Here is a 56,005-nt window from a genome sequence, read left to right on the forward strand (position 1 = left end):
ACGGCCAAAACGACAGAGCCCCGGCCTGGGCCGGGGCTCTGCGTGATGCTGTCGGAAGCGGCAGGGCCTAGAACTCGTCCCATCCCCCGGCAGCCGCCTTGCGGGCGGGCGCGGCGGCGGGCTTGGCGGCCGGCGCCCGGGCCGGTTTGGCGGCGGGCCTGGACGCGAAGGCCTCGGCCGCCATCTGGCGCAGGCGCGCCGGCTCGCTGGCGACGGGCCGCGACGGCGCCCGGTAGGCCGCGTCGCGGGTGCGGAACGTCGCCACGACCTCGTTCAGCCGCTCGATCTGGGACGACAGGGACGCCGCCGAGGCGGCGCTCTCCTCGGCCAGCGCGGCGTTCTGCTGGGTCATCTGGTCCATCTGGGCCACGGCTTGGCTCATCTCGTCGATGCCGTTGGCCTGCTCGGCCGTGGCGCTCGAGATGTCGCCCACCGTGCTGGCCACCTTCTGCGAGGCGCCCACGATCTTCTCCAGCGCGTCGCCGGCCGAGCGCACGAGCTTCACGCCCTGCGCCACCTCCTGCCCCGAGGCCTGGATCAGCCCGGTGATGTCCTTGGCGGCCTCGCCCGAGCGCTGCGCCAGCGTGCGCACCTCGGAGGCCACCACCGCGAAGCCCTTGCCGGCTTCGCCCGCCCGGGCCGCCTCGACCGCGGCGTTCAGCGCCAGCAGGTTGGTCTGGAAGGCGATCTCGTCGATCACCGAGGTGATGTCCGAGATCTTCTGCGAGGCCTGCTCGATGCGCGCCATCGCCTCGACGGCCTGGCTGACGATCTGGCCGCCGGTCTCGGCGACCCGCATCGCCTCCTCGGCGAGTTCCACCGCCTGGCGCGACGACATGGCCGAGGCCTTCACCGAAGCGGCGAGCTCCTCCGTGGTGGCGGCCGTCTCCTCCAGCGAGGAGGCCTGCTCCTCCGTGCGCCGCGACAGGTCGTCGGCGCCGGAGTTGATCTCGCGCGCCGCGCTGCCGACGTCCACCGCCGTGGTCTGGATGGTGGCCACCGTCTCCGACAGGCGCTCGATGGTGGTGTTGATCGCGGCCTTGAGGTCGGCGAAGCGGCCCCGGTAGGCGGTGGCGATCGTCTGGGTCAGGTCGCCCTGGGCGACGCGCTCCAGCACGGCGGCGAACTCGGTGGTGGCGCTGTCCACCGCCGCGTTGATCTCGTTGATGCCGCGCGCCAGCTTCTGCATCTCGCCGTCGGCGCTCTCGATCGCGAGCCGCGCCGAGAAGTCCCCCGCCGCAGCCGCCGCGACCACCTGCCCGACGTCGTTCACCACGGCGATCATCGACTCCGCCCGCGCCGCCCGCTCCGCCGCCGCCGCGCGCTCCTGCTCCTCGAGCTCGCGCATTTTGGCNAGCCGCAGCCGCGCGCTCCTGGCTCTCCAGCGCCCTGACGCGCTGCGCATTCTGCTTGAAGACATCCACGGCCCTCGCCATGGCGCCGATTTCGTCCTCTCGATCGGTGAACTCGACTTGCGTGGCCAGGTCACCCTCGGCGATCGCGCCCATCGAGGTCGTCAGGCGCTGGAGAACGCCGGCCAGCCGGCGCATGCCCAGGATCATCACCGGAAGGAGCAGGGCGACCAGCGCGAAGCTCTCGCCGAGGAACGTCTGGGTGAACCGCGCCAAAGCCGCCATCGCGGGCCCCTGGTCGACGAGGCTGACCAGTTCGACGTTCTCGCCGCTCTGGTTGGGCAAGGGCGCCCGCGCGGCACGATAGCTGCGGCCTGCCAGCTCGACGGCCTCGTCACCGGATTGGCCGGAGGGCGGCAGCGCGGCGACCCCAGGAATGGTCGAGGCGTTGACCTTCCCGCTCCGGAGGAAGATCACCTCTGCGCCGGAAATCGTCTTGAGCTCCACAGCGGTTTCGGCCCGCAGGTAGGAACCGACCTTCACGGTGCCGATGAGGGCGCCGTCGAGGACGAGCGGCGTGACCGCGTCCATCGCAAGCTCGCCCGAGGTCGGCGAGACAGTGATGCCCTGGACCCGCTGGCCGCGGATAGCGTCCCTGACCAGCGGGGCCGTGGCCTTGTTGTCGCCGAAGACCGATGGATTGTGGCCGCGCATCAGGATCACGCCCCGGGCGTCCGTCACCTCCAGGCTGGAGACCGAGTGATCGGTCCGGCGCATCTCCTCATAAAGCTTCATGAGAACGGCCCGCAGTTCCGCGGCGTCCTTGCGGGCGACGGCTGCGAGGACCCCGGGATGGATCGCGACCAGGTCGGCGTTGCCGAGCATGCGACGCTGGAGGCTGTCCAGGTCCCGCAAGGCGCGGTCCTTCGCCTGGACGGTGTCGGAGCGGAGCGACGCGATCGAGTCGTTCCGCATCGAGACATACGCAAGCCCGATCATGGCCGCACTGACGATTAGGCAGGCCGCCACGATGGCCGCAGTGAGTTTGAGGCTGAGGGATCGGCGAATGTGCGGAATCATGGAAATGGTCCCGGGGGATGGCGAACAATCAGGTTGTGCCTGAAAAACGTGCAACCAAATGTCTATGAATTGATTAATTACGGTTGTCGAAAAACTTTAATTCAACAATGAGTAGGGCTACGAGCGCCGAAATGTCCTCATTTGGCTGGGCGGCGCTGAAAGGGATCAGGCCACGCCCATCCCAACCTGTGGGTCCACGGCGCCGGAGCGTGGAGCCCGAAACGAGCGCCAACAGCGTCGCACTCGTCGATTTGGCTCCTTGCCATGACGGCCAAAACGACAGAGCCCCGGCCTGGGNCGCCGCCGCCGCGCGCTCCTGCTCCTCGAGCTCGCGCATTTTGGCGGCGTTGTCGCGGAACACGGCGAGCGCCCGCGCCATCACGCCGATCTCGTCCTGCCGCTCCACGTTGGGAATGACGGCCCGATAATCGCCCTTGGCGAGCTTCTCCATCGCCGCGGTGGTCTGCCTCAGGGGGCTGGTCAGGCTGCGCGACACGAAGCGCCAGGCGCCGAACCCGCTGAGGGCGAGCACGACGAACAGAGCCGGGGGCAGCGCGCTGCTGATCAGAGACGCGGCCTGATGGGCCTGCTCCTGGTAGGCATGGCTCGCCTGCTCGTTGCTGGCCGAGAAGCCGCTCAGGAGGTCGTTGAGGGCCTGCCGGTTCTTCCGGTTCTGGTCGTTGTTGCCCTGGGCGTCGGCCGCTGCGGTCGAAACCTCTCGGGCCAGCCGGATGGTTTCCTGGCGGAACTTGATGAAATCCGACACCGCGGACGAGAGCTTCTCGAAACGCTCGCGTTCAGCCGCAGGGATCTTCTCGCCCATTTCGGCCGTCATGCGGGCGAGCTCCTTGAAGCGCGCCTCGTTCGGCTTGGCGAACTTCTCAGCTTCCTCGCGCGACTTGGCCATGTAGATGCCGCGCGAGTCCATCACCACGGCCGTCACCACGTGGTTGATGCGCTCGGTCCGCAGGGAAAGGTCGGACTGCAGCTCCTGCTGCCTGTTGATCGCGTTGACGTGCCACAGCGCCCAAAGGCACAGGGCGCAGGCAAGGACGCCCGCGCCGGAGACGGCCAGCATCAGCCCCGAGATCTTCGCCTGGATCGACTTCACGTGTTCTAACCCTCCCAGAGATTCGCTGAAGCTTTGGCCAAACGTGTAAACGTCCGCTGAACGCATGCGAAATTCGTGCGAAGTGACGCGGGCATATCAGGCAACGGCGGGAGAATCTTGGGAACGTCAAGTAACCGGGGCGACTCAGCGGCGCCGCGGCGCGAGCGCCACGCCCTTCACCTGGGCGAAGACCTCCTTGCCCGGGGCCAGCGCAAGCTGGTCCCATGACCGCCGCGTCACCCGCGCGAGGACGCGCGCGCCCTCCCCCGCCGCGCCCAGGGAAACCACCACTACAAGCTCCTGCTCGTTCAGCGGCGAAGCCTCCCGAATGCAGGCGGGCAGCACGTTGCTGATCGTGCTGCCCTCGGGCCGGCGCAGGGCGAGGCTGACGTCTGCCGCCTGCACGGTGAGGCGCCGGCGCTCGCCGGCGGGGGTGGGCGCGGACGGGACGGTGAAGCGGCCGCCCGGGACGTCGAGCGCCAGCAGCCCGTAATGCGGGTCGTAGTCGCCCGTCACGGCCTCCAGGCTCACCGCGGCGTCGCGCCGGGCAGCGAGCGGAAGGGACGGATCGCCCTGCAGCGCCGCGAGCGGACCCGACGCGGTTACGAGCCCCGCCTCCATCAGCACGAGGTGGTCGGCGAGGCGCTCCACCTCGGCCATGTCGTGGGTGACGTAGAGGATCGGCAGCGCCAGTCCGGCGTGCAGCCGCTCCAGGAAGGGCAGGATCTCGTCCTTGGTCCGGCGGTCGAGGGCTGACAGCGGCTCGTCCATGAGCAGAAGAGACGGCTGCGACAGCAGCGCCCGCCCGATGGCGACCCGCTGGCGCTCGCCGCCCGACAGCGCCGCGGGCGTACGGTCCAGCAGCGGCCCGAGCCCGAGCAGGCCCGCGACCTCGTCCAGCCCCAGCGCCATCGCGGCCCCGCCCTTGCGCGCGCGGACCTCGCCGAAAAGCAGGTTCCCCTTCACCGAGAGGTGCGGGAACAGGCTGGTCTCCTGGAACACGTAGCCGACCGGGCGCCGGTGCGGGGGGACGAACGCCCGATCGTCCTGCCACACGGCGCCGGCCACGCTGATCCGGCCGCGGTCGATGCGCTGGAGTCCGGCGATGCAGCGCAGCACGGTGGTCTTGCCGCAACCCGACGGCCCGAAGATCGCCGTCACGCCGGAGGCCGGCGCCTCGAAGGCGGCGTCCAGGGCGAAGCGGCCCAGGCGGCCCGCAAGCGCGCAGCGGATGGGCTCGCGCGCCGCGTTCATGCCCGCGCGGCCCGGGAGCGGCGCTCCAGCAGCGTCATGAGCAGGATCACGGCGAACGAAAAGGCCGCCATGCCGGCCGCGACCGCATGCGCCCGGCCCCACTGCATGGTCTCGACATAGTCGAAGATGGCGACAGACAGCACCTTGGTGCTGCCCGGCAGGTTGCCGCCGATCATCAGCACCACGCCGAACTCGCCCACCGTATGGGCGAAGCCCAGCACAGCCCCGGTGAGCAACCCGGGCCGGGCCAGCGGAAGGGCGACGGAGAAGAACGCGTCCAGCGGAGAGGCCCGCAGGGTGGCCGCCGCTTCCAGCGGGCGTTCCCCGAAGGCCTCGAAGGCGTTGCGGATGGGCTGCACCACGAAGGGCATCGAATACAGCACGGAGCCGATCACCAGCCCGCCGAAGGTGAAGGCCAGCGTCCGGGCGCCCCACAGGCCGGCGATCCAGCCGCCTGGGCCGTCAGGGCCCAGCAGCACGAGGAGATAGAAGCCGAGCACCGTGGGCGGCAGCACCAGCGGAAGGGCCACCACGGCGGCCACGGCCTCCTTCCACGGCGCCCGCGACCGGGCCAGCCACCACGCCAGCGGCGTTCCCATGAGGAGCAGCAGCAGCGTGGTGACGGCGGCCAACTCCAGGGTGAGCAGGATCGGCGGCCCGATCTCGGCGGCGAAGCCCGTCACGGCGCCGGGACCTCGTAGCCATAGCGCTCGATGATGGCCCGCGCCTCCGGGCCTTGGAGGAAAGCGAGGAAGGTCCGCGCGGCCTCGTTGTCCTTGGCGCGCTCCAGCAGCACGGCGTCCTGCCGGATGGGCCGGTACAGCGCCTGCGGCACGAGCCAGCGCGAGCCGTCGGAGCGTCCGACGACCTGGGACAGCGCCACGAAACCGAGCTCGGCGTTGCCGGTGTCCACGAACTGGAACGCCTGGGCGATGCTGGCGCCCTGCACGATCCGCCCTTGCAGGCGGTCCTTGACCCCGAGCGCCTGCAGCGTCTCCAGGGCGGCCGCCCCGTAGGGCGCAGCGGCCGGGTTGGCGATGGCGAGCTTGCCGAAGGCGCCCGCCTTCAGCGTCTCTTCGCCCTTCACAGCCCCCGCGTCCCGGCTCCACAGCACGAGCTTGCCGACCGCGTACGTGAAGCGGCTGTCAGGCGTGGCGAGCTTGCCGGCGACCGCCTTGGCGGGGCGCTCCTCGTCGGCCGACAGGAACACGTCGAATGGCGCGCCCTGGGAGATCTGGGCCAGCAACTGGGCGGACGATCCGAAGCTGAGCGTGGCGTCATGGCCTGTCCGCGCCTTAAGGGCGGCTGCGATCTCCTTCGCGGGCTCCGTGAAGTTCGCCGCCACGGCGACCGTAGCCTGCGCCGCAGCTCCCGGCGTCGCGGCCGCCAGGCAGCTCAAGGCGAGAAGGACTGCGCGCAAAAGCGCGGACGGGATCATGGGTGGTCTCCGAGGGTCAGTCGACGCCGCTAAAGCTTTATAGCCGCGATCTTGCCGCGCATTACAGAGGCTCCGCCAGAACCAGCATTACCGCTGCGGTCTTGGCCCCGAATTGACCCAGCACAACGCTTCGCGCGCGCTTCCATGCGAAGCCTTCGCAGCGCCAATCCCCCGGCGCCCAGAGGTCCTCATGGCGCCTAAATACCGGACAGGTCCATTCTTCGCCGTCCTGGCGATCATGCTCGCGGCCGCCGGCTATTATGCCTGGACGCGGCTGAACGCGCGGGCCCTGCCTGAGGGGCTGGCCTCCGGAAACGGCCGCATCGAGGCCGTCGAGATCGACATCGCGGCCAAGATGCCGGGGCGCATCAGAGAGATCCTGGCCGATGAGGGCGCCGTGGTGTCCGCCGGCCAGGTCCTGGCTCGCATGGACACCACCCAGCTCGAGGCGCAGCAGCGGCAGGCAGAGGCCCAGCTCACACGGGCCAGGATCGCCGTCGAGACCGCGGGGAGCCTCGTCGCCCAGCGCGAGGCCGAGCGGAACGCTGCGGAGGCGGTGATCGCCCAGCGCGAAGCGCAGTTCGACGCCGCGCAGAAGAAGCTGGCGCGCTCCGAGCAGCTCAAGCTGAGCAACAACGTTTCCGACCAGGTGCTGGACGACGACCGCGCGGCCGCCCGCGGAGCCAAGGCCGCCCTGAGCGCCGCCCAGGCCCAGCTCGCCGCGTCCGAGGCCGCCATCGGGGCCGCCCGCGCCACCGTCGTGGACGCCCAAGCCGCCGTGGAGGCAGCCAAGGCCGCAGTGCAGACGATCGCGGCCGATCTAGAGGACAGCGTGCTGCGCGCGCCCCGCGACGGCCGCGTCCAGTACCGGGTGGCCCAGCCGGGCGAGGTGCTCTCCAGCGGCGGCCGCGTCCTCAACATGGTGGACCTCACAGACGTCTACATGACGTTCTTCCTGCCCACCTCCCAGGCCGGCCGGGTGGCGATCGGCACGGACGTCCGGCTCGTGCTGGACGCCGCGCCCGCCTACGTCATCCCGGCTACGGTCACCTTCGTGTCCGACGTGGCCCAGTTCACGCCCAAGAGCGTGGAGACGGAGGAGGAGCGCCTCAAGCTGATGTTCCGGGTGAAGGCGCGGATCCCGCCGGACCTCCTGCGCAAGCACATTAGCCAGGTGAAGACCGGCTTGCCCGGCGTCGCCTATGTGCGCCTCGACCCGAAGGCGCCCTGGCCCACAAGCCTGCCCGGGAAACTGGTTCAATGACGCCCGCCCCCGCAGCCCAGGCGTCGTCGCCCGTGGCGCGGGTCGCGGGCCTGAGCCAGACCTACGGCGCCGTGCGCGCCCTCGACGCCATCACGCTGGAGATTCCCTCCGGCTGCATGGTGGGCCTGATCGGCCCGGACGGCGTCGGCAAGTCCAGCCTGCTTTCGCTTCTGGCTGGCGCCCGCGCTATCCAGAACGGAAAAGTGGAGGTGCTCGGCGGCGACATGGCCAGCGCACGGCATCGTGACATGGCCTGTCCACGGATCGCCTACATGCCCCAGGGGCTCGGCCGGAACCTGTACCCGACGCTCTCGGTCTTCGAGAACGTCGACTTCTTCGGCCGGCTGTTCGGCTACGCCGGGGCGGAGCGCCGCGAACGCGTGATGCGCCTGCTGCGCGGCACCGGCCTCTCGCCTTTCGCGGAGCGCCCCGCCGGCAAGCTCTCCGGCGGCATGAAGCAGAAGCTCGGCCTCTGCTGCGCTTTGATCCACGACCCCGACCTCCTGATCCTCGACGAGCCCACCACCGGCGTTGACCCGCTGTCCCGGCGGCAGTTCTGGCGCCTGATCGACGGCATTCGCGAGAGCCGCCCGGGAATGAGCGTGATCGTCTCCACCGCCTACCTCGAGGAGGCGGCGCGTTTCGACTGGCTGGTCGCCATGGACGCCGGGCGCGTGCTCGCCGAGGGAACGCCGGGCCAGTTGCTGGACCGGACCGGGACAGCGAGCCTCGACGCCGCCTTCATCGCGCTCCTGCCCGAGGGCCGCCGCGCCGGTCACCACGCCGTGACGATCCCGCCGCGGCCGGAGGATGGGCGCGAGCCGGCCATAGAGGCCGACCATCTCACTGTCCGTTTCGGCGACTTCACCGCCGTGGACGACGTGAGCTTCCGCATCCGCAAGGGAGAGATCTTCGGCTTCTTGGGCTCCAACGGGTGCGGCAAGACCACGACCATGAAGGTCCTCACCGGCCTGCTGCCGGCGACGGAGGGCGAGGCGCGGCTGTTCGGCCAGCCCGTCGAAGCCACCGATCTCCGCGTCCGCAGCCGGGTCGGCTACATGTCCCAGGCCTTCTCGCTCTATGGCGAGCTCACGGTGCGGCAAAACCTTGAGCTTCACGCCCGGCTGTTCGCGCTGCCCGAGGGATCCCTGCCGGAACGCGTTCGCGAGATGGCGGAGCGGTTCGGCCTCGTCGATGTGATCGACGCCCTGCCGGACGCCCTGCCGCTCGGCATGCGCCAGCGCCTCTCGCTGGCGGTCGCGATGATCCACGCTCCCGAGGTGCTGATCCTCGACGAGCCGACCTCCGGCGTGGATCCAGTCGCTCGCGACGCCTTCTGGCAGATCCTGGCCGAGCTGTCCCGCCGGGACGGCGTCACCATCTTCGTCTCGACCCATTTCATGAACGAGGCCGAGCTGTGCGACCGCATCTCGCTGATGCACGCCGGCAAGGTCCTCGTCAGCGACGCGCCGCAGGCGATCCGCCGGTCCATGGGCGCCGCGACCTTGGAGGAGGCCTTCGTGGCCTGCCTGGAGAAGGCGGCGGCCGCTGAGGGCGAAACCGCCACCGAGGCGCCCTCCCCGCCCGCGCCCGTCGGGAGCGAGGAGCCGCTGCGGCGCGGCTTCGACCTGCGCCGCATGCTGGCCTACACGCGGCGCGAAGGCCTGGAGTTGCGGCGAGACCCGATCCGCGCTGCTCTCGCCGTGCTCGGCAGCGTCATCCTGATGATCGTGGTCGGCTACGGCATCAACATGGACGTCGACAATCTCACCTTCGCGGTGCTGGACCGGGACGACAGCGCCCTCAGCCGCGAATACGCGCTCCAGATCGCCGGCTCGCGCTACTTCACCGAGAAGCGGCCCATCACCGACTATGGCGACCTCGACCGGCGCATGCGCACCGGCGACATCAGCCTGGCCATCGAGATCCCGCCCGGCTTCGGCCGTGACGTGGCGCGCGGCCGCAACGTGGAGATCGGGGCGTGGATCGATGGCGCCATGCCGGCCCGCGGCGAGACCGTGCGCGGCTACGTGGAGGGCGTGCACGCGACCTGGCTCGCCCAGAAGGCGCGCGAGATCTACGGCAAGGCCGCGGACGCGCCCCTCTTCCGGCTGGAGCTGCGCTACCGCTACAACCCCAACGTCGAGAGCCTGGTCGCGATGGCGCCGGCGACCATCCCGCTGCTGCTGATGCTCATCCCCGCCATGCTCACGGCGCTCAGCGTGGTCAGGGAGAAGGAGCTCGGCTCCATCATCAACTTCTACGTCACCCCGGTGACGCGCCTCGAATTCCTGGTGGGCAAGCAACTGCCCTACGTGGCGGTCGCCATGCTCAACTTCCTGATGCTGACCGCGGTGGCGCTTGTCCTGTTCCGGACGCCCTTCACGGGCAGCTTCCCGGCCTTCGCCTCGGCGGCGCTTCTTTACGTCATCGCATCCACCGCCATGGGGCTGGTGATCTCCAGCTTCATGCGCAGCCAGGCGGCGGCGATCTTCGGCACGGCCCTGCTGACGCTCATCCCGGCTTCCCAGTTCTCGGGGATGATCGACCCGGTCTCATCCCTGCAGGGCGTGGGCGCCTTCATCGGGCGCATCTACCCCACGACCTATTTCATGACCATCTCGCGCGGGACATTCTCCAAGGCCCTGGGCTTCGCCGACCTCGGCGGCGCCTTCCTGCCGCTCCTGCTCGCCATCCCGGTGCTGCTGGGCCTCGGCGCCGTCCTCTTGCCCAAGCAGGCGCGCTGACCATGCGGGCCGCCAATATCCTGCGCCTCGGCGTCAAGGAACTGCGCGGGCTCGGCCGCGACCGCATGCTGCTGGCCCTGATCGTCTACGCTTTCACCCTCGCGATCTACGCGGAGTCCCGCGCCATGCCGGAGGTGCTGAACAAGGCGCCCATCGCGATCGTGGACGAGGACCAGTCCCCCGCCTCTAGCCGCATCGTCGCCGCTTTCGGGCCGCCCTACTTCCTGCCGCCGCGCCTGATCACCCACGAGGAGATGGACCGGCGCATGGACCAGGGCCTGGACACCTTCGCGCTCGACATCCCGCCCAATTTCCAGCGCGACGTCCTGGCCAGGCGCTCGCCCACCGTCCAGCTCAACATCGACGCGACGCGGATGACCCAGGCTTTCAACGGCGGCGCCTACGTCCAGTCCATCGTGGCCGGGGAAGTGGCCGAGTTCCGCCAGCGGCGCCGCCAGGCGCAGATCAATCCCGTGGAGCTCACGATCCGCGCCCGCTTCAATCAGGAGCTCAGCCCATCCTGGTTCGGCGCGATCACGCACGTGATCTCGTCCATCACGATGCTGTCGATCATCCTGACCGGCGCCGCCCTGATCCGGGAGCGCGAGCACGGCACCATCGAGCACCTGCTGGTGATGCCGGTGACGCCCTTCGAGATCATGGTGAGCAAGATCTGGTCGATGGGCCTCGTGGTCCTGGTCGCCTCCGCGTTGTCGCTGGTTTTCGTCGTGCAGGGCGTGCTCGCGGTGCCGCTCCAGGGCTCCATTCCGCTGTTCCTGGTCGGAGCCGCCCTGCAACTGTTCGCCACCACCAGCATGGGCGTCTTCCTCGCCACGGTGGCGGGCTCCATGCCCCAGTTCGGGCTGCTGCTCATCATGGTGCTGCTGCCGTTGCAGGTGCTCTCCGGCGCCATGACGCCGCTGGAGAGCCTGCCGGGGCCCATCTACGCCGTGATGTCCATCGCGCCCAACACCCACTTCGTGTCGCTCGCCCAGGCCGTCCTGTTCCGCGGCGCGGGACTGGACGTGGTCTGGCCGCAACTTGTCGCGCTCGCGGCGATCGGCTGCGTGCTGTTCGCCTTCTCGCTGGCCAAGTTCAAGCGGTTCCTCACCTGAGCCGCGGTCGCTCCGCGCCTGCGCGCCGAGATCTGGGAGGCTCAGGCCAAGTGGACGCCGTCGTCCTCGGCGTCCAGCTCAGGCAGCGCCTCGCGCGCCCATTGGAGTCGCTGGGACACGCTCATCGTCGCCCACAGGTCTTGCGCGACGGCGACGCCCCAGTTCTGCGCGAGCGCGTCCCGAAGAACATCCAGCACTACTCTCGCGTGCGCTTCGGCGAGCGCCAGGTCATGATTCAACAGGCACATACCCCACCCCGACGGGCATGAAACATCCCGAACGGCCCCAACGGCCTGCAAGTAGAAGCTGCAAAAAAAGAACGTAACGTCATAAGTGCACGCGATCCGGCTGCTTGCCCCAACAGGGGATCGCGAGCGTTCGCGTGCGAGCCATTATCTAGAACGACGTGAGGCGAAGGTCAAAAACAATTTAATAATGAATAATTAAGGCCTACCACTGGGTTTGCAGATTCGTTTGTAGAATTGGCGCACTGGGACGGCTCTCCCGTGCGCCGCGCTGATCGGTGCAGCCCGCGGGTGGCGTGGCGACATCCGCCGAACGGCGGCGCCGTAACCGGCGCAAAGCGGACGCAAACTCGTGCCAGAGTTCCGCGTCGTGGCTCCTGGCGCAGTCGAGGCGCCCCATGTTCAGAAACCGGATCGACGCCGGGCGACGGCTCGCGGCCGCCCTGGCCGACTACAAAGCCAAGCAGCCGCTGGTCTTCGGCCTCGCGCGTGGCGGCGTGCCTGTGGCGGCCGAGGTCGCCAAGGCCCTCGACGCCCCATTGCGCGCCGTTCTGGTGCGCAAGATCGGCGCCCCGGGCCAGCCCGAACTGGCCGTTGGCGCCGTCGCGGACGGCGACCCTCCCGCCACGGTCTGGAACGATGACCTCGTCGCCGCCTTTGACCTGGACGCGGGCGCCCGGGCGTCGCTCGTCCGCGACCAGATGCGCGTCATCGAGGAGCGCAGGGCGCGCTTCGGCATGGGCGCCTCGCCCGCGCCGGTCCAGGGCCGCGCCGTGATCGTCGTGGACGACGGCCTGGCCACCGGGGCCACCGCGAAGGCCGCCCTGCGCGCCATGCGGGCGCGAGGCCCAAGCGAACTCATCCTCGCCGTGCCGGTCGCCCCGCCCGAAACGCTGGACGGGATGCAAGGCGAAGCCGACAAGGTGATCTGCCTGGAGACGCCGGCCTTTTTCATGGGTGTCGGCAATTTCTACGAAAATTTTCGGCAAACCTCCGACGACGAAGTCGCCGCCCTGCTTGGGAACAGCGCCCAGCCGAGCGCCGGCGAACACGGCTAGCGCGGCCCGCCGCCTGTTCGATTTTCCGGGCGGAGCACCACCCCCTCGTCGCCCGCGAGCGTGAACACCCCGTCGATCCAGCCCTTGTCCCGCGCCGGATCCGTCGAGAGCGCGACGCGCCAGGCGCCCTCCCCCGCGAAGCCGCCCTCCTTGGGCGTCTCGTCCATGTTCAGCGCCACCCGGATGCGCCGTTCCGCGTTGCAACGTTCATAGATCAGCACGTTGTCCGCCGCCGATATGCCTCGCCAGTCGCCATCGACCAGGGCCGCCTCTCGTCGGCGCAGCGCGAGCAGCGCGCGCGTCAGCGACAGCATGGAGCCGGGATCCTCCTGCTGGGCGCGCACCGATGCTCCCGCCCGGGGCTCAACCGGCAACCAGGGCTCTCCCGCCGTGAAGCCTGCTCCGGGACCGTCGTCCCACAGCATCGGCGATCGCTGCTGGTCACGGCAGCGCCCCGGCCCCGTAAAGCGATCCCGGACCCGGTGGGGCGGGATTTCCGCGTTGCGGAGCCCCAGTTCGTCGCCCTGGTAGAGCGTCGGCGCGCCCCGAAGGGTGAGCAGCAGCATGGCGGCGACCCGGGCCTGGCCGGGGCCGAGCCGGGAGGCGACGCGCGGCTGGTCGTGGTTGCCGAGAACCCAGGTGGGCCAGGCGCCCCCCGGCAGGCCTGCCTCGTAGCGGTTCACCAGGTCGAGCACGCCCTGCGCGCACCAGCGCAGCCACAGCAGGTTCATGTTGAAGGGCAACTGCACGCCCCCGAGCGCCGGCCCGTAATACGAGACGAGGGTCTCCACGGGATCGTACAACTCGCCGATCAGCACCCGCTCGCCCGGATACCGCGCCAGCACGGCCCGCATGGCGGCGACGATCTCCAAGATCTCCGGCTGGTTGGCGCTACGGATCGGCAGAAGCCGCATGAAGTCGGGATCCCCCGGCTGGTAGCGCGGATTTGGCGGATCGTCCCGGAAGTCGGCGTCCTTCAGGAGCGCGCCGAGCACGTCGACCCGGAAGCCGTGGACGCCCCGGTCGAGCCAGAAGCGGAGGACCTGCAGCATGGCCTCCCTCACGGCCGGATTGCGCCAGTTCAGGTCCGGCTGCTCCGGCAGAAAGGAATGGAGGTAGTACTGGCCCGTCCGCTCGTCGAAGGTCCAGGCCGAGCCGCCCGCCTGGCTCAGCCAGTTGTTGGGCGGCCCGCCGTCGGGCGCCGGTTCCCGCCACAAGTACCAGTCGCGCCGCTCCGCGCTTCGCGACGCGCGCGCCTCCCGGAACCAGGGATGCTCGACCGAGGTGTGATTGGGCACATAGTCCAAGACCAGGCGCATGCCACGCCGATCGAGCGCCTCCAGCAGGCGGTCGACGTCCGCGAGCGCGCCGTAGGTCGGATCGACCCCGCAGTGGTCGGCCACGTCATAGCCGAAATCCGCCATGGGGGATGGGTAGAACGGCGTCACCCAGACGGCGTCGACCCCTAGCTCCGCGAGGTAGTCCACCCGGCGCAGCACGCCGGGGAGGTCGCCGATCCCATCCCCATCGCTGTCCTGGAACGAGCGCAGGTAGAGTTCGTAGAACACGGCGCGGCGCCACCATGGCTGCCCGCCCCCGCTCATGCGGACGGGAGCCATGGCGAGCGGAAGCCGAGCCTCGCGAGGCCGTCGCGAATTTCAGGGCAGCTCATGCCCAGCCTCCACAGAAGCCCGCTGCGGTGGTTCTCGATCATGACCACAATCGGCCCCTGGTCGATGGCGAGCGTCGCGGGCGCGTACCAGTCGCGGCTTTCGCAGAACGCGTCACGGAGCCCCAGCGGAGTCCAAAGCCGCTCCCGCAGGCGGCCCATGAAGGTGCGCAGCGCCTGCATGGAATAGGCAGGCGTGTAGGGGAAGGAGGACAGCGCCGCCGTGGGCGCGATCACCCCGACGTCGTTGTCCGGCGCGTGCTGGTGATAGCCGCGGTCATCGTCGCTGGCCGTCAGCCCCCAGCAGTCGGCGCCATAGCCGGCGTAGCCGCCCGGATTGCGGATGGCGTGTTCTCGATGGATCAGCGTATGAGCCAGGTTCTGCCGCCAGTAGTCGGCGTAGCGGTCATGGAGCCCGCGCGGATCGACCGCCAGGAACGAGTAATGCGCGAAGCACAGGGAGCCGCCCCAGTCCGGCCCGAGCGGAAGCTCCACGCCGTAGAACCTGCGCCCATTGCGGAAGGCGGGTCCCTCGGCCCAACCCTGGTGATAGGTGTCTGCGCTGATGGAATGCGTCGGCGAACCCGCCGCGAGCACATAGGTGATCAGGCACTCGTTCCAGCCGCGTATGGGAAAGTTCATCGCCCAGTCGTTGTTGGGACTCCAGTGCCAGTAGAGCGCCGGGCGACCGCCCCGCGTGTGCCAATCCCACTCGACCGCGCGCCAGAGCGCGTCGATGCGTGGGATGAAGGCGTCGGCGGGCTCCGCCAAGCGCAGCCATTCCCGCACGCACAGGAGCCCGGCCATCAGGAACGAGGTCTCGACCAGGTCGCCGCCATCGTCCGTCGGCGCGAAGGGGATCACCCGGCCTGTGCGGCCATGGAGGAAATGCGGGAACACGCCGTGGAAGCGGTCGGCGCCCTCCAGGAAATCCAGCACCGTACGCAGCCGTTGGCGGAAGTCGCCCGGCTCGACCCAGCCCCGCGCCACGCCGGCCAACAGGGCCATCAGGCCGAACCCGGAACCGCCCACAGCCACCGCGTCCGGGCCGTACGGCCCCGGCACGCTCCGGTCGAGCGCGAGGCCGCAATGCGGGTGGGCTCCTTCCCAGAAGTAGCGGAGCGTCTGCCGCTGGACGGCGTCCAGGAGGTCGGTGTCCTTCATCGCCGCGATCCGCCCCGCATCTTGACGGGCGCCGCCGCGTGGACGCTCGGCATCGGCCAGTGTGAGGCGGATTGGGAGCGCTGCCGTCCTTCGCCGTTGGTGCGGCGCAGGCGCGCCATGGTCTTCCAGAACCCGTCGCGCTCGTCGAAGCGGCTGGTGCCGATGACCGCGGCGTTGGGCAACTCGCGCCCGAGCATCGCCAGCATGCTGCGCCGCCGGCCCTCGTCGCAGCCGCTCAGCGTCTCGTCCATCACGATCCACCGGGGCCGCGCCAGGAGCGCGCGAGCGAGCGCCAAGGCCTGCTGCTCCTCCGGCGCGAGCTCGATGTCCCACCGCGCCGCCCGGTCGAGGTCCTCCGCCAGGTGCGACAGGTCGACCCGCGCCAGGGCGGAGCGGATCTCGCTATCCGTCACCGGCGCGCCGCCGTCGGGGTACAGCAAGGCCTGCCGCAACGCGCCGGTCGGAAAGAATGGATGCTGCGGCAGGAACACGACCGGCGAGCCGGGGGGCAGGAGGATGCGCCCCTCCCCGGCAGTCCACAGCCCGGCGAGCGCCAGGAACACTGTGCTCTTGCCCGACCCCGCCTCGCCGGCGATGAGCAGGTGGTCGCCCGGCCGGACCACCAATGGCGTGCCCTCGAGGGTCGCGGTTCCCGTGGGCAGCCGTACGCGCAACTCCTCGATGCGCAGCTCGTCGGCCGCGCCCTCGACCACCTCGATCCGCCCCGCCGTGGCCTCCTGCTCCAGGCGCACAAGCGCCTCCTGGATGGCGTAGACCCGGTCGAGCGTCGCGCGCGCGTCCGCGATCCGGGCGAAGTTGTCGACGTACCAGCGCAAGGCCTGTTGCACCTGGTTGAAGGCCCCGATCACCATCATGAGGCCGCCCAGCGTCAGCGGGCCGAAAAAATAGGCCGGCGCCGCCGCCAGCACCGGGACGATCATCGCGCCCCATCCATAGGCCGAGGTGACCCAGGTGAGCTGGGCCAGGGCGTCAGCCAGGCTCCGACCGACGCGCATGACGCCGTCCAGGGCGTCACCGGCCACGTGGCGGGCGTCGGTCTCGCCGCGGTAGAGCGCGATGCTCTGCGCGGTCTCGCCGATCTGCATCAGGGCGAAGCGCAGTTCGGCCTCGCGCTCGTAGCGTTCGGTGTTCAGGCGGATCAGAGGGCGGCCCACCACCCAGGTGAGCGAAGAGCCGAGCGCCGAGTAGGCGAGCGCGCACCAGACCATGTAGCCGGGGATCGCCCACGTGCGGCCCGCAAGCGTGATCTCCATGCTCGACGACAGCGCCCACAGCACCCCGATGAAGCTCGCCAGCAGCAGCGTCGATTGCACCAGGCCGACGCTCAGATCGGCTCCCAGTTCCGCCAGATGCCGAGCGTCCTCATGGACGCGCTGGTCCGGGTGTTCGCCGATTTCGCCCGCGAAGCGCAGCAGGTAGGCCCGCCGCGGCTGCAGCCAGCGGCCGAGGAGGCCACGGGTGAGAAGCTCGCGCAGCCGCAGCTTGAGCAACTCGAGCATCCAGGTCTGGGCCACCACGAGCACCAGCAGGCCGGCGATGATGGCCAGGAACCAGCCGGCCTCGCGGCCGAACGCAGCGAAGTCGCGCTGGCCGATCGCGTCGTAGAAGCGCCCCTGCCACCAGTTCAGCTGAATCTGCCCCAGCGCATTGCAACAGATCACCACGAGCAGCAGGACGGCGAGCAGCGTGGCGCTGCCCCGTCCGGGCGCCTTGCCGAATCCGGCCCACAGGGCCGCCGCCTCGGCCAGGGGCCCTCGGGAGGATGGCGCTGTCCTCGAGGTGGTGCTCATGAGGCGGCGCCAAGGTGCAAGCTGCAGTCCATGCTCTGCAATCCAGACGTGTAGTGTTTCCTATTGGACGCCTGCCGCGCATCGGGAATTCCACGCATCCCGCGCCGATAGGCGCTCGGCCCAGGCGGGAGCATAGTGTGCTCGGCGAACGGAAAGCTGAGCGAAGCCAATGCCCGGGAACGTCGAAGAGGACCGGATCGAGCGCCTGCTCGCGGCCATGACGCTGGCCGAGAAGGTCGGCCAGCTCACCATGACGGCCGCCCCCGGCGCGACCACCGGGCCGGCGCCGCGCGATGATCTCGCCGCCGCCATCCGCCGCGGCGCTGTCGGAAGCGTGCTGAACGCCATCGGCCGCCCCGCCATGGAGGGCTTCCAGCGCGTCGCGCTGGAAGAAACGCGGCTCGGGATCCCCCTGCTCTTCGGCCTCGACGTGGTGCATGGCTATCGCACGGTGACGCCCATTCCCCTTGGCGAGGCCGCCGCCTTCGATCCCGGCCTGTGGCGCGAGACCGCCCGCCTCGCCGCCGCCGAGGCCAGCCGGGACGGCGTCGCCCTCACCTTCGCCCCCATGCTCGACGTCTGCCGCGACCCCCGCTGGGGCCGCATCGCCGAGGGCCCCGGCGAGGACCCATGGCTCGCGAGCCTCTTCGCCCGCGCCAAGGTGGCAGGGTTCCAGGGCCCAGGCTCCTGGCTCGCCTCCGACGGCGCGATCGCCGCCACGGCCAAGCACCTGGGCGCCTACGGGGCCGTGACGGCGGGCCGCGACTACGCCTCCGTCGATGTCTCCGAGCGCCTGCTCCAGGAGGTCTACGTGCCGCCGTTCAAGGCGGCCGTGGAAGCGGGCGTCGCCGCCATCATGCCGGCCTTCGTGGACCTCGGCGGCGTGCCGATGACGGCCAATCAGCGCATCCTGCGCGACCTGGTGCGCGGCGACTGGGGATTCGGGGGCGTCATCGTGAGCGACTATGGCGCGATCGCCGAACTGATGAAGCACGGGGTCGCCGCCGACATCGCCGAAGCGGCCGCGCTCGCCCTTCGCGCCACCGTGGACATCGACATGATGGGCGGCGCCTATGAGGCGGGATTGCCCGCCGCGCTGGAACGCGGGCTCGTGACCCAAGCTCAGGTCGATGAGGCGGTCCGGCGCGTGTTGCGGCTCAAGGAGAAACTTGGGCTTTTCGAGGATCCCTTCCGCCGGGCCGCCGGGCCCGATGTCGCGCCCGAGCGAGCCCGCAGCCTCGCCCGGAGCGCAGCCACGCGTTCCATCGTGCTGCTGAAGAACGAGAACGCCCTGCCCCTCGCGCCCGAGGGCGGGCCCGTGGCGATCATCGCCGCCCCTCCCCTGGGCGAGCCCATGCTGGGCCCGTGGTCCGCCATCGGCGAAGCCGGCGGGCGGCCGGGCCTGCCGGAAGCCCTCCAGGCGGCGCTCCCGGCCCGGGCCGTCCACGACGTCCCTGCGGAGGCCCTGGTTGACGATGCAGCGCTCGCACGCGCCTTGAAGGACGCCTCCCATGTGATTCTGTTCGCAGGCGAAACCGAGGACATGAGCGGCGAGGCCGCGAGCCGGGCCGAACCCGTCCTGCCGCCGGGTCAGGAACGGCTGGTTCGCCGCGTGCTGGCGCTGGGCCCGCCCGTGATCCTCGCTCTGGCAAGCGGTCGCCCGCTAGTCGCCACGGACGCCATCGCGGGCGCCAGGGCCGTCATCGCGACGTGGTTCCTCGGCAGCGAGGCGGCCCCTGCCATTGCGGACGTGCTCGCCGGCCGCGCCGAACCGGCCGGGCGCCTGCCCGTGTCCTGGCCCGCATGTGTTGGGCAGATCCCAATCTTCTACGGCCAGCGCCCGTCGGGCCGACCCTTCAGGGCGGGCGACCACTACACCAGCCAGTACCTCGACGCGCCGCTGGAGCCGCTGTTTCCCTTCGGCCACGGGCTCTCCTACGCCCGCTTCGCCATCGAGGCCGCGGCTGCGGAGCGCCGCCCCGGAGCCGACCCATTTGCGATACAGGTGACGGCGAAGCTGCGCCACGCCGGCGGCCCGAGGGGCGAGGCGACCCTGTTCCTGTTCGTCCGAGCGACGGTCGCCGCCGTGGCGCGGCCTGTGCTGGAGCTGCGCGGGGTCCGCAAGGCCGCGCTCGACCCTGGCGGCTCAGCCACCCTGACTTTCACCCTGAGCGCGGACGACTTCGCCTACCTGGACGCGGATCTCGCGACCAGGCGAACGCCGGAGGCCATCGAGATCTTCGTCGGCTTCAGCGCCGACCGGACGCAGCTTCAGGCGGTCGCGATCCGCCCAGGAGAGGGGCCGGCGCCCACGCAGACATGAGGCGCCGTTTGCAGCCCTCGCCTCAGAGTGGATTGTAGCCCGGCTTCTTGTAGAGGATGTCCGGCCTCTCCATGATGTCGGGCCGGTAGACCTTTTCCGCCCAGTCCTCCGCAGGCACGTCCTCGATGCTCACGGAAATCGAGCGCTCGGCGGAGCCGGCGGCGGCCATCACCGCCTTCGTGATCTCGTCCGCGAGCTGTTGCTTCTGCTCCTCCGTCCGGCCGGGGTAAAGCTTGACGATGACATGGGGCATGGCGGTTTCACTCCTGCGAAGCGCAAGAGCATGTGACCGCATGGACCGGCCGTGTCCAGCCCGCGCCCATCGTCCATCGCGATCACCGCGCGAGCGCGCTCTGCGGGACGCGCATGGAGGGCGCCCTTGCCGGAGGCTGGCCGCAGCCGCTTCGGGCCTGATATCCGTGCCCGAAGCGACTTGGCCGCCATACGCGCCAGGACACCCCGCCTTGCGGGCTCGAACGCGGCTTGAGCGACAGAACACAATGGGAGGATATCCGCATGCCCGCCATCACCGCCATCGAGGCCGGCTTCTACCGCATCCCGCTGCCCGTGGTCCTGACGGACAGCATGCACGGAGAGATGAAGGCCTTCGAGCTCAACACCGTGCGCGTGCGCGACGCGGAGGGCGCAGAAGGCGTCGGCTACACCTATACGGTGGGGCGCAACGGCGCGGCGATCGACGCCATCCTGCGTCGCGAGTTCCCCGAGATCGTGGTGGGCGAGGACGCCGACCACATCGAGCGGCTCTGGAACAAGGCCTGGTGGGCGCTTCACTACGGTGGCCGCGGCGGCCCGACCGTGCTCGCCATCTCGGCCTTCGACATGGCCCTTTGGGACCTCAAGGCCAAGCGCGCCAGCCTGCCGCTCTGGAACCTGCTCGGCGGTTTCGACCCCAAGGTGCCCTGCTACGCCGGCGGCATCGACCTCGAGCTTACCGCGGATGAGCTGATCAAGCAGACCGAGGGCAACCTCGCCAAGGGATTCCGCGCCATCAAGATGAAGGTGGGGCGCAAGAAGCTGTCCGAGGACGTGACGAAGGTGCGCGCCATGCGCGACTTCCTGGGCGACGGCTTCCCCCTGATGGTCGACGCCAACATGAAGTGGACCGCCGACGAGGCCATTCGCGCGGCCCGCGCCTTCGCGCCCTACGACCTCACCTGGCTGGAGGAGCCCACGATCCCGGACGACCCGGCCGGCCACGCGCGCATCGTGCGCGAGGGCGGGCTGCCGGTGGCGGCGGGCGAAAACCTGCGCACCCTGTGGGAATTCAAGCAGTATATCGCCGCCGGGGCGGTGACCTATCCGGAGCCGGACGTCACCAACTGCGGCGGCGTCACGCCCTTCATGAAGATCGCCGCCCTGGCGGAGGCCTTCAACCTGCCGGTCACCACCCACGGCGCACACGACGTGACGGTGCACCTGCTGGCTGCCTGCCCCAACCGCAGCTACCTGGAAGCCCACGGCTTCGGGCTGGAGCGCTACATCGCCGAGCCGCTCAGGATCGAGGAAGGCTTCGCGATCGCTCCGGACCGCCCGGGCCACGGCATCGCCTTCGACTGGGCCGGCCTGGACAAGATCCGCGGCTGACGCGCTCGCCGGCGCGGAACGGCGAATTCCGCGCCGACGACCCCTGTTCCTAGCTCCCCTTGCGGTCGCGCAGGGCCGGAATGAACATGTCGGACCAGACGTCCGGCTTTTTCTTGATGCTGCCCGCCAGGCTCATGAACTCCGCGAATTGCATGACGCCGTTGGGCGTGGCGGAGAACTGGGTGTCCGGGTCCTCCAGCATCTCCTGCACCTCGTGGACGTCCACCTTCACCTTCGAGCTGCGGGCGAAGATCTCCGCCGCCTTCTTCTTGTCGGCTGCGATCAGCGCATTGGCGTCGTCCAGGGCGTCCAGGAAGGCCTGCGTCATCTTGGGGTTGGCGTCGACGAACTTCTTGGGCGCGAAGGTCACGTCCAGGGTGATGCGGCCGAGATAATCCACCGAGTTGGCCACCCGGTGGATCTTCGGGTTCTTCAGCTCGAGGTACTGGAACGGCGGCGACGTGAAGTGGCAGGTGATCTCGGTCTTGCCGCCGGTGAGCGCCACGAGCCCCTCGGGATGCGCCAGGCCAACCGTCATCGGGTCGAGCTTGGCGTAGTTCTCCCGACCGAACTCCTTGGCGACCATCATCTCCAGCACCACGGCCGCGAGCGAGGTCTTGATGCCCGGGATCGCGATCTTGTCCGCCGCCGTGATGTCCTTCAGCGACTTGATCTCGGGCTTGTTGGTGTTGAGGTAGAGCGACGTCGCGCTCATGCCCGACACGCCGACCACCTCGGCGCTCGGGATGCCCTTGGCCTTCGACCAGAGCGTGATGAAGCCCGGGGCGCCGATCCCCGCGAAGTCCAGCGAACCCGTCATCATGGCGTCGTTGATGACGTTGCCGCCGTCGAGGGTCAGCCAGTCGATCTTGACATCCCCCAGCCCGGCCTTCTGGGCCCGCGCCTCCAGGAGCTTCTGGTCCTGCATCACGATGAGCGGCAGGTAGAGGATGCCGAAGCCCTTCGAGATGCGCACCTGGCTGACCTCGGCCGAGGCGCCGCCGGCTCCCGCAAAGGTGAGCGCCGCCGCCGATGCCGCCGCCAGTGCGGCGCGTCGGGTCCATGAAAACATTGTGTCCTCCCGGGATCTTGGCTGGTTTTGTTGATTCAGTTCTGCATGCCCCACTTCTGGACCGTGCGGCGTTCCAGCGTGCGGAAGATCAGGTTCTCGACCACGAGGCCGATGACGATCACGGTCAGGAGGCCCGCGAACACGGCCGGGATGTCGAGCAGGTTCCGGTTCTCGAAGATGTACCAGCCAAGACCACCCTGCCCGGACGACACGCCGAACACCAGCTCCGCCGCGATCAGGGTGCGCCAGGCGAAGGCCCAGCCGATCTTCAGGCCCGTCAGGATGGACGGGAACGCCGCCGGGATCAGGATGCGGAACACATACGCGAGGCCCCGCAGCCCGTAGTTCCGCCCCACCATGCGCAGGGTCTGCGACACGGCCCGGAAGCCCGAGTGGGTGTTGAGCGCCACCGCCCACAGCACCGAATGGATGAGGATGAACACCAGGCTGCCGTTGCCGAGCCCGAACCAGATCAGCGCCAACGGAAGCAGCGCGATGGCCGGCAGCGGGCTGAACATGGCCGTCATGGTCTCGAGGAAGTCGGTCCCGAGGCGCGTGTTGATAGCCGCGATGGTGAGCGCGGCGGCGAGAACCACGCCGGCCGCGTAGCCCATGAGCAGCACCTTCAGGGACGTCCATGCGCGCAGTGGCAGGACGCCGCTGACGATACCGTCCTTCATGGAGTCGAACGTCTCCGAGAGCGTCGGGAACAGCAGCGGATTGTTGAGCGAGCGACCATAGATCTCCCAAACGATCCCGAGCAGGATCAGCAGAAGGAGCTTGCGTACGAAGCCGTTGTCCCACAGCATTTCGAGCGTGCTGAGCTTGCGCTCCACCTCGCCGAGGTGCTCGCCGGCGCCGCCCTGGTCGCGCATGGCGATGCGGGCCTGGCCGATGGTCTCGTCCTTCGTGGTCGACGGGCGAGCGGGTTGCGTGATCGTGGTCATGGCGCTCACTCCGCGTGGGCCGCTTCGTCGGCGAACAGCAGTTCGTGGATCTTCTTCTCGAGCTGGCCGGCGGTGCCGTCCGTGGGCGAGACCTTGTCCACGTCGACCACCTCGGCCTTCACCCGCCCGGGATGCGGCGAGAGCAGCAGGATGCGGTTGCCGATCTTGATCGCCTCCGCGATGGAGTGCGTCACGAACAGCACCGTGAACTTGGTCTCTTCCCAGAGCTGCAGCAGCTCGTCCTGGCAGGTGCGCCGCGTCAGCGCGTCGAGCGCCGCGAAGGGCTCGTCCATCAGGAGAATGTCGGGCTCCATGGCCATGCCGCGGGCGATCGCCACGCGCTGCTTCATGCCGCCCGACAGCGTGTGCGGGTAGCTGTTCACCGCCCGGGTGAGCCCGACCTTGTCGATGTAGTGCCGAGCTTTGGTCTCGGCCTCCTTGCGACCCAGGCGGCGCGCCACCTGCAAGGGGAACATGACGTTCTCCAGCACCGTGCGCCACGGCAGCAGCTGGTCGAACTCCTGGAACACCATCATGCGGTCCGCGCCCGGCTCGGTCACCTTGCGGCCCTTGATGGTGATGGCGCCCTCGCTCGGCGTGAGGTAGCCGCCCACCGCCTTCAGCAGCGTGGACTTGCCGCAGCCGGATGGCCCCAGCAGCACGAAACGATCGGACGTGTTGACCTGGAAGCTGACGCGCTCGGTGGCGGTCACGAGCACGCCGGGCGTCTTGTAGCGCAGCGTCACGCCGCTCACGTCGAGAAGGGGCTGGGTCATCAGGGGAAGAAACCTTTGGGCCGAAGGGGACCGCACGCTGTGGGCGGGCGCGGCGGGGGAAAAGCCGCGCCCGGGGCCGGTCAGTTGCCCGGCATGTCGTAGGCGATCGGGAGGTAGTAGTCCTTCCAGGACGCCGGCATGGCCTTCAGCGACCCGACCTTGTGCAGGTGGGCGGCGAACTTCATCGTGCCCTGCGGATACAGGTTGAACTCCGCCATGCCTGGCTGCTTCATGAGGTCGACCAGCGTCTCGGTGGGCGTCTTGTCGTTGTTGATTTCCTTGTAGGCCTCCACGGAAGCCTTCATGTCGGCCTCGATCATGGACTTGGCCTCTTCCGCGGCCTTGCGCACGGCTTCGATCCACTTCGGGTTCGCTTCGGCGAACTTGGTGCTCGTGAAGAACTGCCCCTGCGACAGCGGCCCGCCAATGATCTCGGCGGAGGTCGCCACCGCGTGCGCCCCGGGCACGTCCTTGAGCTCGTAGTAGTCATAGGGCGGCGCCGCGAAGTGGCTCTTCACCTCGTGCGTGGGGTTCTTCAATGCAACGAAGGCGTCCGGGTGCCCCAGCTGGACCGTGTTGGCGTCGAACTTGGCGTACTGGTCCGGCCCGAACATCTGCGCAGCCGCCATCTGGAGCAGGATGGCCTGGGTGGACACCTTCACGGTCGGCACCGCAATCTTGTCGCCGGGGCCGATGTCCTTGAGCGACTTGATCCGCGGGTCGCGGCTCACGAAGGTGAGCGGGCACGCCGAACTCGCCACGATGCCCTTCACGCCGCCACGGGTGCGGTCGTTCAGGAGCAGCAGCTGCCCGGTCCCGGTGTTGACCAGGTCCACGTTGCCCGAGATGAGCGCGTCCTGCTGGGCTCCGCCGTTGCTGAACGAGATCCACTTCACCGCGGCGCCAGAGATGCCGAGCGCTTGGGCGTGCTTCTCGATCAGCTTGTGCTTCTCGATCACGTGCAGCGGCATGTACAGGATGCCCGGCTGCCGGCTGATGGAGATCTCGGTCTTCTGTTGAGCGAAGGCGCGGGTGGCGGCCGAAGCGGCCGCGAGCCCCGCGATGCCGGCCAAGACGTCGCGACGATTGATCAAAGCATTTCCTCCGGATGCGCCCTATCAGGGCGTCTCATTCGAGTATTGCACTAATGCATTAGTGATGTACCGGATCGACGGACTCGCTGCAAGGCGGTGGGCATTCACGCCCAAATTCGCCTGTTCGCAACTGGCCCGCGCTTTACCCGCGCGCGGCCGCGGACCTCATCTTGGCGACGATCACGCCTGCCAGCTCGTGGTACACGCCCCGCCGCGCGATCAGCTTCGAGACACCGTCGGCGATCACGGCCACCAGCATCAGCGGGATGATCAGGGCGTGATTCTGGGTCATCTCGGACACGATCACGAATGACGTGATCGGCGCCTGGACCACGCCGGTGAGAAAGGCCGCCATCCCCAGGAGCCCGAACACGCTGGCGTCAGCGCTGGGGAGAAGTCCCGCCAGGGCGCCCCCCAGGCCCGCGCCGATGGAAAGCGAAGGCGAGAAGATGCCGCCTGGAACGCCGCTCACCGACGACGCCAGCGTGGCGATGAACTTGAGCGGCGCGAACCACCCAGTGGCCGCACCTTCCCCGTGCAGGATGGCCTTGGCCTGCTCATAGCCGGTGCCGTACGTGGCTCCGCCCGACAACCACCCGCAGGCGGCCACGATCAGGCCTAACGCCAGCGCCACCGTGAGCCGATGCGCCCGCGGCGAGAGCCGGAACGGGTTGGGCATCCGCTTGGCGCAGGCCTTCGACACGCGGATGAACACCCCTCCGAAGACGCCTCCAGCGATCCCGCACACGGGGATCGCGAGCCAGGCCGCCCCGAACCCCAGCCCGGCCGACGCGTGGCCGAAATAGGCGTAGTCCCCCAGCAGGGCGAGCGAAGTCAGGCCGGCGGCGATCACGGTCCCGATCACGAGCCCGCTCGTGCGCACCTCGAAGGAGCGGCTGAGCTCCTCAATTCCGAACACAATGCCGGCAAGCGGCGTGTTGAACGCCGCAGCGACCCCCGCCGCCGCCCCGGCCAGGACGAAGCCCGGCTGCCGGTGAGGCGCGAGCCGCCCCGCCGCGAACATGATGGAGGCGCCGATCTGGACGGTCGGCCCTTCGCGGCCGATGGAAGCGCCTGTCGCCAGCCCCCAGGTGAGCAGCAGGATCTTGCCGAAGGCGACCTTGAGCGACACGAGGAATGCGCGCGCAGCCTGGTCGTCCGTGGATCGAGCAACCATGACCTGCGGAATTCCGCTTCCGCCCGCGCCGGGAAAGAAACGGTCCGTCACGTAGACGGAGGCGACGAAGCCGAGCGGCGTCACGATCCAGGGCGCCCAGGGCCAAAGCGTCTCCAAGTGGCGGAACGACGCTTGAGCCTCGTCAGCCAGCCACGCCACGGCGACAGCCGCGAGCCCGACCGCAAGCCCTCCGGCCACGAAGATGAGGCTGCGGCGCAACCGGGTCCTGCCCAGGATGAACCTCGCGCGCCGAACAGCCTTCATCGATCACCGCCCCTGGGCGTCGTCCGGCCGTGGGCCGTCGCGCGACGCTGCTCAATCCCTGCTGTCACCTTGCCGCAGTTTAGCGACCCCGGTTGTTGATCACGGTTCCCCGTCCGGCGGAACCGGCCCAAGCGCATTCCTGCCGCCCGCGGACCGGGGCTGCGGCCGAGCCAGCCTCGTTCGCGAACCTGACCCGCGGAGCACGTTCCCGGAGGAGCCAGGCGGTCGAGACTCCCGCGTCTCGAACCCTGGATGCTACTGGCCACCCTCCTCAAGGGTGAACCCGGCCTTCAGCACGACCTGGTAGTGCCGCACTTGGCCGTTCTCCACGTGCCCGCGGGTCTGGATCACCTCGAACCAGCGCAGGTTGCGGATTGTCTGGTCCGCTCGCTTGATCGCGGTCTGGATCGCGTCCTCGATGCTCTGGGTCGACGATCCCACGAGTTCGACGATCTTGTAGACGTGGTCGTCCATGGCGGCCTCCCGGTTTCAGGGCTGCTTCTTGGGAAGCACATGGGGCGACGAGTGGTGGTGGGCAATGCGCCACTCGCCATCGCGGCGGGTCAGCAGCATGGTGAAGCGGGATGGGCCGGGCACGGGCTGTCCCTCGTTCATCCGGGTGAACAGGTAGAAGCCGGTCACCACGACGGCGTTGTCGTCGAGGACGATGGTCCGCCGCTCCTGGATGTCGTTCTTGTTGCCGCTGCCTTTCAGGGTCCCGAAATAGGCCCGGATGGCGCCCTCGCCCTCAGACATCACGGGGCTGACCGTCCCGAGCAGGATGGCGTCCGCCCAGTAGTTCCTGGCCAGCGAGTCGATGTCGTTGCTCGTGTAGGCGGCGGACCAGCGATCGACGGCGGCGTTGGCGTCCTCCGCGGGACCGGCGAGGACCGGCAGGCATGTCGCGACGAGCAAGGCGCAGGACTGAACGAGCCGGTGAGCAAGCATGGCGACGTCCTCCCTCGTTGGTTGGAGTCCTCACGACGAAATACGGATGCGCCCGGCAGCCAGCGAATCGGCGGCCGGGTTCAGGGCTGCGCGCGAGACCGGCGCGCCTTAGGGCGCGAGGCCTTCCACGGCGAAGATGCGCAGCTTTCCATAGCGGTCGCCGAGTTTGCGCGCGTCCACGTAGGCGGGCGAACTGTAGGCCGCCTGGGCCTTCTCCATGGACTCGAACACGGAGACGACCACGCGCGAGGCTGGCGGGGCGCCCGCCAGCGAAACCGTCCTGCCGCCGGAGGCCAGCCGCTTCTGGCCGCTGTCAGCCAGCGCCTTGTTCGCCAGGGGCACATACTCCTTGGCGTAGGCGTCAGGGTTGGTCACCTCGATCTCCGAGATGACGTAGGCGGGAGGATGAGACTGCGCGTGCAGCTTTTGACCGGCGACGCCGCCCAGGGCGAAGCCGATGATCAGCGCCAGCGCCACCATGCGTGGCTTCGCCATGGACGTCCTCCATGTCACTGGACCGATCCAATGTACCACGTGGCCCCGATGCAGCCGAGACCTTTGCTGTGAGGGTGCGGGTTGGGACCCTCGATCCTCAGGCGGCCGCCCGCAAGGCCAGCGCCGACCCGTACAGCCCGACCGCGAAGACGGTGTGGGCCACAATGTTGAGGATGCGGATCTGGTTGGCGTTGGGGCGGCGCGAGGCGGCCCAGCCCGCGCCCATGCCAGGCTGGAGCAGGAACCAGCCTGCGCCGACCGTGACCAGCCCGACGATCCACGCGGGCAGGAACGTCGGATGCGCGGCCCAGCCCGGCCCCGCGACGACCAGGAGCACGGCCGCGTACAGGATCCCGATCGCGTAATGCGCGATCCAGCCCAGCGCCAGCTCGTGCGCGTAGGGCGGCGCGGCCGCGATGTCGTCGTGGAACACGGCGCCGCGCGGCAGGTGCCAGAACCACCGGCCTACCAGGGCCCAGTTGGGCAGCGCCAGGCCGAAGACGCGGTTGAGCAGGATGGCCCAGAGGTCCATCAGCGCCGTGGCGCCGGCGCCGATGAGGACGGAGCGAAGGAGGAAGTCGGCCATAGGGGGTCTCGCGGGCGGGGCCCTATTCCAACCCGCTTTGCGAGTCGGCGCCAGCCCCGCGCCGACCTCCCGTCATCCGGCCGTCAGTGGCGAAGCCCGGGCGCCTCCTGGCCGGTGCGCGCCACGTATTCCGTGTAGCCGCCGCCATAGTGGTGGACCCCTTCGGGCGTCAGCTCCAGCACCCGGTTGGACAGCGCGGCGAGAAAGTGGCGGTCATGCGAGACGAACAGCATCGTGCCCTCGAAGCGCGACAAGGCCTCGATCAGCATCTCCTTGGTGGCCATGTCCAAGTGGTTGGTGGGCTCGTCCAGCACCAGCAGGTTCGGCGGATCATAGAGCATGCGCGCCATCACCAGCCGCGCTTTCTCGCCGCCCGACAGCACCCGGCACTTCTTCTCGATGTCGTCGCCAGAGAAGCCGAAGCAGCCCGCCAGCGTCCGCAGCGACCCCTGCCCGGCCTGCGGAAACGCATCCTCCAGCGACTGGAAAACGGTCCGCTCGCCGTCCAGCAACTCCATTGCATGCTGCGCGAAGTAGCCGACCTTCACGCTGCCGCCGACCGTGATCGAACCACCATCCGGTTGCGTCGTCCCGGTCACCAGCTTCAGCAGCGTGGACTTGCCGGCGCCGTTGACGCCCATCACGCACCACCGCTCGCCGCGGCGAACTTGGAAGTCCAAAGCGTCGTAGATCCGGCGCTCGCCATAGGCCTTGCTGACGCCCTTCACGCTGATCACGTCGTCTCCGGAGCGCGGCGCCGGTGGGAAGTCGAACGAGACGGTCTGCCGCCGCCTGGGCGGCTCCACGCGCTCGATCTTCTCGAGCTTCTTCACGCGGCTTTGCACCTGCGCCGCATGGGACGCCCGGGCCTTGAACCGCTCGATGAACTTGATCTCCTTGGCCAGCATCGCCTGCTGGCGCTCGAACTGCGCCTGTTGCTGCTTTTCGCTGAGCGCCCGCTGCTGCTCGTAGAATTCGTAGTCGCCCGCGTAGGTGGTCAGGGAGCCGCCGTCGATCTCCACGATCTTGTTCACGATGCGGTTCATGAACGCGCGGTCGTGCGAAGTCATCAGCAGGGCGCCTTCGTAGCCCTTCAGGAAATCCTCGAGCCAGATCAGGCTCTCCAGGTCCAGATGGTTGCTCGGTTCGTCCAGCAGCATCGCGTCCGGACGCATGAGCAGGATGCGCGCCAGGGCGACGCGCATCTTCCATCCGCCGGAAAGGGCGCCCACGTCGCCGTCCATCATCTCCTGGCTGAAGCTGAGGCCCGCCAGCACCTCCCGGGCCCGGCCTTCCAGCGCGTAGCCGTCCAGTTCCTCGAAGCGCGCCTGCACCTCGCCATACTGTTCGACCAGCGCGTCGAGCTCATCGGCGCGGTCCGGATCCGCCATGGCCGCCTCGAGCTCGTGCAGTTGCGCGCCGACCTCGCTCACCGGCCCGGCCCCGTCCATCGCCTCTGCGACGGCGCTGCGGCCCGACATCTCGCCCACGTCCTGGCTGAAGTAGCCGATGGTGACGCCGCGGTCGACCGCCACCTGGCCCTCATCCGGGCTCTCCTGGCCGGTGATCATCCGGAACAGCGTCGACTTGCCGGCCCCGTTCGGCCCAACGAGCCCCACCTTCTCGCCGCGCTGGATCGCCGCGGCGGCCTCGATAAAGAGGATCTGGTGTCCGTTCTGCTTGCTGATGTTTTCGAGTCTGATCATGAGTTCCGGGCCAGGCGAATTTGGGCGCCCTTATGCCACGGATTGCGCCGGGGGGAAGGCTCCCTGCCGCGCCGCACTGTCGCGCTCGGCGCACTTTAGAGCGGCCCGGGCGCCTCCAGCTCGGCGATCAGGGCAGAGATGAAGTCCTGGACAGTGTGCGGCAGTTGCCGGCCGAGCATGGTCTGGATCTGCAGGTTGCGCTCCAGGAAGTTCGCCTCCTCGAACGGCACAAGGGCCAGATGGCCGTCGCGCACGGCCGCCCGGGCCGACAGGTACGTGGCGAAGGTCACCCCTCCACCGAACCGGCAGAAATGCAGCAGGCTCGCCACGTTGGTGGAGGTCAGAGCGGGCTCCAGCGAGAGCCCCTTCGTGGCGCAGTACATGTCCAGCACGCGCCGGATCGTCGCGGCGTCGTCCAGGATGGCGATCGGGTGGGCGAAGATTTCCGCGATGCTGACAACGCCCCGGCCTATCAGCGGATGCTCCGGGCTGGCGAAGGCGAAGCTCGCCTTGGCGCCCTGCCACTGGATCTGCACGCCCCCCTCCGGCGAGAGCGAGAACGAGACGCCGACATCCACTTCGCCCTCCTGCACCGCCGGCACGACGTCGGCGGGCGCCATGACCTGCAGGTCGAACACGACGTGCGGACGCTCCTTCCGAAAAGCGTGGATCACCTCCGGCACCACGCTGTTCGCCATGCCTTCGGTCGCGGCGATGCGCACCATGCCCCGGCTCGCGCCGTTGAGCTCCCGAATTTCGCTGACGATCTGCTCGCTCTCGAGCGCGGCGCGCTGGGCGTAGCTCGACAGCAGGCGCCCGGCATGGGTCAGCGCCATGCCGCGGGACCGCCGCTCGAACAGGGGCGAGGCGACCTCGTCCTCCAGCTTGGCGATTTGACGGCTGACGGCCGACGCGGACACCCGCAGCCGCTCCGCGGCGGCGTTCACCGAGCCGGTGCGGGCGACTTCGAGAAAGTAGCGCAGGGCGGACGGGTGCAACGGGGGGCCTCGCGTGCATTGCCGATCGGGCAATGATCCATTCGATTCATTGTTATGGCGGCAACGTGAATGTGTTGGCAAATTCGCCGCCACGGCCGTGAACGGCCAATCCCGACCCCGCCCGGGCCAATAAAGACAAAGATTCAGGGAGCGATCATGAAGATGATGCGATGGACGGCCCTTGCGGGCCTGGCTGCGACGGCGTTCACCGCCACGGCGGCGCTCACCCCCGCGCTGGCCGGAAAGGCCGACGACACGATCCGCATGGCCTACGACCAGGCCCCCGAGAGCGTCGACCCCTTCTTCAACAACGTCCGCATCGGCGTCATCATCGGCCAGCACGTCTGGGACACGCTGGTGTACCGCGACCCGAACACGGGCGAATACAAGGGCCAGCTCGCGACCGCCTGGCGCCAGGTCGACGACCGCACGATCGAGTTCGACCTCCGCCAGGGCGTGAAGTTCCACAATGGCGAGGAGTTCGACGCGGACGACGTCGTCTACACGCTGAACTTCATCTCGAAGCCCGAGAACAAGGTCGTCACCCAGCAGAACGTCAACTGGATCGAAAAGGCCGAGAAGGTCGACAAGTACAAGGTGCGCGTGATCACCAAGAAGGTGTTCCCGGCCGCCATCGAGTACCTGGCCGGCCCGGTGGTGATCCATCCCAACGAGTACTACGAGAAGGTCGGCCCTAAGGGGCAGAACGAGAAGCCGGTCGGCTCCGGCCCCTACATGGTCTCCAACTATGTGCCGGGCAAGTCGATCACGCTCGTCAAGAATCCCAACTACTTCAAGGATTCGCCCAAGCCGCAGCCCAAGATCTCGAAGATCGAGATCCGCTTCATCCCAGACCGGCAGACCCAGATGGCCGAGGCCCTCTCGGGCGGCGTCGACCTGATCATGAGCGTGCCGAAGGACCAAGCCGAGCAACTGCAGCAGGTCCCGACGCTGCAGATCGTCTCGGGCGAAACCATGCGCATCGTGTTCATGCAGATGAACACGCTCGACAACACCCCCGCCCCCGCCCTGAAGGACGAGCGGGTGCGCAAGGCCATCATCCACGCCATCGACCGGCAGGCCATGGTGAAGGAGATCGTCGGCGCGGGCTCGCGCGTGCTGAACACGATCTGCTTCCCCGCTCAGTTCGGCTGCACGGACGAGGGCGCGGCGCGCTACACCTATGATCCCGCGCTGTCCAAGAAGCTCCTGGCCGAAGCCGGCTATCCCAATGGGCTCGACCTCGACATCGTGGCGTACCGCGAGCGCAACCAGACCGAAGCGATGATCGGCTACCTCAAGGCCGTCGGCATCCGCACCAACCTTCGCTTCCTCCAGTACGCCGCGATGCGCGACGTCATCACCAGCGGAAAGGCGATGCTCACGCACCAGACCTGGGGCTCGTTCTCGGTCAACGACGTGTCCGCCGCCACGCCGAACTATTTCGCGTTCACCGCGGAGGACATCACCCACGACGCCGAGGTCCGCGACCTCCTGCTCAAGGGCAACAGCTCCGTGGACCCGCAGGTCCGCAAGGACGCCTACAAGCAGGCGCTCAAGATCATCGCCGACAAGGCCTACGCGGTGCCGCTCTATTCGCTGCCGGTCTACTACGCCGCGAATGCGGAACTGAACTTCAAGGCCTACCCGGACGAGATGCCCCGCTTCTGGGAAATGACCTGGAAGTGACGCGCAACCCGTCCGCCACCGAACCCGGCCGCGAGCAGTCGCGGCCGGCGCCGCGGCCAAGGCCGGCCCAGCCGGCCGACGCCCAGGGACTGTCATGATCGCCTACATCGTCAAGAGGCTCGGGCTGGCGCTGCTGGTCGCCCTCGCGGTTTCCGCCCTCGCCTTCTTCCTGATCCGCCTCTCGGGCGACGTGGCCACCGCCATAGCCGGCGAGGGCGCACGCCAGGAAGACCTCGACATCATTCGCCAGACCTACGGCCTCGACCGGCCGCTGGTCGTCCAGTACCTGTCCTGGCTCTGGCAGACGCTGCGCGGCGACTTCGGCACGTCTATTTACTTCAAGACGGATGTGAGCAGCCTCGTGCTGGCCAAGCTCCCTGTCACCCTGCTGCTCGGCCTCACCTCGCTCCTGTTCGCGCTGGTGATCTCGATTCCGCTCGGCGTGCTCGCGGCGGTCTATTCCAACAGCTGGATTGACCGGCTCGCCCTTGGCGTGGCTGTGGTCGGCCAGGCGCTGCCCAACTTCTTCTTCGCGCTCTGCCTCGTGATGCTGTTCTCCATCACGCTGCGCTGGCTGCCCGTGTCCGGCTCCTCGACCTGGCTGCACTTCGTGATGCCCACGATCGCGCTCGGCTACTACGTCGCGCCCGCCTTCATGAGGCTGATCCGCGCCGGCATGATCGAGGTGCTGTCGGCCGACTACATCCGCACTGCCCGCGCCAAGGGCCTGCCGGCCCGAACCGTGATCTTCAAGCATGCGCTGCGCAACGCCGTGGTGCCGGTCGTGGCCCTCACGGCCGTGCAACTCGGCTTTCTGCTCGGCGGCTCGGTTGTGATCGAGACGATCTTCGCCCTCGATGGCCTGGGCTACCTCGCCTACCAGAGCATCACCTACAAGGATTTCCCGGTCATGCAGGTCATCGTCCTGCTGCTGTCCGTCATCTACGTGCTGCTCACGCTGGCCTCCGACATCGCCAACGCGTGGCTCGACCCGCGCATCCGGGTGGCCTGAGATGAGTCTCGCTCTCTCCTCCCCCGCGGCCCAGCCGTCCCGGACAGCCCGTCTGCTGCGCCGCCTGCGCGGCCAGCACGCCTTCCTGGTCGGCGCCGGCCTGCTCGTCCTGATCGCGCTCCTCGCCGTCTTCGCGCCGCTGCTGGCGCCGCACGATCCCTACCTGCAGAACCTGGCGCAGCGGACCATCCCGCCCGTCTGGTACGCCAAGGGAAGCTGGGTCCACCCGCTGGGCACGGACCAGCTCGGCCGCGACTACCTGTCCCGCCTCCTCTACGGCGCCCGTATCTCGCTGCTGATCGGCGTCAGCGTCGTCATCATCGCCGGCCTTATCGGCACGACCATGGGCCTCCTCGCCGGCTATTTCGGGGGGCGCATGGACATGGCGATGACCTTCATCGTCACCACCCGCCTGTCCCTGCCGGTGATTCTGGTGGCCCTGGCCGTGGTGGCGATGGTTGGCGGCTCGCTGTGGATCGTGATCCTGGTGCTCGGGCTTCTGAAGTGGGACCGCTTCGCCGTCGTGATGCGCAGCGCCACCCAGCAGGTGCGCTCGCAGGACTACGTGGCCGCCGCCCGCGCGGCCGGCGCATCGACCGCTCACATCGTCCTGCGTGAAGTGCTCCCCAACATCGCCCCGCAGCTGATCGTGGTGGCCACCCTGGAGGCGGCCAGCGCCATCCTGCTGGAGGCCGCCCTGTCCTTCCTGGGCCTGGGCGTGCAGCCGCCGCTGCCGTCCTGGGGGCTGATGATCTCTGAGGCGAAGGCCTACATGTTCTTCTCCTTCTGGCTGATCGCCATCCCGGGCTCGGCGCTCGCCCTGCTGATCTTCGCCATCAACCTCACCGGCGACGGCCTGCGCGACGTCATCTCGCCGGACGGCCGGGGCTGACGCCATGACCGACACCATTCTCGACGTCCGCGGCCTCAGCGTCGACATCGCCACCGCCGGCGGCGTCCTCCACGCCGTGCGCGATATCTCCCTCAAGGTGGAGCGCGGCAAGACGCTGTGCGTCGTCGGCGAGTCCGGCTGCGGCAAGTCCATGACCTCCCTCGCGATCATGGACCTGCTGCCCAAGGGCGCCCGCCGCAGCGCCGCTGCCTTGTCCTTCGCCGGCGAGGACCTGAGCCGCGCCCCCGGCAAGCGCTTCAATGCGCTTCGCGGCAACCGCATGGCCATGATCTTCCAGGAGCCCATGACGGCCCTGAACCCGGCCTACACCATCGGCGACCAGCTCGCGGAGCCCTACCGGCTGCACCGCGGCGCCAGCGCCGCCCAGGCGCGGGACCGGGCCGTCTACCTGCTGGACAAGGTCGGCATCGCCTCCCCGGCCGAGCGGCTGGGCCAGTACCCCCACCAGCTCTCCGGCGGCCTGCGCCAGCGCGTCATGATCGCCATGGCGCTCATGTGCGAGCCGGAGCTGCTGATCGCCGACGAGCCCACCACCGCGCTGGACGTGACCATCCAGGCCCAGATCCTGAGGCTCCTGGCGGACCTCCAGAAGGAGTTCGGCGTCGCCATCATGCTGATCACCCACGACCTTGGCGTGGTGGCCCGCATCGCCGACCGCGTGGCCGTGATGTACGCCGGCCAGGTGGTGGAGGAAGGACCGGCCGCGGCCCTCTTCAGCGATCCGCGCCATCCCTACACGCGCGGCCTGCTGGACTGCATCCCCGTTCCCGGCCGCACCGCCCGCGGCGGCCGCCTCGGCGCCATCCCGGGCGTCGTTCCCTCGCTGGTGGGCGAGGTGCATGGCTGCAGCTTCCGGGACCGCTGCCCCCACGCCCGCCCGGTCTGCGCCGAAGACCCGCCCGCTCGCGAGGTCGACGGCCACCGCTGGCGCTGCATCCTGGAGAAGGCCGCGTGAACGCGCTCCTCACAGCCGACGCCCTGACCCGCTCCTTCGAGGTCGGCCAGGGGATGTTCCGGCGCCGCCGGACGTTGCACGCCGTGAACGGCGTCTCGCTCGACATCCGCAAGGGCGAGGTGCTCGCCATCGTGGGCGAGTCCGGCTGCGGCAAGTCCACCCTGGCCCGCATGCTGCTGGGCCTCCTGCCCCCGAGCGCCGGGGCCATCACGCTCGAGGGCCGGAACATCCGGGACCTGGGCCACAAGACGGTGGCGCGGCGCGTCCAGCCCGTGTTCCAGGACCCCTACTCGTCCCTGAACCCGCGGCGCACCATCGCGTCCATCGTGGCGCTGCCCTTAGAGGTGCACGGCGTCGGCACCGCCGAGGAGCGCCGCCGCAAGGTGCTCGACATCCTGGACCGCGTCGGCCTGCCCCAGCGCTTCGCGGACCGCTATCCCCGCGAGCTGTCGGGCGGCCAGCGCCAGCGGGTCGCGATCGCCCGCGCGCTGGTGATGAATCCCGAGATCGTCATCTGCGACGAGCCCACCTCCGCCCTGGACGTCTCCGTCCAGTCGCAGATCCTGAACCTCCTGATGGACCTGCAGAAGGAGCTCGGCCTCACCTACGTGTTCATCAGCCACAACCTGGCCGTGGTGGAGCACATCGCGACCCGCGTGGCCGTGATGTATCTCGGCCGCGTAGTCGAGCTGGCCGACACGGATAGCCTCTTCCGCAACCCGCGCCACCCCTACACCCAGGCGCTTCTCGCCTCCGTGCTCACGCCGGAGCCGGGGCTCGGCCTGCCCGACACGCATCTCGGCGTGGCTTTCCCGGACCCGCTCAATCCGCCGCCGGGCTGCTCCTTCCACCCGCGCTGCCCGCGGCGTTTCGAGCCCTGTGACAAGGTCACGCCCGCGCTGCTGCGCGACGCAGGCGGCGAGAACGCCGTGGCCTGCCACCTTTATCCGCCCTCTCCGGCGAACGCCTCCCTGCCCAAGACCAAGAACTGACGAGGAAACCGCCCATGTCCCGCGAAGACGCCGTCGCCCGCGCCGAGCGCTATTTCACCTCAGGCGGGTTCAAGGCCGACCTCGCCCGCCTCGTGGCGATGCCGACCGAGAGCCAGAACCCCGAGCGCGCCGACACGCTCGTGACCTACATCGAGAGGGAGATGCGCCCTCTCCTCGAAGGGCTCGGCTTCACATGCCGGACGCTCAGCCACAAGGCCGCGAAAGGCCCATTCCTGTACGCCGAGCGTATAGAGGACCCGTCTCTCCCGACCGTTCTGGGCTACGGCCACGGCGACGTGATCCGCGGGCTCGACAAGGACTGGAACGAGGGCCTGTCCCCCTGGACGCTTACGGAAGTCGGCGACCGCTGGTACGGCCGCGGCGTGGTGGACAACAAGGGCCAGCACATCATCAACGTCGAGGCGCTGCGCGCCGTGCTGGAAACCCGCGGCAAGCTTGGCTTCAACGCCAAGTACCTGATCGAGATGGGCGAGGAGATGGGGTCGCCCGGCCTGCGCGACCTCTGCGCGGAGCAGAAGGACCTGCTCAAGGCCGACATGCTGATCGCCTCCGACGGCCCGCGCCTCAACGCCGAGCGGCCGACCATCTTCCTGGGCTCGCGCGGCGGCGTCACCTTCGACATGACCATCGACGCCCGCGAAGGCGGCCACCACTCGGGCAACTGGGGCGGCATTCTCTCCGATCCCGCCATCCAGCTGGCGCATGCGATCAGCACCATCGTGTCCCCGACGGGGCAGATCCGCATCCACGAATGGGTGCCGAAGGAGCTGCCCGCTTCCGTGCGCCGCGTGCTGGCCGACTGCGAGATCGACGGCGGCCCGGATGGCCCCACCATCGACCGCAACTGGGGCGAGCCCGGCCTGAGCCCGGCCGAGCAGGTCTTCGGCTGGTGCTCCTTTGACGTGCTCGCCATGAAGGCCGGGAACCCGGAAACGCCGGTCAACGCCGTGCCCCCCAAGGCCTGGGCGCGCTGCCAGCTCCGCTTCGTGGTCGGCATCGACCCTGACGAGGTGCTGCCCGCGTTGCGTCGCCATCTCGACCGGCACAGCTTTCCCATGGTGCAGATCGCCAAGAGCCGCGACGAGATCTTCCACGCCACTCGGCTTGATCCGGACGACCCCTGGGTCACATGGGCGGTCAACTCCCTGGCGAAGACCACGGGCAAGAAGCCGGCGCTGCTGCCCAACCTGGGCGGCTCGTTGCCCAACGACATCTTCTCGGAGGTGCTGGGGCTCCGCACGATCTGGGTGCCCCACTCCTACCCGGGCTGCTCCCAGCATGCGCCGAATGAGCACCTGCCGGTAGCGATCGCCAGGGAAGGGCTTCAGGTCATGGCGGGTCTCTATTGGGACCTTGGCAGCGGCGACACGCCTGCGCTCTGAATTTGAGCCTTCGGACCGGGCGGACCGATGGGCCGCCCGGCCAACGAGGTCATGACCTTCCGGGAGCTACTCCTCGAAGCGGCTCGTAGCGTCGCGATTCCGCTCATACCGCCTCGCGAGCGGAAACGGCGGCAGCCAGGCCTCGCGGCGGATGACCCAGTTTTCGTAGGTCGGCCTCAGCTGGTCGGGGGCGTCCAGGGATCCGAGGTTCACCTCGACCTCGTCCCCGGTCCGCGCAAAGACCGAGGAGCCGCAGCGAGGGCAAAAATAGCGCCCGGCGTAGTCACGCGTTTCGCCTTCAACGCTCACCGCCTCTTCGGGGAAGATCGCGGACGCTTGAAACAAGGCCCCGTGGTGCTTGCGGCAGTCGAGGCAGTGGCAAAGGCCCACCCGGTAGGGGCGTCCAGACGCCACGAAGCGAACGTCGCCACACAGGCACCCGCCCGTGAATCGATCCATGCTGGGTCTCCTCTGACTCTCCCCAGCAGAGCAGGCCCCGACTTGGCCGATGCGTCAACGCCGGTCCAGCGGGCCCAGGCCCGGGCTTCAGGTGCGAGTTTCGAGCCGAAATTGGCGATCTCGTCCGGGCGCGTCTTCGGCGTCGCCCCACGCTGTCGCCGTGGGCGGCCCCAGCCGCAGCAGGTCAATCGCCCGCGCGGCGATCTGGTCGATGATGTCGGCCACGGTGGCCGGCAGCAGGTAGAAGCTCGGCGCGGGAGGAGCCACGATGGCGCCCATCTCGGTCACCGCCGCCATGGATCGCAGGTGTCCGAGATGCAGCGGGCTCTCCCGCGCGATGAGCACGAGCCGGCGACGCTCCTTCAGGTGCACGTCGGCCGCGCGCACGAGCAGGTTGTCGGAAAGCCCGGTGGCGATGGCCGACAGCGTGCGCATCGAGCACGGGGCCACGATCATCCCGCCGGTCGGGAAGGATCCGCTGGCGATGGAGGCGCCCACGTCCTCGATCGGGTGGACGCGATGCGCCAGCCGCCCGAGCCGCTGGAGCGCGTCCGCCCCCACCTCGTGCTCGAGGGTCCGGTGAGCGGCGCGCGATACGGTCAGGTGGACCGCGACATGCGGCAGGGCGGCGAGGCGCTCCACCACGCGCACGCCGATGCCGGCGCCCGAAGCCCCTGAAATGCCGACGACCACGCGGACAGGCTCGCTCACTGAACTGCTCCCGCCATCCGCGCCGGCCCGAGCCCGAGGTCGTCCCACAGGGCGTCCACCCGGGCGCTCACCTCCGGCGCCATGGCGAGGACCTTGCCCCACGGGCGGTTGGTCTCCGGTCCGATCTTGGTCGTGGCGTCGAGGCCGAGCTTGCCGCCGAGGCCCGGCTCGGCCGAGGCGAAGTCGAGCGCGTCGATGGGCGTCTCCGGGATCACTACGAGGTCGCGCGGCGCGTCGAACCGCGTCGAGAGGGCCCAGACGACGTCCTCCCAGTTGCGGACATTGATGTCGGGATCCACCGCGACGATCAGCTTGGCGTAGGTGAACTGCGGCAGCAGCGACCAGAGCCCGAGCATCACGCGGCGAGCCTGCCCCGGGTAGCCCTTGTCGATCGCCACGACGATCGCCCGGTACGAGCAGGCCTCCGGCGGGAGCCACAGGTCCCTGATCTCTGGGAACTGCCGCTTGGCGAGCGGGATGAACAGCTCGGTCAACGCCTCGCCAAGCCGCGATGGCTCGTCCGGCGGCCGGCCCGTGTAGGTGGAGAGGTACAACGGGGAGCGACGGGAGGTGATCGCCGACACGGTCATCACCGGGTAGCGCTCCACGGCGTTGTAGTAGCCGGTGTGGTCCCCATAGGGCCCCTCCTCCGCCGTTTCGGTGGACGACACCGTGCCCTCGATCACGATTTCCGCGTCCGCGGGCACGAGGCATGGCGTGGTCAGCGCCTTGGCGACCCGGGTGCCCCGGCGCCGCAGCAGACCCGCGAAGGCCAGCTCGCTCATGTTTTCCGGCAGGGGCAGCACGGCGGACAGGATGGTGGCCGGGTCGGCTCCGATCGCGACAGTGATCGGCATGTCGAGCCGCCGGCTCGCCCACATCCTGTGGTGGCGCGCGCCTCCTCGGTGGGCGAGCCAGCGCGCGATCAGGCGCCGCGGACCGAGCACCTGCATGCGGTAAACGCCTACGTTGATGTCGCTCGGGTCGTCCGGCGCATGCGTGATCACCAGGGGCCAGGTGACCAGCGGCGCCGGCTCCCCCGGCCAGCACCACTGCACCGGGAGCGCCGTCACGTCGGCGTCGTCGCCGAGCGAGACCTTCTCCTGAACGGGCGCGCTGCCGCCTCGCCGGAGGCGCATGTTGAGCGCGGCGCGCAGCATGGGCAACCTCTCCAGGGCGTCCCGCAGGCCGGATGGGGCCGTGGGATGGCGCAAATCCGCGAGCGCCGCGCCCACTTCGCCCAGCCTGTCCGGCTCGACGCCGAGGCCCCAGGCGATCCGCTCCACCGTCCCGAACAGGTTGACCAGGACCGGCGTGGCGCTGACCCGGCCCGCGGCGTCGACCGGCTGCTCGAACAGGAGCGCCGGCCCGTTCTCGGCCAGCACGCGCCGGTGCACCTCCGTGATGTCATGGACCAGGGACATGGGTCGGAGGATGCGCCTGAGCCGGCCGCGCCGCTCGAGTTCGTCGGTGAAGCCCCGCAGGTCGGAACTGGACGGGAAGGTGCGTTGGTAGAACCGCTGGCGCAGCATGTCCTCGCTTCTCCCGGCGGAGCGTGCGAGTCTTTGTTCCGGCGCAAACACGGCCGCGGAGGCCTGCGTAGGATCTGGCCGCCCTGCGAGGACCCGCACCGTTGAAGCAGCTTCCGTCCCTGGCCAGCCTGGCGCTGGCCCCTGCCCCCTTGCCGCTGATCGCGGCCGCCGCCCGCTTCGCCTTCAACGGCGTCATGCGCCGCCATCCCGAATTGGCCGACCGCCTCGGCGACCACCGGGCGAAAACCTTCGGCTTCGATCCCGTTGACCTGCCCTTCGCCTTCGTGATCCGGCCGGAGGCGGGCGCCATTGAGGCGGTCCGACGCCTGCCTGCGGCCCTGGACGCGGCGGCGTCGGGGCCCTTCTTCGCGCTGCTCGCCCTGCTGGAAGGCCGCGTCGACGGCGACGCCCTGTTCTTCTCGCGCGAGATCGAGGTCTCCGGCGACATGGAGGCCATCCTGGCCCTGCGCAACGCCCTGGACGACTGCGGCATCGACTTGCCGACGGAGCTGGCCGCCTCCTCCGGCCCACTTGGTCCATTGATGAAAGCAGCGTGTGAGCGCGTACGCGCACGCGTGCTGGAGCGCGGCGCATGGAACTGATCTGCCCGGCCGGCAACTCGGCCGCCTTTCGCGAGGCCGTGGACGCCGGCGCGGACGCGGTCTACTGCGGCTTCCGCAACGAGACTAACGCGCGCAACTTCCCGGGGCTGAACTTCACCCGGGACGAGTTCGAAGCCGCTGTCGCCTACGCCCGCAGCCGCGGCGTCATGACTTTCGTGGCGATCAACACATTTATGCGGGCCGGGGCCGAAGCGCTGTGGTTCCAGGCCGTGGACGACGCCGTGGCCGTAGGCGCGGACGCGGTGATCCTGGCCGACATGGGCCTGATGGCCTACACGGCGGACCGGCATCCCGAGCAGCGCATCCACGTCTCCGTCCAGGCCGCCGCGTCCAACCCCGAGGCGGTCGGCTTCCTGGCGGACGCCTTCCAGGCGAAGCGGGTGGTGCTGCCCCGCGTCCTGTCCCTCCCGGAGGTCGCCAAGCTCACGGCGTCAGTTCCAGTCGAGACCGAGGTCTTCGTGTTCGGCGGCATGTGCGTCATGGCGGAGGGACGCTGCTCCCTGTCGAGCTACGCGACCGGGCTCTCGCCCAACATGAATGGAGTGTGCTCCCCCGCGAGCCACGTCCGCTACGCCAAGGACGGCGCCGCCATGGTGTCCGAGCTCGGCGGCTTCGCCATCGACCGCTTTGAACCCGGCGAGCCGGCCGGTTATCCCACCCTGTGCAAGGGCCGCTTCCGGGCAGGCGGCGAGCAGGGCCACCTGTTCGAGGACCCGATCAGCCTGGACGCGCTCGATCACCTCGACGCGCTCCGCGAAGCCGGCGTCAGCGCGCTCAAGATCGAGGGCCGCCAGCGCGGCAAGGCCTATGTGGCCGAGGTGGTGTCCACCATCCGGCGCGCGCTGGACGCGCCGCCTTCCGCCCGCCGGGCCATCGTGGCGCGTCTGCGGTCCGTCAGCGAAGGCCAGCGCACCACCTCGGGCGCCTACGAGAAGCGGTGGCGCTGATGACGAGCAACTGTGAGAAGCCGGTCCTCGCCCTGGGGCCCATGCTGTTCCATTGGCAGGGCGCCGACTGGCGGGATTTCTACTTCCGGCTGGCGGACGAGGCGCCGGTGGACGAGGTCTACCTCGGCGAGACCGTCTGCTCCAAGCGGCAGCCCTTCATAGAGCCGCACATCGCCGAGGTGGCAGAGCGGCTGCAGGGCTCCGGCAAGCGGGTGATCCTGTCGTCCCTGACCCTCGTCACCCTGGAGCGCGAGCGCCGCTCCGTGCGCGAACTGGCCGCGCAGGACGACCTGCTGGTGGAGGCGAACGACCTCTCGGCCCTCCAGGCCCTCGCCGGGCGCCCGCACGCCGTCGGGCCGATGATCAACGTCTACAACGGGCCCACCGCCGCTCTGCTGGCCCGCCAGGGCGCGACGGTCATTTGTCTGCCTCCCGAGCTGCCGGCCTCCTCCATCGCGCAGATCGCGCGTTCGGCGCCGGGCCCCGCCTACGAGGTCCTCGCCTTCGGACGCGTGCCGCTGGCGATTTCGGCCCGCTGCGCGCACGCCCGCGCCAAGGGCCTCGCCAAGGACAATTGCCAGTTCGTGTGCAGCCAGGATCCCGACGGCCTCGCCGTCTCCACACTGAAAGGGCAGCCCTTCCTCGCCATGAACGGCGTGCAGACGGTCTCCTTCACCTGCCAGGCGCTGCTGGGCGAACTCTCCACGCTTGCGGCCGGCGGCGTCTCTCGTTTCCGGCTCTCGCCGCAGCGCTGCGACATGGCGGCGGTCGCGCGGCTGTATCGCGACGTGCTGGATGGCGCGCTCGATCCCGCTGAAGCAAGCGATCGCCTGCGCGCCCTCGCGCCGGACCTGCCGCTCTCGAACGGCTTCCTGCACGGGGCCCCTGGCGCCCAATGGATCGCCGATGGGCGCCGCCGGCTCGCGGCCCACGAGTGATCGGGGCGCCTGCCGCCCCGAGCTCCACGTGGTCTTCTTCCGGCTGGCGAGCGCCCACGCGGCGCTGGCCGGGCTTCTCTGGCCCGCCGCTCGCCTCGGGCTCGTCGAGACCGCCCGCGCCGCGCTGGCGCATCGGGAAGAGCTGATCTTCGGCGCCGTGCCGATGATGATCGCCGGGTTCACCCTGACGGCTGCGCGCCGCTGGACCGGCCGCCCCGTAAGGCCGGACCCGTCCGCGGCCCTGCTCGGCGCGTGGGGCGCCGGGATTCTGGCCCGGCTGTCCGACTGGCCCGGCGCTCGCGCCGCCTCGGGCGCCCTGCCCCTGCTCCTGGGAGCCGCCCTCGCGATCCATCTCCTGCGCTGCCGCCGCTGGCGCGACCTGACTCTTGCGGCTTTGGTGACCGGCATGGGCGCGGCCGCCCTCGCGCCCGCGTCGTTGCTGGACCAGGACTCCGCCTTCCGCCTCGCCTTCGCGCTCGGAGCGGCGCTGCTGATCACCCTGTCGGGGCGCATCGTCCCCGCCCTTGGGCGCCATTTCCTCGCGCTGCCCCCGTTGATCCCGGACGCGCGATCGCGCCGGCTCGAAGCCGTTGAGACCGCCTTCGCCAGCGCCGCGCTGGCCCTGTGGGCGATTCGGCCCACCGGTGGAATGACCGCCCTCGCACTGACCGCCCTCGCGGCGCAGCGCCTCGCCGCCGTCGCGCGCTGGCGCGTCTGGCCCATGGCGCGCCACCCTCGCCTCCTGGCCATGCTCGCCGGAGCGCTCGCCCTGTCGGTGGGCTGCGCCGCGTTGGCGTGGTCCGCGGCGGGCGGCGGGCTGGCCACCGCCATCGGCGTCCACCTGCTCGCCCTTGGCGGCTACGGCCTGCTCGGGCTCGCCGTGATGGCCAGCATGGTCCACAAGCGCCGCGGCGCCGCCTTCGCTGTCGCCCCCGGCGAGGTGGCCGCCTACGCCGCCATGGCGGGCGCGCTCGGCCTCCGGCTCGCTGGGCGCGGGCTCACCTGGGGCCCGGCGGCGGCCGGCGCATGCTGGAGCGCCGCGTTCCTGCTCTTCCTCCTGTTCACACGAAAAGCGACGCGAAATCTCGGCCCTAAACCCTGCCAGGGCTGCTGATCCGCCGCTTCGCTTGTGTCGCGGAGGAAGATGGCGGACAAATCGATTCAGGTTATCTGTTGCAATCCAGGGTCGGTCGCCGGGCATGACCATCGCCGATGTGTGCAGCCCCGCCGTAACGCCCCAGGCCCAGTCGGTCCGGACCGTCGTCTTCCTCCTCGTCGACGGCGTCTCCATGATGAGCCTGGCGAGCGGCATCGAGCCGCTGCGCTCCCTGAACCGTCTCATCGGCCGCGAGGCCTGGCGCTGGCGCCTGGCCAGCCCGGACGGGCAGCCGGTGGCCGCCTCCAACGGCATCCCGCTGCCGACCGTCCCGGCCGACGAGGCCCTCGTGGGCGCCGACTACCTCTTCGTCTGCGGCGGCCTGCGCATCCAGTCCGTGGATGAGAAGCGCTACCTCGCCGTGCTGCGTCAGGCGGTGCGGGCCAAGGTCGCCGTGGGCTCGCTCTCGACCGGCACCTACCTGCTGGCGCGCGCCGGTCTCCTCGACGGCTATCGCTGCACCATCCACTGGGAGAATCGCCCGGCCTTCCAGGAGGCCTTCTCGAACCTGGACTGCACAGACAAGCTGTTCGAGATCGACCGCGACCGCCTCACCTGCTCGGGCGGCGTCGCCGCCATGGACCTGATGCTGCATCTCATCGCCGAGCGCCACGGCGGCGACCTGGCCCGACGAGTCGCGAACCAGTTCCACCACGAGCGAATCCGCGACGAGCGCGACAACCAGAGCGGCGGGCGCCTGGAGCGCCTCGTCAACCTGCCTCGTTCGGTGCGCACCGCCATCCAGATCATGCAGGGGGCCATCGAGGACACGCTGTCCATCGCCGCCATCGCCGAGCGCGTGGGGGTGAGCCCACGCCAGCTGGAGCGGCTGTTCCTGCGCTATTTCGAGGTCACGCCGGCGCGCTACTACCTCGCCCTTCGCGTCGATCGGGCCCGCGAGTTGCTGCTCTATTCGGACTGGCCGATCCTGGAGGTGGCCGTCGCGACCGGGTTCACCTCGACCTCCCATTTCGCCTACTGGTTCAAGCGGCTTCATGGGGTCAAGCCGTCGGCTGTCCGCGTGCGCGACGCGCGCGGGGCCCCAGCTCCGGCCCCCGAGACCATACGTCGATAAGACGACGTTCCATGTCGTTTCCCCGGCCCTTACCATCTCCGGGGGCGCCTGATGCTGGGTCGGCGGCTTGAGCCCGCGAGGGTCTGGAGGGGCGGGTGGAGACCTTGGCCTTCATGGCGGCGAACGTACCCGTGATCGGGCACCGGATGCTCGAGCACGTGTCGCTGGTTGGCGTCTCCGTGCTTGTGGCGATCGCCACCGGCGTGCCGATCGGCATCCTGATCACCCAGAACCAGGCCGCCGCGGACCGGGTGCTCTACGGGGCCGCGGTGATCATGACGATCCCGTCCATCGCCCTGTTTGGGGTGCTCATTCCCATCCTGTCGCTCATCGGGCAAGGCATCGGCTACCTCCCCGCCGTCATCGCCCTGATCCTCTACGCCCAGCTCCCGATCATCCGGAACACCTACACGGCGATCATGAACGTCGATCCGGCGTTGCGCGAAGCGGCGCGCGGCATGGGCATGACGACGCTCCAGCGCCTGCGCCGGGTGGAGTTGCCGCTCGCCCTGCCGGTTATCATCAACGGCGTCCGAAACGCCGTGGTGCTCAACATCGCGATCGGGGCCATCGCCACCTACATCGGCGCCGGCGGGCTCGGCACCTTCATCTCGCGCGGCATCTCCCAGACGGATATCCGCCAGCTTCTCACGGGCGCCATCACGGTCAGCCTGCTCGCCATCATGGCCGACATGGCGCTGGTCGGTCTGCAGCGGGCCATCACCTCCCCGGGGCTGCGGCTGCGATGATCAGGCTCGACCAGGTCTCAAAGCATTTCGGCCCGCTGGTCGCAGTGGACCGGGTCGACATGGAGGTGCCGGCCGGCGAAGTCTGCGTCCTCCTCGGCCCCTCCGGCTGCGGCAAGACCACCACGATGAAGATGATCAACCGCCTCATCGAGCCGAGCGCGGGCAAGATCTTCGTGGACGGGAAGGACGCCGCAAGCGTCGACGAGGTCACGCTGCGGCGCTCCATCGGCTACGTCATCCAGCAGATCGGCCTCTTCCCGAACATGACCGTGGAGGACAACATCTGCGTGGTGCCGGACCTGCTGGGCTGGCCCCGCCGCAAGTCTCGGGCCCGGGCGGCCGACCTGCTCGAACTCGTCAACCTCGATCCGGGCATCTTCCTGAAGCGCTATCCCAAGCAGCTCTCGGGAGGCCAGCAGCAGCGGATCGGCGTGGCGCGAGCGCTCGCCGCGGACCCGCCGGTCCTCCTCATGGACGAGCCCTTCGGGGCCATCGACCCGATCAACCGCGAGGTGATCCAGGACGAGTTCATGAAGCTCCAGGCGGAGCTGAAGAAGACGGTCGTGTTCGTCAGCCACGACATCGACGAGGCGGTCAAGATGGCGTCCCGCATCGCAATCTTCCGCGACGGCCGCCTGATCCAGTACGACACGCCGGACGCCATCCTGGCCCGCCCGGTCGACGCCTTCGTGGCCGAGTTCGTGGGGTCCGACCGGACCCTCAAGCGCCTGCGGCTGCTCAAGGTGACGGACGCCATGATGGCCGATCCTCCACGCGTGCGCGCCGAGGATCCCATCGAGACCGCCGTGAAGTTGATGGAGGAGCACGGCCACGCCTCGGTGGTCATGGTGGGGCCGCGCGGCCGCGCCCGCGGAGTCGTCCGGCTGGAGGCCGTCCAGGGCCGCAAGGGCGTGGTCGGCGACCACCAGGAGCCGCTGCCCGGCGTGGTGAACGTCAAGAGCGACCTGCGTACGGCGGTCTCGGAGATGTTCACCCACGGCCTGACCTGGCTCGCCTGCGTGGACGACGAAGGGTTCTACAAGGGCTACATCACCCAGCGCGGCGTATCCCAGGCGCTCGGCGCGCCCTACAAGGACCGCTGAAATGTCCGCCGCCGGCCTCAGGAGCGCTGGGCGGATGCTGCTCCTGCTGGCCGTGTTCGCGTGTGGCGCCTGGCTGCAGGCCCAAGGATTTCTGCCGTCGCTGCTGCGCTACAGGGGCGACGTTCTCTATCTCATCCGGGGCCACCTCGAACTCGCCGCCCTCTCCGGGGCGCTCGCCATCGCGGTAGGGTTGCCACTCGGGATCGTCCTCAGCCGTCCGCGCTTCGAGGCCTACGCCGACATGGTGATCCAGGTCGTCAACCTCGGCACCACGATCCCGACACTCGCGCTGATCGCCATCGCCATGTCCGTGCTCGGCATCGGCGCGCCGCCCGCGGTGTTCGCCCTCTTCGTACTGACCCTGCTGCCCATTGTGCTGAACACGGTCGCGGGGCTGCGCTCGGTTCCCGGCTACCTCATTGAGGCGGCGCGCGGCATGGGCATGACGCCCTGGCAGGTGCTGAGGCGCGTCGAACTGCCGAACGCCGTCTACGTCATCCTGGCCGGCGTCCGCACCGCCATGGCGATCAACGTCGGGACCGTCCCGCTGGCTTTCCTGATCGGCGGCGGCGGCCTCGGCGAACTCATCTTCACGGGCATCGACCTGATGGAGCCGACAATGCTGCTGGCCGGGGCGATCCCGACCGCGCTGCTGGCGGTCCTCGTCGATTTCGCGATCGGCCAGGCTCAGTTCTGGCTGGTTCCAAGGGGGGTCAATCCGCTGCGCTGAGCAGCGACAACAACAAAGGGGAACGACGATGTTGAAGCGGACCTTTCTGGCTCTCGCCGGGGCGACCCTGGCGCTTGCGGCCCTGCCTGTCGCCGCCGGCGCGCAGACGATCGTGGTCGGCGGCAAGAACTTCACCGAGCAGCAGATCATGGCCGAGATGACCACGCAGTTGCTCAAGGCCAAGGGCTTCACGGTGGACAAGCGCGCCGGCCTCGGCACGGCGCCCCTGCGCCAGGCCCAGGAGAACGGCCAGGTCGACGTCTACTGGGAATACACCGGCACCTCGCTGATCACCTTCAACAAGGTGAACGACAAACTCGACGCGGCTGCCACCTACGCCAAGGTGAAGGAGCTCGACGCCGCCAAGGGCCTCGTCTGGCTCAATCCCTCGAAGGCCAACAACACCTACGCGCTCGCGATGCGCAAGGCGGACGTGGAATCGAAGGGCATCAAGACCCTGTCCGAGCTCGCCGCCAAGATCAAGGGCGGCGCCTCCCTGAAGTTCGGCTGCAACGCCGAGTTCTACGCCCGCCCGGACGGGCTCGGTCCGCTGCAGACCGCCTACGGCTTCGAGTTCGGCCGCGAGAACGTGGTGCGCATGGACACGGGCCTCGTCTACCAGGCGCTGCGCGACTCGCAGGTGGATGTCGGCCTCGTCTTCGCCACCGACGGCCGCATCCCGGCCTTCAACTTCGTGGTGCTCAAGGACGACAAGGGCTACTTCCCCACCTACGCCATGACGCCGGTGATCCGGAAGGACACGCTCGACAAGAATCCCAAGCTCGCCGACATCCTGAACGGGCTTTCGGCCAAGCTCGACGACGCCACGATGGCGAAGCTTAACTCAGCCGTAGACGTCGAGAAGAAGAGCGTCGAGGAGGTCGCGGCCGGCTTCCTGAAGGAACAAGGGCTGGTCTGAACGGAGCGCCGCGACACAGGCGCGACGCGATCCCCCTGCCCCTCGTGGGGAGGGGTTAGGGGGTGGGTGGTCTCTCGCGCGTGTCGCGACCGCTCACTCCCACTGGAGACGCCGATGCAAACCATCGCCTTCATCCACGACCTGCGATTCGAAGCGCTGCCGGCCGACGTGGCCCAGCAGGCGCGCCGCTGCCTGCTCGACCTGGTCGGCGTGGCCGCGAGCGGGCGCTCGACACGCCTGTCGCGCATCGCCCACGGCTTCGCGGCCCGGCAGATGGGCGCGGCCGAGGGCGGCGCGCGCCTCCTGTTCGACGGCCGACGCGTCAGCCCGACCGGCGCCGCCTTCGCGGGCGCGGCGACGATCGACTCGTTCGACGCCCATGACGGACATCCGCTCACCAAGGGCCACGCGGGCGTCACCGTTCTGCCGGCGCTGCTGGCCGTCGCGGACGCAGGAGGCAACGGCGTCGACGAAGAGCTCTCCGGCGCCGAGGCGCTCGCCGCCCTGGTCATGGGCTACGAGATCGCCATCCGCGCCGGCATCGCGCTTCACGGCAGCGCCGCCGACTACCACACCTCCGGCGCCTGGAACGCCATCGCGGCTGCGGCGGTCGGGGCAAGGCTGCTGCGGCTCGACAGCATGACGACCCGGCACGCTCTCGGAGTCGCCGAGTACCATGGCCCCCGAAGCCAGATGATGCGCTGCATCGACCACCCCACCATGGTGAAGGACGGCTCCGCGTGGGGCGCCCTGGCGGGCGTCTCCGCCGCGTACCTCGCGGCCGACGGCTTCACCGGCGCCCCGGCCATCACGATCGAAGCGCCCGAACAGCACGAGTTGTGGGACGACCTCGGCTCGCGCTGGCGCATCCTGGAGCAGTACTTCAAGCCATGGCCGATCTGCCGCTGGGCGCAGCCGGCCGTGGAGGCGGCGGCGGGCCTCGTCAAGGCTCATGGCGTCGCGCCGGAGGCCATCGAGGCCGTGGAGGTCGCGAGCTTCGCGGAGGCCGTGCGACTGGGCACGACGCCGCCGGCCGACACGGAGGCGGCCCAGTACGCGCTCGGCTTCCCGCTCGCGGCCTACCTGGCGCGCGGTCGCCTGGGCGCGGAGGAGGTCGGGGACGAGGGCCTGCGCGATCCGGCGGTTCGCTCGTTGCTCGCCCGCATCAGCCTGCGCGAAGATCCCGCCCTCTCGGCGCAATTCCCCGCCCGCCGCCTCGCGGCCGCGACCATCCGCCTGCGGAACGGCGCCGTGCTCGCCTCCCCGGTCACGCCCGCGCGCGGCGACGCGGACGCGCCGCTGTCGGACGACGAGCTCGAAGCGAAGTTCCGGGACTTGTCGGTCAGCCTGGGGGACGAACGGACGAACCGCATCGTGCAGCTTGTCAGAGGCCTCGGCCCCAACGGCCCGGCGCTCGGCGCACTTTTGGAGCTCCTCGCGCCGCCTGCGGCAGAATCCCTGTAAGATCAGCTGGATCGCAGGATCCGCTCACCATCTCCGCGAGCGAAGCGAAGCAATCCAGGGGGACCGGGCGCCGCTTCCCGGCCGGCCTCATTCCCTTTCGCGTCATGGCCGGGCTTGTCCCGGCCATCCACGTCGGCGCCCGAATATGGATGCACGGGACAGGCCCAGGCATGACGGCGGAAAGGTGATACGTCCTGTTCGTGGCGGCGACTACGCCGCCTCCATCTCCTCGGCCGCCCTCGCCTTCCAGCCCTGGAGGTCGCGCCAGTTCGGCTCCAGGTCGGCGAAGCGCTCGAGCCTGAAGCTCGAGATATCCGCGAACCCGCAGGCGCCGTCGACCACGAGGTCGCGGATGGCCCGGCCGCTCGCCGGCGACAGCCCGAAACCGACGCTCGACAAGGTCGCCACAGTGGCGTTCTCCACCGTCGCGAGCCGGTCGATCACCGGGCGACCATCCGGCGTGTTCTCGATCACCCCCGCCCACGAGCGGATGATGCGGGCGTGGGCCGCCTTGGGGAACAACTCGGCCACCCGCCGGCCGATGGCGCCCATTAGCGGCGTGCTCGGCTTGGGCGGCGCGGCCTCGCCCTCCGCCTGCAGCCACTCGTGCGGGCCGCCGCCATAGGCCAGGTTGCCACGCAGCGTCTGGCGGCCGTACAGGCCGTTTCCATCCACGCCCCCATAGGGCATGAGCGGCAGCGGCTCGGTGACGATCATCTCGGCCCGGGCTGCGGCCATTGGGACCTCCTGCCCGAGCATGGCGGAAAGAGCGCCCGTGGCCGGACCGGCCGCGATCACGACGTGGTCGCAACCAACGATACCCCGGTCCGTGCGGACGCCCGTGACGCGCCCGCCGGACGTCTCGAACCCCTGCACGGCGCAGCGCTGCCAGATGCGGCCGCCATGGTCCTCGATGGCCCAGGCGTAGCCCTGGAGCGTGCGGTGCGGGTTGGCGTGCCCGCCGAAGTGGTAGAAGTAGCCGCCCACCGCATTGTCGCCCGCGAGCGGGACGAGCTCGCAGATATCGTCCCGATCGAGCACGTCGGTGCGGAACCCCTGCCGCTCCGCGTTGCGCATGGCGCGCGCATAGAGCGTCATCTGCGCGTCGCTGAAGGCGAGGCGGATGCGCTTGGGCTGGAACTCGGTGGGATAGCCCAGTAGTTCGTCCATCATCGGCCACAGGCGCTGCTCTTCGAGGAACAGCGGCGAATGGTGGTGGGAGCATCCCCCGCCGTTGCGGCCGGAGGCTTCCCAGCCCACCATCCCTTTCTCGATCACCAGGACGTCCACGCCCTCCTGCGCCAGATGCCAGCCGGCGCTCAGCCCGGTGACGCCGCCGCCCACGATGACGACCGCCGCTCCCCTCGCCTCTTCCACCGCGGCCTCCCTCACTCGCTCGCCACGGGGCCGGACCCGCGGCCCGTCGCGACCGTGTAGCGCGCCGGCGTCTCCCAGAACGGCGTCCATTGCGCATGCATCCCGAACCAGCTGTCCCAGTGCTCCGCCTGCGCCGGCGCTTCCGGGAGCTGGCCGGCGGAGGCCAGCGGGATCGGGCGAACGGGCGCCCGATGGCTCGCGAGCGGCACGTTGGCCAGCCTCTCGCCGGATTGCAGGGCGAGCAGGCACGCGACCTGCTCGCGGCAGCGCCGGCCCTGGCATGGCCCCATCCCGGCGCGGGTAAGCCTCTTCACCTGGTCCGGATGCGGCAGGCCCTCGCCCAGGAGGGCGCGGAGGGAGCGATCGTTGCGGCGTTCCTGGGTCCAGCCCAGGTAGCGGGGCGGACGAACCTCGACCAGTTCGCGCGCGGTGACGTCCTCGCACTGGCACACCGGCGGCTCGCCTCGCGCTTCCACCACGCTGGCTCGCACCCAGCCCAGCCTGTAGGCCTCAATGTCATAGGCGGGCGCTTCGGGGATGACGGCGTGGGGCGCCGCCTCAACGCCGGCGCCGCCGCGATCCCCAAGGATGGCCGCAACCGCCCGGCGCGCCTCGGCGTCCGCAACGGCAAGGTCCCGGCTCTTGGCCGCCCAGATCCCGGCGCAGTCGCCTACGGCGAAGACGTTGCGGATGCTGGTCCGCTGGTCCGGCCCGACTACGGGAGCATAGCCGCCGCGCTCGGGCTGGAACGCCGTGGCGCAGCCGAGCGCGTCGAGCAGGTCGATCACCGGCACGGCGCCCACGCCGAGCACGACACCGTCGCACGGGATGCGGCGCTCCTCGCCGACAGCCCGCCCGTCGACGTCGACGGCGCTGACGAGCGCCGCCTCCACGCTGGCGCCCAAAACCTCTCGCACGACGTGGCCCAGCAGCAGCTCCGCCCCGCCCTCGACCACGGCGGCGACAAGGTCGGCCGGACCGACGGGCGCGGTCGCCTGCTCCACCACGGCGACGACCTCCCCGCCCGCGGCCTGGATCGCGAGCGCCGCCTCCAGCGCCTCGGCGGTGGTCCCCAGCAGAACGACCCGCCGCGGCTCCAGCGCCCCATAGCGCGCGGCCAGCATGCGCGCTGCGGTGGCTCCCATCACGCCGGGCTTGTCCCAGCCCGGAAAGGCGAGCCCTATGTCGCGCCGCCCGGCGGCGACGATCACGTGCTCGGCCCCGATCAGCCAGGATCGCTCGCCATCGGTCAGGCCCGCCACCGTGCCCGGCAGCCAGGCGGCGCCCGGGCCCGGGCTGTAGAGGCCCCAGCAGGCCGTGCGCAGGCGCAAATCCACGCCCGACTCGAAGGCCTGCTCGATCAGCGGCTCGGAGGCGACGAAAGCCTCCATGGCGGCGTTGCCGTTGCGCGACGCGGCGCTCATGCCCTGGCCGTAGTGAAGCGGGACGTCCTCTCCCATCGTGGCGTAGGACACGGGGTTCTCGTCCACGACCACTGCCGAGAGCCCGCTCTGCGCGGCAGCAAGTGCGGCCGTGAGCCCTGCCCGTCCGGCGCCGATCACCAGCACCTGCGCGCGCTCGGACGGCTCCACGGTCTTCCCGGCCACGGATTTGGGATCATAGGCGTCGGCGGATGGCATCGGCGGCTCGCACATGGGGAAACGCCGCGATTGTTCCCGGGGCGCTCGCACATAGGCGGCCGGTTTGCGACGTCAACGACGGCGAAAACGACCTCCGCCATTCATTCCGCATGTCGCTCCGCTGACGTCGCCATGTCGGTTTTCTGGCCTCGCCGGTCGTACGCCATGCCGGTCGAAGAAGCGGCCGCGGCGATCATGCCCGCGTCACGAAGGGGGACCGCTGCATGAGCGTGGAAAGGAGACGCCGCGAGGGAGGCCGGGCCCGCAACGCGGTCCCGACGAAGCTGCCTCAGCTGCCCCGCCAGGACGTGGTGAACCCCTACCCGCCCATGGAGCTGCTGTCGGCCGACCAGGTGGAGGCCATCCACCAGACGTCCCTGCGTATCCTGGAAGAGTTGGGGATCGAGGTAATGTCCAGGCGCGCCCTCGACATCTTCGCGAGGGCGGGCGCGACGGTCGATCACGCCAGCATGACGGTCCGGCTCGACCGTGGGCTGGTTGAGCAGGCCCTCGCCACGGCTCCGTCCAGCTTCACGCTCACGCCCCGCAATCCCGAAAAGCGCGTCATCCTTAGCGGCGCCCACATCAACTTCGGCCTCGTGGCCGGGCCGCCCAACGTGCACGACTGCGTGCGCGGCCGGCGCCAGGGCAATTACCAGGACTACTGCGACCTCATCCGCCTGGCGCAGAGCTTCAATTGCATCCACCTGCTGGGCAACCAGGTGTGCGCGCCGATCGAGCTGCCCGCCAACTCGCGCCACCTCGACACCTACCGCGCCAACCTGGTCCACACGGACCTCGTCTACCACTGCTCCGCCATCGGGGCGGGGCGCGCCACGGACGCGATCCGCATGACCGCCATCGCGCGCGGCCTCACGCTGGAGCAGATGAAGGCGAGCCCGGCCGTGCTCACCATCATCTCGGTGAACAGCCCGCGCCGCTTCGACGAGGCCATGTCGGAAGGCCTGGTCGCCATGGCTGAGCACGGCCAGGCCGTCGTGATCACGCCCTTCACCCTGATGGGCGCGATGGCGCCCGTGACGCTCGCCGGCGCCCTCGCCCAGCAGAACGCCGAGGCGCTGCTCGGAATCACGCTCAGCCAGCTGGTGAATCCCGGATGCCCGGTGGTCTACGGCGCCTTCACCTCCAACGTGGACATGCGCTCCGGCGCGCCAGCCTTCGGCACGCCCGAGAACACCAAGGCCAACGTCGCCAGCGGCCAGCTCGCGCGTCGCTATCGCCTGCCCTATCGCGCGTCGAATTCGAACGCCTCCAACGTGGCCGACGCCCAGTCAGCCTACGAGACGCAAATGGCGCTCTGGGGCGCGGTGCTCGGCCACTGCAACCTCGTCTACCACGCGGCCGGCTGGCTCGAAGGCGGGCTCACCAGTTCGTTCGAGAAGCTCGTGCTGGACGTCGAGATGCTCCAGCACATGATCGAATTCCTGAAGCCCATCGCGGTCGACGACGCGGAGCTGGCCTTCGACGCGATCGCAGGCGTGGCCACCGGCGGCCACTTCTTCGCCTCGCCGCACACGCTGGAGCGCTACGAACGGGCCTTCTACCAGCCGATGGTCTCCAACTGGCAGAACTACGAGAATTGGCAGCTCGCCGGGGGGCTCGACGCCACCCAGCGCGCCACCCGCATCTGGCAGCGCGCCCTCGCGGAATACGAGGAGCCTCCCCTGGACCCGGCGATCCGGGAGGAGCTGGACGCCTATGTGCGGACGCGGCGTGCCGAAATCGCGGCGGGCGAGCCCTAGCGAGATCAGGCTGCGGCGGCAAAGCGCCAAATCGACAGGCCTGCGATGTCCACGCGCGGCGCGCCCTTCGTGACCAGATCAGCGACCACCTCGCCCACCGCGGGCCCGAGTTGGAACCCGTGCTGGGAGAAGCCGAAGGCGTGCACGAGCCCGGGCGCGGTCGCGCTGGGGCCGAGGCACGGAATGTGGTCGGCCATGTCTCCCTCCACGCCAGCCCAGGCGCGCAGGACCTGCGCTTCGGCCAGCCGGGGCGCGGCCCGCACGGCCCGCGCGAGCACCGTCTGGCACACGGCCGCCAGGGGCCTCGCCCGTTCCTTGCCCATGTCGACGTCCGACTCGCCGCCGCCGATCACCACCGAGCCTTGGGCCGTCTGCCGAAGCGCCACCCCGCCTCCGCAGATCCCGATGGACCGGTCCATGAAGGCTGGCAGCGGCTCCGTCACCATGCAGTTCGGCGCGATCGGCTCCAGCGGCACGGGCTCGCCGAACTGCTCCGCAATGCGCGCGCCCCAGGCGCCGGCCGCATTGACCAGCCAGCGGGCGCGCGCTGCGCCCT

At 69.6% G+C, this 56,005-nt stretch carries 50 protein-coding genes and 1 pseudogene (1 of these 51 cut by a window edge); 23 read left to right on the forward strand and 28 right to left on the reverse strand.

Annotated features, from left to right (window positions below; translation table 11 throughout):
• Window positions 1–67: 67 nt before the first annotated feature.
• The 6 genes and pseudogenes from SLNSH_RS15000 to modA all read right to left on the reverse strand — a co-directional run bounded on the left by SLNSH_RS15000 (window position 68) and on the right by modA (window position 6,235).
• Complete coding sequence (locus SLNSH_RS15000; RefSeq protein ID WP_106337824.1) at window positions 68–1,348, reverse strand: methyl-accepting chemotaxis protein; 1,281 nt, start codon at window positions 1,346–1,348, stop codon at window positions 68–70.
• Window positions 1,349–1,457: 109 nt separating this feature from the next.
• Window positions 1,458–2,432 (reverse strand): annotated as a pseudogene (locus SLNSH_RS25725) (cache domain-containing protein); the annotation flags it as partial.
• 73 nt (window positions 2,433–2,505) lie between these two features.
• Complete coding sequence (locus tag SLNSH_RS15015; RefSeq protein WP_106337825.1) at window positions 2,506–3,609, reverse strand: HAMP domain-containing protein; 1,104 nt, start codon at window positions 3,607–3,609, stop codon at window positions 2,506–2,508.
• A 78-nt stretch (window positions 3,610–3,687) separates the two neighbouring features.
• Window positions 3,688–4,797: a molybdenum ABC transporter ATP-binding protein gene (gene modC, locus SLNSH_RS15020; RefSeq protein ID WP_106337826.1), complete on the reverse strand. Its 1,110-nt coding sequence runs from the start codon at window positions 4,795–4,797 to the stop codon at window positions 3,688–3,690.
• Window positions 4,794–5,480: a molybdate ABC transporter permease subunit gene (modB, locus tag SLNSH_RS15025; protein ID WP_106337827.1), complete on the reverse strand. Its 687-nt coding sequence runs from the start codon at window positions 5,478–5,480 to the stop codon at window positions 4,794–4,796. Before modB ends, modC begins: the two co-directional genes overlap by 4 nt.
• Window positions 5,477–6,235 (reverse strand): molybdate ABC transporter substrate-binding protein, encoded by a 759-nt coding sequence (gene modA / locus SLNSH_RS15030; RefSeq protein ID WP_106337828.1) that lies wholly within the window; start codon window positions 6,233–6,235, stop codon window positions 5,477–5,479. Before modA ends, modB begins: the two co-directional genes overlap by 4 nt.
• Window positions 6,236–6,425: 190 nt before the next feature.
• On the opposite strand from modA, the gene SLNSH_RS15035 reads away from it, so the two are divergent.
• The 3 genes from SLNSH_RS15035 to SLNSH_RS15045 are packed head-to-tail and all read left to right on the forward strand — an operon-like array spanning window position 6,426 to window position 11,361.
• On the forward strand, window positions 6,426–7,499 hold the full coding sequence (locus SLNSH_RS15035) for an HlyD family secretion protein (RefSeq protein ID WP_106337829.1): 1,074 nt from the start codon (window positions 6,426–6,428) through the stop codon (window positions 7,497–7,499).
• Window positions 7,496–10,246 (forward strand): ribosome-associated ATPase/putative transporter RbbA, encoded by a 2,751-nt coding sequence (gene rbbA, locus SLNSH_RS15040; RefSeq protein ID WP_106337830.1) that lies wholly within the window; start codon window positions 7,496–7,498, stop codon window positions 10,244–10,246. Before SLNSH_RS15035 ends, rbbA begins: the two co-directional genes overlap by 4 nt.
• 2 nt (window positions 10,247–10,248) lie before the next feature.
• Window positions 10,249–11,361, forward strand: a complete 1,113-nt coding sequence (locus SLNSH_RS15045; RefSeq protein ID WP_106337831.1) for an ABC transporter permease — start codon at window positions 10,249–10,251, stop codon at window positions 11,359–11,361.
• Between the two features lie 41 nt (window positions 11,362–11,402).
• Here the strand turns inward: SLNSH_RS15045 and SLNSH_RS15050 are convergent, their stop codons facing one another.
• Entirely contained in the window at window positions 11,403–11,609 is a 207-nt protein-coding gene (locus tag SLNSH_RS15050; protein WP_106337832.1) for a hypothetical protein, read from the reverse strand.
• Window positions 11,610–12,004: 395 nt separating this feature from the next.
• On the opposite strand from SLNSH_RS15050, the gene SLNSH_RS15055 reads away from it, so the two are divergent.
• Window positions 12,005–12,664 (forward strand): phosphoribosyltransferase, encoded by a 660-nt coding sequence (locus SLNSH_RS15055; RefSeq protein ID WP_106337833.1) that lies wholly within the window; start codon window positions 12,005–12,007, stop codon window positions 12,662–12,664.
• Here the strand turns inward: SLNSH_RS15055 and SLNSH_RS15060 are convergent.
• Genes SLNSH_RS15060 through SLNSH_RS15070 form a run of 3 tightly spaced genes read right to left on the reverse strand, consistent with a single transcriptional unit; the run spans window position 12,661 to window position 17,308 of the window.
• A complete protein-coding gene (locus SLNSH_RS15060) occupies window positions 12,661–14,283 on the reverse strand; it encodes an alpha-amylase family glycosyl hydrolase (protein WP_245422361.1) in 1,623 nt (540 codons plus the stop codon). The genes SLNSH_RS15055 and SLNSH_RS15060 overlap by 4 nt on opposite strands.
• Window positions 14,265–15,497 (reverse strand): glucoamylase family protein, encoded by a 1,233-nt coding sequence (locus SLNSH_RS15065; RefSeq protein ID WP_106337834.1) that lies wholly within the window; start codon window positions 15,495–15,497, stop codon window positions 14,265–14,267. Before SLNSH_RS15065 ends, SLNSH_RS15060 begins: the two co-directional genes overlap by 19 nt.
• Window positions 15,494–17,308 (reverse strand): ABC transporter ATP-binding protein/permease, encoded by a 1,815-nt coding sequence (locus SLNSH_RS15070; protein ID WP_106337835.1) that lies wholly within the window; start codon window positions 17,306–17,308, stop codon window positions 15,494–15,496. The genes SLNSH_RS15065 and SLNSH_RS15070 overlap by 4 nt, the downstream gene beginning before the upstream one ends.
• Before the next feature lie 169 nt (window positions 17,309–17,477).
• Here SLNSH_RS15070 and SLNSH_RS15075 point away from each other — a divergent pair, with 169 nt between their 5' ends.
• Window positions 17,478–19,631, forward strand: coding sequence for a glycoside hydrolase family 3 N-terminal domain-containing protein (locus SLNSH_RS15075; protein ID WP_106337836.1), 2,154 nt, complete (start codon window positions 17,478–17,480; stop codon window positions 19,629–19,631).
• A 22-nt stretch (window positions 19,632–19,653) separates the two neighbouring features.
• Here the strand turns inward: SLNSH_RS15075 and SLNSH_RS15080 are convergent, their stop codons facing one another.
• The gene (locus SLNSH_RS15080) at window positions 19,654–19,884 is read right to left on the reverse strand and encodes a tautomerase family protein (RefSeq protein WP_106337837.1); all 231 of its coding nucleotides are present in this window, start codon (window positions 19,882–19,884) and stop codon (window positions 19,654–19,656) included.
• Between the two features lie 263 nt (window positions 19,885–20,147).
• Between SLNSH_RS15080 and SLNSH_RS15085 the strand changes: the two genes are divergently transcribed.
• A complete protein-coding gene (locus SLNSH_RS15085; protein ID WP_106337838.1) occupies window positions 20,148–21,236 on the forward strand; it encodes a mandelate racemase/muconate lactonizing enzyme family protein in 1,089 nt (362 codons plus the stop codon).
• Window positions 21,237–21,285: 49 nt separating this feature from the next.
• Here SLNSH_RS15085 and SLNSH_RS15090 read toward each other — a convergent pair whose 3' ends face one another.
• The 11 genes from SLNSH_RS15090 to SLNSH_RS24620 all read right to left on the reverse strand — a co-directional run bounded on the left by SLNSH_RS15090 (window position 21,286) and on the right by SLNSH_RS24620 (window position 31,299).
• Entirely contained in the window at window positions 21,286–22,308 is a 1,023-nt protein-coding gene (locus SLNSH_RS15090) for an ABC transporter substrate-binding protein (RefSeq protein ID WP_106337839.1), read from the reverse strand.
• Window positions 22,309–22,343: 35 nt separating this feature from the next.
• Window positions 22,344–23,204, reverse strand: coding sequence for an ABC transporter permease (locus SLNSH_RS15095; RefSeq protein WP_106337913.1), 861 nt, complete (start codon window positions 23,202–23,204; stop codon window positions 22,344–22,346).
• Between the two features lie 56 nt (window positions 23,205–23,260).
• Window positions 23,261–24,031 carry an ABC transporter ATP-binding protein gene (locus tag SLNSH_RS15100; protein ID WP_106337840.1) on the reverse strand — a complete coding sequence of 257 codons (771 nt, stop codon included), beginning with the start codon at window positions 24,029–24,031 and terminating at the stop codon, window positions 23,261–23,263.
• 80 nt (window positions 24,032–24,111) lie between these two features.
• On the reverse strand, window positions 24,112–25,125 hold the full coding sequence (locus tag SLNSH_RS15105; RefSeq protein ID WP_106337841.1) for an ABC transporter substrate-binding protein: 1,014 nt from the start codon (window positions 25,123–25,125) through the stop codon (window positions 24,112–24,114).
• A gap of 142 nt (window positions 25,126–25,267) precedes the next feature.
• Entirely contained in the window at window positions 25,268–26,566 is a 1,299-nt protein-coding gene (locus tag SLNSH_RS15110; RefSeq protein ID WP_106337842.1) for a chloride channel protein, read from the reverse strand.
• Between the two features lie 255 nt (window positions 26,567–26,821).
• Window positions 26,822–27,040, reverse strand: coding sequence for a dodecin (locus SLNSH_RS15115; protein ID WP_106337843.1), 219 nt, complete (start codon window positions 27,038–27,040; stop codon window positions 26,822–26,824).
• A 15-nt stretch (window positions 27,041–27,055) separates the two neighbouring features.
• On the reverse strand, window positions 27,056–27,514 hold the full coding sequence (locus tag SLNSH_RS15120; protein ID WP_106337844.1) for an SgcJ/EcaC family oxidoreductase: 459 nt from the start codon (window positions 27,512–27,514) through the stop codon (window positions 27,056–27,058).
• A gap of 108 nt (window positions 27,515–27,622) precedes the next feature.
• Window positions 27,623–28,009, reverse strand: coding sequence for a DUF1330 domain-containing protein (locus tag SLNSH_RS15125; protein ID WP_106337845.1), 387 nt, complete (start codon window positions 28,007–28,009; stop codon window positions 27,623–27,625).
• A 97-nt stretch (window positions 28,010–28,106) separates the two neighbouring features.
• Window positions 28,107–28,595: a DUF2938 domain-containing protein gene (locus SLNSH_RS15130; RefSeq protein WP_106337846.1), complete on the reverse strand. Its 489-nt coding sequence runs from the start codon at window positions 28,593–28,595 to the stop codon at window positions 28,107–28,109.
• Window positions 28,596–28,678: 83 nt separating this feature from the next.
• The gene (locus tag SLNSH_RS15135) at window positions 28,679–30,301 is read right to left on the reverse strand and encodes an ABC-F family ATP-binding cassette domain-containing protein (RefSeq protein WP_106337847.1); all 1,623 of its coding nucleotides are present in this window, start codon (window positions 30,299–30,301) and stop codon (window positions 28,679–28,681) included.
• A 95-nt stretch (window positions 30,302–30,396) separates the two neighbouring features.
• Window positions 30,397–31,299, reverse strand: a complete 903-nt coding sequence (locus SLNSH_RS24620) for a LysR family transcriptional regulator (protein ID WP_158266771.1) — start codon at window positions 31,297–31,299, stop codon at window positions 30,397–30,399.
• Between the two features lie 156 nt (window positions 31,300–31,455).
• On the opposite strand from SLNSH_RS24620, the gene SLNSH_RS15150 reads away from it, so the two are divergent.
• The 6 genes from SLNSH_RS15150 (at window position 31,456) to SLNSH_RS15175 (ending at window position 38,263) form a co-directional block, all read left to right on the forward strand.
• Entirely contained in the window at window positions 31,456–32,988 is a 1,533-nt protein-coding gene (locus SLNSH_RS15150) for an ABC transporter substrate-binding protein (RefSeq protein WP_245422362.1), read from the forward strand.
• Between the two features lie 94 nt (window positions 32,989–33,082).
• Entirely contained in the window at window positions 33,083–34,000 is a 918-nt protein-coding gene (locus SLNSH_RS15155) for an ABC transporter permease (protein WP_106337849.1), read from the forward strand.
• Between the two features lies 1 nt (window position 34,001).
• A complete protein-coding gene (locus SLNSH_RS15160) occupies window positions 34,002–34,892 on the forward strand; it encodes an ABC transporter permease (protein WP_106337850.1) in 891 nt (296 codons plus the stop codon).
• A gap of 4 nt (window positions 34,893–34,896) precedes the next feature.
• Window positions 34,897–35,868 carry an ABC transporter ATP-binding protein gene (locus SLNSH_RS15165; RefSeq protein WP_106337851.1) on the forward strand — a complete coding sequence of 324 codons (972 nt, stop codon included), beginning with the start codon at window positions 34,897–34,899 and terminating at the stop codon, window positions 35,866–35,868.
• Window positions 35,865–36,860 (forward strand): ABC transporter ATP-binding protein, encoded by a 996-nt coding sequence (locus SLNSH_RS15170; protein ID WP_280954477.1) that lies wholly within the window; start codon window positions 35,865–35,867, stop codon window positions 36,858–36,860. The genes SLNSH_RS15165 and SLNSH_RS15170 overlap by 4 nt, the downstream gene beginning before the upstream one ends.
• Window positions 36,861–36,874: 14 nt before the next feature.
• A complete protein-coding gene (locus tag SLNSH_RS15175; protein WP_106337852.1) occupies window positions 36,875–38,263 on the forward strand; it encodes a M20 family metallopeptidase in 1,389 nt (462 codons plus the stop codon).
• 66 nt (window positions 38,264–38,329) lie between these two features.
• Here SLNSH_RS15175 and SLNSH_RS15180 read toward each other — a convergent pair whose 3' ends face one another.
• From SLNSH_RS15180 to SLNSH_RS15190, 3 genes are all read right to left on the reverse strand, one after another.
• Window positions 38,330–38,722, reverse strand: a complete 393-nt coding sequence (locus tag SLNSH_RS15180) for a GFA family protein (RefSeq protein WP_106337853.1) — start codon at window positions 38,720–38,722, stop codon at window positions 38,330–38,332.
• Between the two features lie 87 nt (window positions 38,723–38,809).
• A complete protein-coding gene (locus SLNSH_RS15185; protein WP_106337854.1) occupies window positions 38,810–39,433 on the reverse strand; it encodes a UbiX family flavin prenyltransferase in 624 nt (207 codons plus the stop codon).
• Window positions 39,430–40,965 carry a UbiD family decarboxylase gene (locus SLNSH_RS15190; protein ID WP_106337855.1) on the reverse strand — a complete coding sequence of 512 codons (1,536 nt, stop codon included), beginning with the start codon at window positions 40,963–40,965 and terminating at the stop codon, window positions 39,430–39,432. The genes SLNSH_RS15185 and SLNSH_RS15190 overlap by 4 nt, the downstream gene beginning before the upstream one ends.
• A 101-nt stretch (window positions 40,966–41,066) precedes the next feature.
• On the opposite strand from SLNSH_RS15190, the gene ubiT reads away from it, so the two are divergent.
• The 10 genes from ubiT (at window position 41,067) to SLNSH_RS15240 (ending at window position 50,669) form a co-directional block, all read left to right on the forward strand.
• A complete protein-coding gene (gene ubiT, locus SLNSH_RS15195; RefSeq protein ID WP_245422363.1) occupies window positions 41,067–41,567 on the forward strand; it encodes a ubiquinone anaerobic biosynthesis accessory factor UbiT in 501 nt (166 codons plus the stop codon).
• Window positions 41,558–42,535 carry a ubiquinone anaerobic biosynthesis protein UbiU gene (gene ubiU, locus SLNSH_RS15200; protein ID WP_106337856.1) on the forward strand — a complete coding sequence of 326 codons (978 nt, stop codon included), beginning with the start codon at window positions 41,558–41,560 and terminating at the stop codon, window positions 42,533–42,535. Before ubiT ends, ubiU begins: the two co-directional genes overlap by 10 nt.
• Window positions 42,535–43,473 carry a ubiquinone anaerobic biosynthesis protein UbiV gene (ubiV, locus tag SLNSH_RS15205; protein ID WP_106337917.1) on the forward strand — a complete coding sequence of 313 codons (939 nt, stop codon included), beginning with the start codon at window positions 42,535–42,537 and terminating at the stop codon, window positions 43,471–43,473. Before ubiU ends, ubiV begins: the two co-directional genes overlap by 1 nt.
• 28 nt (window positions 43,474–43,501) lie before the next feature.
• Complete coding sequence (locus tag SLNSH_RS15210) at window positions 43,502–44,587, forward strand: NnrS family protein (protein ID WP_210202517.1); 1,086 nt, start codon at window positions 43,502–43,504, stop codon at window positions 44,585–44,587.
• An 85-nt stretch (window positions 44,588–44,672) separates the two neighbouring features.
• The gene (locus SLNSH_RS15215; protein ID WP_106337857.1) at window positions 44,673–45,704 is read left to right on the forward strand and encodes a GlxA family transcriptional regulator; all 1,032 of its coding nucleotides are present in this window, start codon (window positions 44,673–44,675) and stop codon (window positions 45,702–45,704) included.
• Between the two features lie 95 nt (window positions 45,705–45,799).
• Window positions 45,800–46,453, forward strand: coding sequence for an ABC transporter permease (locus SLNSH_RS15220; RefSeq protein ID WP_280954478.1), 654 nt, complete (start codon window positions 45,800–45,802; stop codon window positions 46,451–46,453).
• Window positions 46,450–47,556 carry an ABC transporter ATP-binding protein gene (locus SLNSH_RS15225; protein ID WP_106337858.1) on the forward strand — a complete coding sequence of 369 codons (1,107 nt, stop codon included), beginning with the start codon at window positions 46,450–46,452 and terminating at the stop codon, window positions 47,554–47,556. Before SLNSH_RS15220 ends, SLNSH_RS15225 begins: the two co-directional genes overlap by 4 nt.
• Before the next feature lie 34 nt (window positions 47,557–47,590).
• Window positions 47,591–48,286 (forward strand): ABC transporter permease, encoded by a 696-nt coding sequence (locus SLNSH_RS15230; RefSeq protein WP_245422364.1) that lies wholly within the window; start codon window positions 47,591–47,593, stop codon window positions 48,284–48,286.
• Between the two features lie 28 nt (window positions 48,287–48,314).
• Complete coding sequence (locus tag SLNSH_RS15235; RefSeq protein WP_106337860.1) at window positions 48,315–49,205, forward strand: glycine betaine ABC transporter substrate-binding protein; 891 nt, start codon at window positions 48,315–48,317, stop codon at window positions 49,203–49,205.
• A 114-nt stretch (window positions 49,206–49,319) separates the two neighbouring features.
• Entirely contained in the window at window positions 49,320–50,669 is a 1,350-nt protein-coding gene (locus SLNSH_RS15240; RefSeq protein WP_106337861.1) for an MmgE/PrpD family protein, read from the forward strand.
• 210 nt (window positions 50,670–50,879) lie between these two features.
• Here the strand turns inward: SLNSH_RS15240 and SLNSH_RS15245 are convergent, their stop codons facing one another.
• Together SLNSH_RS15245 and SLNSH_RS15250 are read right to left on the reverse strand one after the other, a co-directional pair.
• Window positions 50,880–52,046, reverse strand: coding sequence for an NAD(P)/FAD-dependent oxidoreductase (locus tag SLNSH_RS15245; protein ID WP_210202518.1), 1,167 nt, complete (start codon window positions 52,044–52,046; stop codon window positions 50,880–50,882).
• 11 nt (window positions 52,047–52,057) lie between these two features.
• Window positions 52,058–53,686 (reverse strand): FAD/NAD(P)-dependent oxidoreductase, encoded by a 1,629-nt coding sequence (locus SLNSH_RS15250; RefSeq protein ID WP_106337920.1) that lies wholly within the window; start codon window positions 53,684–53,686, stop codon window positions 52,058–52,060.
• A gap of 224 nt (window positions 53,687–53,910) precedes the next feature.
• Between SLNSH_RS15250 and SLNSH_RS15255 the strand changes: the two genes are divergently transcribed.
• Window positions 53,911–55,449 (forward strand): trimethylamine methyltransferase family protein, encoded by a 1,539-nt coding sequence (locus SLNSH_RS15255; RefSeq protein WP_106337863.1) that lies wholly within the window; start codon window positions 53,911–53,913, stop codon window positions 55,447–55,449.
• Window positions 55,450–55,454: 5 nt separating this feature from the next.
• On the opposite strand, the gene SLNSH_RS15260 is transcribed toward SLNSH_RS15255, so the two are convergent.
• Window positions 55,455–56,005, reverse strand: partial view of an NAD(P)/FAD-dependent oxidoreductase gene (locus tag SLNSH_RS15260; RefSeq protein WP_106337864.1) — the end only. The gene runs 571 nt beyond the window's last position; the window shows 551 of its 1,122 coding nt (coding positions 572–1,122); the start codon falls outside the window, past its right edge; it ends in the stop codon at window positions 55,455–55,457.

This window comes from Alsobacter soli, from assembly GCF_003004785.1.
Lineage (GTDB): Bacteria > Pseudomonadota > Alphaproteobacteria > Rhizobiales > Beijerinckiaceae > Alsobacter > Alsobacter soli.

What these genes read in the sequence shown, in the direction of transcription:
- SLNSH_RS15175 (WP_106337852.1), top strand. Translation starts at nt 36,875, where the DNA reads ATGTCCCGCGAAGACGCCGTCGCCCGCGCCGAGCGCTATTTCACCTCA.
- SLNSH_RS15150 (WP_245422362.1), top strand. Translation starts at nt 31,456, where the DNA reads ATGAAGATGATGCGATGGACGGCCCTTGCGGGCCTGGCTGCGACGGCG.
- SLNSH_RS15075 (WP_106337836.1), top strand. Translation starts at nt 17,478, where the DNA reads ATGCCCGGGAACGTCGAAGAGGACCGGATCGAGCGCCTGCTCGCGGCC.
- SLNSH_RS15155 (WP_106337849.1), top strand. Translation starts at nt 33,083, where the DNA reads ATGATCGCCTACATCGTCAAGAGGCTCGGGCTGGCGCTGCTGGTCGCC.
- SLNSH_RS15045 (WP_106337831.1), top strand. Translation starts at nt 10,249, where the DNA reads ATGCGGGCCGCCAATATCCTGCGCCTCGGCGTCAAGGAACTGCGCGGG.
- SLNSH_RS15085 (WP_106337838.1), top strand. Translation starts at nt 20,148, where the DNA reads ATGCCCGCCATCACCGCCATCGAGGCCGGCTTCTACCGCATCCCGCTG.
- SLNSH_RS15215 (WP_106337857.1), top strand. Translation starts at nt 44,673, where the DNA reads ATGACCATCGCCGATGTGTGCAGCCCCGCCGTAACGCCCCAGGCCCAG.
- modC (WP_106337826.1), bottom strand. Translation starts at nt 4,797, where the DNA reads ATGAACGCGGCGCGCGAGCCCATCCGCTGCGCGCTTGCGGGCCGCCTG.
- SLNSH_RS15240 (WP_106337861.1), top strand. Translation starts at nt 49,320, where the DNA reads ATGCAAACCATCGCCTTCATCCACGACCTGCGATTCGAAGCGCTGCCG.
- SLNSH_RS15130 (WP_106337846.1), bottom strand. Translation starts at nt 28,595, where the DNA reads ATGGCCGACTTCCTCCTTCGCTCCGTCCTCATCGGCGCCGGCGCCACG.
- SLNSH_RS15120 (WP_106337844.1), bottom strand. Translation starts at nt 27,514, where the DNA reads ATGCTTGCTCACCGGCTCGTTCAGTCCTGCGCCTTGCTCGTCGCGACA.
- SLNSH_RS15060 (WP_245422361.1), bottom strand. Translation starts at nt 14,283, where the DNA reads ATGGCTCCCGTCCGCATGAGCGGGGGCGGGCAGCCATGGTGGCGCCGC.
- SLNSH_RS15190 (WP_106337855.1), bottom strand. Translation starts at nt 40,965, where the DNA reads ATGCTGCGCCAGCGGTTCTACCAACGCACCTTCCCGTCCAGTTCCGAC.
- SLNSH_RS15125 (WP_106337845.1), bottom strand. Translation starts at nt 28,009, where the DNA reads ATGGCGAAGCCACGCATGGTGGCGCTGGCGCTGATCATCGGCTTCGCC.
- SLNSH_RS15055 (WP_106337833.1), top strand. Translation starts at nt 12,005, where the DNA reads ATGTTCAGAAACCGGATCGACGCCGGGCGACGGCTCGCGGCCGCCCTG.
- SLNSH_RS15080 (WP_106337837.1), bottom strand. Translation starts at nt 19,884, where the DNA reads ATGCCCCATGTCATCGTCAAGCTTTACCCCGGCCGGACGGAGGAGCAG.
- SLNSH_RS15225 (WP_106337858.1), top strand. Translation starts at nt 46,450, where the DNA reads ATGATCAGGCTCGACCAGGTCTCAAAGCATTTCGGCCCGCTGGTCGCA.
- SLNSH_RS15050 (WP_106337832.1), bottom strand. Translation starts at nt 11,609, where the DNA reads ATGTGCCTGTTGAATCATGACCTGGCGCTCGCCGAAGCGCACGCGAGA.
- SLNSH_RS15035 (WP_106337829.1), top strand. Translation starts at nt 6,426, where the DNA reads ATGGCGCCTAAATACCGGACAGGTCCATTCTTCGCCGTCCTGGCGATC.
- SLNSH_RS15165 (WP_106337851.1), top strand. Translation starts at nt 34,897, where the DNA reads ATGACCGACACCATTCTCGACGTCCGCGGCCTCAGCGTCGACATCGCC.
- SLNSH_RS15090 (WP_106337839.1), bottom strand. Translation starts at nt 22,308, where the DNA reads ATGTTTTCATGGACCCGACGCGCCGCACTGGCGGCGGCATCGGCGGCG.
- ubiV (WP_106337917.1), top strand. Translation starts at nt 42,535, where the DNA reads ATGACGAGCAACTGTGAGAAGCCGGTCCTCGCCCTGGGGCCCATGCTG.
- SLNSH_RS15250 (WP_106337920.1), bottom strand. Translation starts at nt 53,686, where the DNA reads ATGCCATCCGCCGACGCCTATGATCCCAAATCCGTGGCCGGGAAGACC.
- SLNSH_RS15135 (WP_106337847.1), bottom strand. Translation starts at nt 30,301, where the DNA reads ATGATCAGACTCGAAAACATCAGCAAGCAGAACGGACACCAGATCCTC.
- SLNSH_RS15180 (WP_106337853.1), bottom strand. Translation starts at nt 38,722, where the DNA reads ATGGATCGATTCACGGGCGGGTGCCTGTGTGGCGACGTTCGCTTCGTG.
- SLNSH_RS15255 (WP_106337863.1), top strand. Translation starts at nt 53,911, where the DNA reads ATGAGCGTGGAAAGGAGACGCCGCGAGGGAGGCCGGGCCCGCAACGCG.
- ubiU (WP_106337856.1), top strand. Translation starts at nt 41,558, where the DNA reads ATGGAACTGATCTGCCCGGCCGGCAACTCGGCCGCCTTTCGCGAGGCC.
- rbbA (WP_106337830.1), top strand. Translation starts at nt 7,496, where the DNA reads ATGACGCCCGCCCCCGCAGCCCAGGCGTCGTCGCCCGTGGCGCGGGTC.
- SLNSH_RS15065 (WP_106337834.1), bottom strand. Translation starts at nt 15,497, where the DNA reads ATGAAGGACACCGACCTCCTGGACGCCGTCCAGCGGCAGACGCTCCGC.
- SLNSH_RS15000 (WP_106337824.1), bottom strand. Translation starts at nt 1,348, where the DNA reads ATGCGCGAGCTCGAGGAGCAGGAGCGCGCGGCGGCGGCGGAGCGGGCG.
- SLNSH_RS15235 (WP_106337860.1), top strand. Translation starts at nt 48,315, where the DNA reads ATGTTGAAGCGGACCTTTCTGGCTCTCGCCGGGGCGACCCTGGCGCTT.
- SLNSH_RS15160 (WP_106337850.1), top strand. Translation starts at nt 34,002, where the DNA reads ATGAGTCTCGCTCTCTCCTCCCCCGCGGCCCAGCCGTCCCGGACAGCC.
- SLNSH_RS15070 (WP_106337835.1), bottom strand. Translation starts at nt 17,308, where the DNA reads ATGAGCACCACCTCGAGGACAGCGCCATCCTCCCGAGGGCCCCTGGCC.
- SLNSH_RS15100 (WP_106337840.1), bottom strand. Translation starts at nt 24,031, where the DNA reads ATGACCCAGCCCCTTCTCGACGTGAGCGGCGTGACGCTGCGCTACAAG.
- SLNSH_RS15110 (WP_106337842.1), bottom strand. Translation starts at nt 26,566, where the DNA reads ATGAAGGCTGTTCGGCGCGCGAGGTTCATCCTGGGCAGGACCCGGTTG.
- modA (WP_106337828.1), bottom strand. Translation starts at nt 6,235, where the DNA reads ATGATCCCGTCCGCGCTTTTGCGCGCAGTCCTTCTCGCCTTGAGCTGC.
- SLNSH_RS15230 (WP_245422364.1), top strand. Translation starts at nt 47,591, where the DNA reads ATGCTGCTCCTGCTGGCCGTGTTCGCGTGTGGCGCCTGGCTGCAGGCC.
- SLNSH_RS15115 (WP_106337843.1), bottom strand. Translation starts at nt 27,040, where the DNA reads ATGGACGACCACGTCTACAAGATCGTCGAACTCGTGGGATCGTCGACC.